Below are 53250 nucleotides of genomic sequence, written 5' to 3' on the forward strand. Positions count from 1 at the left end.
GTGTTGACACACCATTGCATTGGTCTGTGTGGTGTCCGGGCCAGCCAACGGCTTGGATGGCACCGAACGACCACGGCTCACATCAGATCACCGCTTACGCCGGAGCGCAGGGGGCGTGATCCTCATCCTTCGCGGACCTAAACGTACCGGACGACGGGTGATAAACCCATCGGAACGGTACGGGTCCTGCGAAACCGGGCCGGATTGAACGGCCCGAGTCCGCGATGCGTTCTTCGCATTTCTTCGAATGCCCGGGTTGTACTTAACCCCGTCGAACCATCGGCGCCACGTCATGCGGTTTCATGCCGAGAGACGGGAACTGCCCGGATCCGATCGAACCGGCGACGCGACTGTTCGGGGCGGTCACTCTGCGGCGCAACGGTGATCATGCCCGAAACGTTCCGGTCGACCGGCGGCTAAAACGAGAGATCGGGATCGGAGTGCCCGGGGAACTACTCCTCGTCGAGGTACTCGATGCCCTGCTTCGAGACGTTGGCTTTGGTGATGTTGTCGAGGTCGTTGAGCCAGAAGTCGTCGTCGGCGTCGTCCACCTCCGGGGCGCCGTCCTTCCACGCCCAACCCTCGTACTCGTGGACCTTCTGCGTCCCCTTCTCGCGGAGGCGGAGCGTCGTTCGCTCGGCCTCCTCCTCCGAGGGCGCCGGGTCGAGCGTCCGAGCTGCCTTCAGCGCCGCCTGACGCGGCATGTTGCCCGAGAACTCGCTCGGTTCCGATCCGTCTTCCTCCCGAAGGGCAAAGTTTCGCTTACCGTCTTCACGTACCATGGTTTTGCCTCCGTGTGACACCAGCACACAGTCTGTAATAAATATATCGGGGAAATGAAAGCTGCACGCCACAATTTTTATATACTATCCCGGTCGCTGGTTGCGATTTTCGCTCTCTGCGACGCGAGACGGGAGGCGGACACCAGTTCGCGATGAGGCGTTCGCTCCGGCCGGCCGTCGATTCGCGGCCCGCGTGACGGCTCGGGTCACCCCGCAGAGCGCGGACGGCGCCTCAATGTCCGTTCCGGGTCACGTCGACGCACGCGCGCAGTCTGGGACTCCCGCCGACTGCGGGTAAACAACACTTATGTGTCTGCTATGGCGACATGCGACAACACACCCGCGATGGTCCGTAAAAAGAAGCTCAGCCCCAGTGGCGCCAAGGACGACGAGGGGGAGTACCACAACGTCCACGTGAACCTCCACGAGGACGAACTCGCCGTCGCCGGCATGGAGATCGGCGACGAGGTGTTCGTCCGGGTCCGAGACGGGAAGATAATCATCCAGAAAGCGGACGCCAACCCGGAGAAGCTGGAACACGACTTCTGAGACGGACCGCGGGGTTTCACCGGATCGATGCCCGCGAGCGGCCGCGACGCGGACCGCGGTCGGCGGATTGATTGTCGCTCGTGACGAGGCCCAGACGATGGGCGCGTACGACCTGTTGAAGCCGGCGCTGTTCCGGCTTCCACCCGAGACCGCACACGGACTGGTGCATCGACTGCTCGGCGGCGTCCAGGGGACGCCGGTCGCCGCCGCGCTCGCCGAGCGGTACGCGGTCGACGACGAGCGGCTCGCGGTCGACGCGTTCGGGTCGTCGTTCCCGAACCCGGTGGGCGTCGCGGCCGGGTTCGACAAGAACGCGCACGTCCCGCGAGCGCTGGCGTCGCTCGGATTCGGCCACGTGGAGGTCGGCGGCGTGACCGCCGAGCGGCAGCCCGGGAACCCGCGACCGCGGCTGTTCCGACTGAAGGCGGACGAGGCGCTCGTCAACCGGATGGGGTTCAACAACGAGGGCGCCGACCGCGTCGGGGAGCGCCTCGACCGCGACCCGCTCCCGGACGTGCCGGTCGGGATCAATATCGGGAAGTCGAAGTCAACGCCGCTGGCCGAGGCCCCCGACGACTACCGCTACACGTACGAGCGCGTCGCGGACGCGGGCGACTACTTCGTCGTCAACGTCTCCAGCCCGAACACGCCGGGGCTCCGCGAACTCCAGAACCGCGAGGCCTTAGAGCGCATCCTCGGGACCCTCGACGGCGCCGGCGCGGACCCGCTCCTCGTGAAGCTCTCCCCGGACCTCCCGGAGCCGGCGGTCGAGGACGCGCTCGGCGTCGTCGACGACCTCGACCTCGACGGCGTCATCGCGACCAACACGACGACGTCGCGGCCGGACTCGCTGCGGAGCCTCAACCGGGCCGAACGGGGCGGCCTCTCGGGGAAGCCGATCGAGTCGCTCGCGACGGAGCGGGTGGGGTTCGTCGCGGAGCGCACCGACGTACCCGTGATCGGCGTGGGCGGGGTCTCGGACGCCGCGGGCGCCTACGAGAAGATACGGGCGGGCGCCTCGCTCGTCCAGCTGTACACCGGGCTCGTCTACGAGGGACCGGGGCTCGCACGCGATATCAACGAAGGGCTGCTCGAACTGCTCGAACGGGACGGGTTCGACTCGGTCGGAGACGCCGTCGGCGCCGATCTGTAATTGAGTCGAATACGAGAGGGAGAGGCGCGGTTACGCGTCGTTGCGAACGATGACGACGACGCCGTCCGCCTGGAGCAGCTCGCCCTCGTCCTGATACTGACGTTCTTCCTCGACCGTGAACTCGTCGCCGACGAGCGTGACGCCGGCGACGTGAAGCTCGTCGCCGTCGAGTTCGTACTCCTCCTGAGCCAGGGCGGCCTCGATGTCGCCGACCTGGTCGCCGTACTTCGGGCCGACGGTGGCGTAGTCGAGGTCGATCCCCGTGATCACCGTCTCGACGGGCGCGTCGCCGTCCGGGTGGACCGCGAGGTCGTCGACGTGCATCACGCCGGTGATGTCGTCCTCGAACCCGCGCACGTCGGCGTACACCTCCACCGCGTCGAGCGCGGCGGTGAGGGGGAGCTGGTTCTCGCTCTTGTACTTGCGGAGCGCGCCGACGACCGCGGTCGCGGCGGTCCCGGCGTCGCGGTCGGCCTCGATCCCCAGCGGCTCGGGCCAGTCGGTGAGGTGAACCGAGTCGGTCGCGCCGTCCGCGAGCCCGGCCGCCGCCGCGTCGCCGGCGTACATATCGTGCCACAGCTCCTCGGTGACGTGCGCGAGGAGGGGCGCGAACAGCTTCAGGAACCGGCGGTGCGCGGCGCGGAGCGTGTACGCGGCCGCGGCGTCCTCGCGCTGTTTCGCGATCTCGAGGTAGTCGTCGCAGAACGTGTTCCAGAAGAAGCTCCGGAGCTCGTCGCGCGCCTTCGAGAACGCGCGGTCGTCGAGGAGGTCGGTGAGCCGCTCGACCTCGGCGTCGAGCTCGGCGAGCAGCCAGCGGTCGAGCTCGCGGAGCCCGTCGTCCGGCTCGGCCGGGAACGGCTCCGGCGCGAGCGACTCGACGAGCTTCGAGGCGTTCCACAGCTTCCGGATCAGCTTCTCGCCCGCGCGGAGGTCCTTCTCCTTGAAGGGGAAGTCGTCGCCGACGGCGGTGCCGGCCGCCCAGTAGCGCGTGGCGTCGACCGGGAACTCCTCCAGCACGGCCTCGGGCTCGACGACGTTGCCGACCGACTTCGACATCTTCTCGCGGTTCTCGTCGAGCACGTGACCGTTGATCATCGTCTCTTCGAACGGGACCTCGCCGGTGTGCTCGTAGCACTTGACGATCGTGTGGAACAGCCAGAAGCTGATGATGTCGTGGCCCTGCGGCCGGAGGTCGAACTGATACAGCTCCGGGCGCTCCATCGTGAACTCCCCAGCCGCCTCGTCCCAGTCCCAGCCGGCGTTGATGAGCGGCGTCAGGCTGGAGGTGGCCCACGTGTCGAGCACGTCGTCCTCCGGCTCGAACTCGTCGTGCCCGCACTCGGGACAGGCGTCGGCGGGCGGGTCGTCGGAGAGCGGGTCGACCGGCAGGTCGGCCTTGTCGCCGATGACCGCCTCGCCGCAGTCGGCGCAGTACCACACCGGGAACGGGATGCCCGACGAGCGCTGGCGGGAGATGAGCCAGTCCCACTGGAGCCCCTCGACCCAGTGTTCGTACCGGGTGAACATCTTCTCGGGCGACCAGTCCATCTCCCGGCCGACCTCGAGGTACTCGTCGGTCTTGTCGAGCATCTCGATGTACCACTGCTCGGTGACGAGGAACTCGACGCTCGTCCCGCAGCGCTCGTGGACGTTGACCGTGTGGGTGATGTCGCGGCGGTCGAGCAGCGCGCCCGCCTCGTCGAGGTCCTCGACGATGGCCTCGCCGGCCTCGTCGGCGTGGAGCCCCTCGTACTCCTCCGCGACGTCGGTCATGTGCCCGGACTCGTCGATGGCGACGCGCAGGTCCAGGTCGTGGACCTGGTACCACTCGATGTCGTTCTGGTCGCCGAACGTACAGCACATCACGATGCCGGAGCCCGTCTCCATGTCGACGCGCTCGTCGGCGATGATCGGCACCTCGTGGCCGAACAGCGGGACCTCGGCGGACTCGCCGACGAGGTGCTGGTTCTCGTCGTCGTCCGGGTGGACGAAGACGGCGACGCAGGCGGGAAGGAGCTCGGGCCGCGTCGTCGAGATGGTGAAGGTCTCGCCGTCGCCGCCCGCGACGGGGAAGGCGATGTCGTTGAAGTGGCTGCCCTGCTCGTCGTCCTCGGTCTCGACCTGCGAGATGGCGGTCTCGCACTCGGGACACCAGATCGCGGGCGCCTTCTCGCGGTACTCGCGGCCCTGCTCGTAGAGGTCGACGAACGAGAGCTGGGAGACGCGCTGGACGCGCGGCTCGATGGTCTGGTACGTGTGGTTCCAGTCCACCGACACCCCGAGCGACTGGACGTTCTCGGTGAACTGCTGCTCGTAGTCGGCACAGACCTCCCGGCACTTCGCCTGGAACTCGCGCCGCTCGAACTCCTGGTGGCGGATGTCGAGCTCGTCCTCGGTGAGCCGCTCGGAGGCGATCCCGTTGTCGTCGTAGCCGAACGGGAAGAACGTCTCGCCGCCGTTCATGCGCTCGAAGCGCGCGACGAAGTCCTGGAGGGTGAACCCGTACAGGTGGCCCATGTGGAGGCTCCCCGATACCGTCGGCGGGGGCGTGTCGATGGAGAAGACGGTGTTCGGATCGACCGGGTCGTCGTCGGAGTAGGCGTACGTCTCCTCGTCGACCCAGCGCCGCTGCCAGCGCGGTTCGACGGCGTCGGGGTCGTACTCACCACTGGGCATTTCGGTCACACGTTCCGCCGGTTCCCTCTTAACGGACTCGGTTGTGTGGGGCGGCGTTGCGCGGTCGAGCGCGGTGAGGTGCGGAGAGCGGGGTCAGACCCGGTCGTCGAGGTCGTGGTCGGCCGCCATCTTCGACGCCTCGGTCGCGAACCGCTCGACCTCCTCTTCGGGCGTCTCGCCCAGGGCGCTCTCGTCGACCTCGCGGCCGGCGGTGATCCCGTCGCCCGTGACGAGCCGCTGTTCGGCCAGCTCCTTCGTGTGGACGCGCTCGCCGTCCTCGGTGGCGTACGTGAGTCGGACGAGCCCCTTCGAGTCGAACTGCCGGTCGACGAGCCAGACGGTGGGCATGCGCGGGGATCCGTCCCTGCGAGGCTTAAGAAGGACGGTCGGCGCGCGGCGAGATCGGTAGTACCCTCTTTTTGATCGACCGAACGAATCCGGTCGGCGCGTGCCGACGAACGCCCTGCGGGCGTGAGTCGCACGCGCGAGGGAGTCGCTGGCTCCCGGAGCGTAGCGGAGGGTGCCAGCGACGAGGCTGGGGAGGGGTGAGGTGCGGTCGCGGTGCGGGGTGGGATCCAAAGGGGCGGTCGAGAGGCGGGCACAGACGACGCAAGCACCGCAGGGAGCGAGTGGAACGAGCGACTGAGGAGCGCAGCGAGCGTGTGCCCGCCTCCCGGCCGGTGCTTTGGGGGGTTCTCCGGTGACCTGTCGGCGGGTCCAAATCGACCGGACTCTCACTCGTCTCGTCGCCACGGCTTTGTATCGGCTCGCCGAACCGGTGATCATGTACGTCGAGTTCGACCGCGACACCTGCGTCGGGATGTACCAGTGCGTCGCCGAGTGGGACGCCTTCGAGAAGAACCTGAACGACGGGAAGGCCGATTTAGAAGGGAGCGAGGAAGAGGACGAAGACCTGTTCGTCGTCGAGGTGCCCGACGGGGAGGAGCTCGACGCGAAGTTCGCGGCGCGCTCGTGCCCGGTCGACGCCATCGAAGTGTACGACGACGACGGCGAACAGGTGGTGTAGCCGGTTCGAGATCCGAGAGGTTGCTGTGTGTCGAGGGAGACCACCTCCAAAGCCCCAGCCGCGACGGCTCGCGCGGCTCGGTGTGCTCCTCGACCGCTCACTCCGTTCGCGGTCTGCGGTGCTTCCGTCGCCGTGCTTCGCCCTCGCGGCTGCCCCTTTGGGTCCCGCCCCGCACAGCACAGCTACCACAGCCTCACCCTCCCCAGCCTCGCGGTTCGCTCGGGGCTCCCTCCGGTCGCCCCTCACTCACCGCGTCCCTCGCATGCGCTCCTCGCGGCCGCCGGGGGCGGCCGCTCGCAGGCGCGCGCCGGGGGAGTATGTTTGAGAAAGCGCGTCTGCTCCCCTCCGGCTTTATTTAGAAGTGATCGGCCACGTCCTCGGCGAAGTACGTGATGATCAGGTCCGCGCCCGCGCGCTTGAGCGCGGTGAGCGACTCCAGCGCGGTCGCCTCCAGGTCGAGCCACCCCTTCTCCGCGGCGGCGTGGAGCATCGCGTACTCGCCGGAGACGTTGTACGCGGCGATGGGGCGGTCGAACTCTCGCCGGAGGTCCCCGACGACGTCGAGGTACGGCAGGCCGGGCTTCACCATCAGCACGTCCGCGCCCTGCTCGGCGTCGAGACGGGCTTCCCGGAGCGCCTCGCGGCGGTTCGCGGGGTCCATCTGGTAGTGCCGGCGGTCGCCGAACGCGGGCGCGCCGTCGGCCGCGTCGCGGAAGGGGCCGTAGAAGGCGGACTCGTACTTCGCGGCGTAGCTCAGGATGGTCACGTCCTCGTGTCCCGCCTCGTCGAGCGCCGCGCGGATCGCCCCCACCTGCCCGTCCGCCATCGCGGAGGGGGCGACCACGTCCGCGCCCGCGTCGGCCTGCGAGACCGCGGTGCGCGCGAGCAGGTCGAGCGTCTCGTCGTTCTTCACGGTGAGCGTCGGGTCCGACTCGGCGGTCTCCTCGATGACCCCGCAGTGGCCGTGGTCGGTGTACTCACAGAGGCAGACGTCGCCGATCACGGTGGCGTCGGTCTCGGCCGCGATCCGGCGGATCGCGCGCTGGACGACGCCGTCGTCGGCGTACGCCCGGCTCCCGGACGCGTCCTTCGACTCGGGGACGCCGAAGAGGATGACGGCCTCGACGCCGGTCTCGCCGATCTCGGCGACGCGGTCGACGGCCTCGTCGACGGGCACGCGCTCGTGGCCGGGCATCGTCTCGATGGGCACGCGCTCGTCGGTCGTCGCGTCGACGAAGACGGGCGCGACGAGGTCCGACGCCGAGAGGTCGGTCTCGGCGACGAGCGGGCGAACGCCGTCGGTCCGGAGGCGCCGCGGCCGGTCCGTGAGGTCCATGCCGACCGGTTGGTCCCGTGCCGCCTTTTACCGTTCGTCTCGGTCCGGCTACTCCGAGGACTCGATGTCGATCCGGTCGCGGAGCTCGGCCAGCTCGTCCGACTCGGCGAGCTCCTCGACGCGCTGTTTGAAGTGGGACTCGCAGAGGCCGACGACCACGCCGCGCTGCTCCGCCTCGTACGTGGCCTCCCGGTCGCAGTAGTGGCACCGCATACGCGTCACTCCGTCCGGCGCGGGCTTAATCCTGTTCGTCGGGCGCCGTGACGGGGGACGACCGGACGGGGACCGGTTCGGGGAGCCGTTCGCGGACGGCCTCGAACGCCGATTCCGTCAGCCCGGCGACCCCGAGGGTGCGCTCGTGCGCGTCCGTGCCGCCGGTTCTGAGCAGGCCGGCCTCGGCGGCGACGCGGTCGATCCGCTCGTCGTCGACGGCGCGGCCGTACGGGTAGAAGCGCTCGATCGCGCCGATCGCGTCGCGGTCGCGGGCGACCCCGAGCGCCTCGTCGACGCGCTCGTACCGGAACGGGTGCGCGAGCCCGACGAGCGCGCAGGCGTCGGCGAGCAGGTCCAACCCCTCGTCGAGCGGAGTCACCTCGCGCGCGACGTAACACGGCCCGTCGTTCCCGATCAGCTCGTCGAAGGCGCTGGCGTAGTCGTAGGGCGCGTCGGACTCCTCGATCGCCCGCGCGATGTGCGGGCGCCCCAGTCCCTCGCGGGGCGCCACGTCGAGGTCGACGCCGAGCCGGTCCTCGACCGCGTCGAGGATGGCGGCGCCGCGCTCGCGGCGGTCGCGCTGGAGGCGCTCGACCTCCGCGTCGAGCGCGTCGGTGTGTTCGACGCCGTACCCGAGGAGGTCGAGGCGCTCGAAGCCGGCGTCGACCCGGAGTTCGATCCCCCTGACGATCCGAACGCCGTCGCGCTCGACGACGGGCGCGTCGAGTTCGGGGTGGATCCGGTCGTGGTCGGTGACGGCGACCCAGTCGACGCCGGCCTCGCGGGCGGCCGCGGGCACCTCGTCGAGCGTCAGGGTCCCGTCCGAGACGGTCGTGTGCGCGTGGAGGTCGGCGACGACGGAGTCGACGGAGTCGGCCTGGGCAGCGGAGTCCGCCGGTTCGGCGGAGTCGGTCGATCCGGCGGAATCGACGGAATCGGCGGATTCTGGGGGCATGGGAGCGAATAGCCCGCCCCGGCACTAAGCGACGGCGGTCCGGTTCGCGGCCGCGGAACTCGCATATAAGGAGGTATAAGGTATCCCCTCTGACTAAGGTCGTACATGGACAATCATTAAGAACCATCGGCGGTTTTCAGCTATTGATGCGCTTGAACGGCGTCGACGACCGACTCGAACGGCACCAGTACCCGACCACCTCTGAGGAGATCATCGCGGCTCACGGCAACGCGACCGTAGAGCTCGCGAACGGGTCCGAGCGGCTCGGCGACGTCTTGGAGCGGTTCGGCGACCAGACGTTCGAGGACGCGGAAGACGTGTTCACCACGCTCCGGGCCGGCGTCTGTCACCGCGGCGTCGGTCGCCGGTTCTACTCGGACCGCGACCCGACCACCGACGCGGAGGACGGGCCCGCGCCAGTCTCGTTCTGACGCGGCGAACCGCGCGAAGTCCATACCCTTCTTTCCGAAGCCCGACCGCGGAGCGTCGCCGATCCGCAGATTCCGGACGCCGCGACCCGCGACGCGGCTACGACACGCCGTCGACGACGAGCGACGCGACTGCGACGCGGCTACGACACGCCGTCGACGACGCCGGAGAGGTCGAGCGGGACCGACCCCTTCCGGTACCCCTCGATCGACCCGTCGGGCTCGGCGCGGTACACGACCGCGGGCTTGTGACAGACCGCGGGCTCGGCCGCGCGCACGGCGGCCCACTCGTCGGCGGGGAACGACGAGCAGTCGACGAACAGCGTGACGCCGCCCGCGTGGGCCGCGAGCTGGCCGCTGGTCTTCGTCTCGGCGGTGTCGCGGACGGCCGCGACGGGGTCGTTCGCGGAGCGGCCGGCGGTCGGCTGCGGGCGCGTCACCTCGACGAGGTGGCCGGCGCCGGTCGCGGGATCGGTCGCGCGGAAGTCGAGCGAGTGCCCGGTCGTCACCTCGATCTCCGGCGTGATCTCGTACCCCGCGTCGGAGAGGATCCGGGCCGCGGCGAACTCGGCTATCGCCGCGCTCATGCGGACGAGGTCCCGCGACGCGGAGGTGCCGAGCTTCCCGGCCATGACTTCGCGGTAGTCGTCCAGCGTCCCCGGCCGGAGGGTCTCCTCGACGAAGCCGGTGCCCGCCTCGCGGGTCGCGTCCGGGAACCCGGCGGCGTGGTCGCGGAAGAACGCCCGGCTCGTCTCCGCGCCGTCCTTCGAGCAGAACACCGGCAGGAAGTACCACGAGACGTGCGGGTAGTCGGCCAGCCACGGCTCGTCGTCGTGGAGCCCGGCGAGGAGCTCGCGCTGCGCCCACCGGGAGACCGGGTAGGGCGCCTCGTCGAACCCGTACTTGTCCGTCCGCCAGAGCTCGCTCGGGGTCTCCGTGTTGCCCAGCCAGTACCCGACCGGGCCGCCGTCGGCGCCGGCCGGCGGGTCCGAGTCACTGTCGGTCCAGCAGAAGAGCGCGAACGACCCGTCGTCCATGTCGAACCGGCGCGCCTCGTAGTCCGGCGGCGGGGCGAACCACGGGTCGCCGGCGGTCGCTCCGAGGTTCTCGTCGAGGGGGCGAGCGAGCTGCGACCGGACGCGGTCCGCCGTCCACCGACCGGGCGAGCGCCTGAAGCGGAGCGGTTGTGCCACGCCCGTTCGGTATCACGCCGCGTGGTTAATCGATTCCGGTGGCCGGCCCCGAACGTTCACGGTCTTTAACGTTTACCGACAGGTATATTACAGGAAACGGCCAAGTGTAGTTGTACCATGTCAATGGGTGCCTATGACGAGACCGAACACGAGCGTCGCGAGAAGAAGACCAGCGAAGTCGACGCCGACTTCGACGCGGAGCGGCCCGAGTACTCCGGCTCCCTGACCTACGACTCGGGCGACTCGACGGAGGCACTCCTCGACAAGTTCGAAGAGCTTCAGGGCGAGTGACGCGGCCGCGGCGACGCCGCGTTTTCTGATTCCGTTCTCACCCGCCGAGTACGAAGCCGTAGGCGACGACGACCGCCGAGTGGCGACGCCGCGAGCGACGGCTCAGGTGAGCCAGATCGCGAGCGAGCAGACGACGGCGACGGCGATGACGTGCCCGACCACCGCGCCGAGCAGCACGGGCTCGGTGAGCAGGAACGGGACGAGCGCCAGCTGGACGAGCGAGAAGCCGATGTTCTCGGCGTCGAGCCGGCGGACGGTCGCCCGCTCCTCGTCCGGGAGGTCGACGTGGACCGCGCGCCACAGCGCCACGACCGCGCTCCACCACGAGGTGCCGATCCGGTAGGTCAGGTCCCAGAGGACGAGCAGCGTGAGGTAGACGACGGGGAGCGGGGGGTCGTCCCCGAACAGCCGGTCGATGAGGGTCGGCCCGCCGGTCGCGTCCCACGCGAACAGGTAGGTGAGCAGCGCGATGAACGCCAGCACGCCCAACACGATCTCGATGCTCGACCCGAACAGCAGGCGCTTGTGCTCGGGCGGCGTACCGAGCAGCCGGTTCTTCGCCCCGAGGCGGTGCATCTCGACGCTGCCGACGGCCGCGACGACGACCGCGACCGTCCCGGCGACGACGGCGTCCCAGGTCCCGTAGTACCAGCCGAGCGCCACCACGCCGACCTCGAAGATGGCGAACTGGAGCGCGACCGCCAGCGTGCGCGAGACGTCGAGCCCCGGGATCCCGCCGACGAGACTCTCGTACACCCACGTCTCCCCGTACTCGCGGCTCACGGCGAGACCCCGGGCAGCGCGCTCAGCGGCGACGCCTCCGCGTTCTGCGACTCGGTCAGCGCCCGGGCGACCGCGAGCTCGAAGGGCGTGCGCTCGACGGGCACCAGCTCCCGGATCCGGTCGTCCTCGACGATCACGGTGTTTCGGAGCCCCTCAACCAGCGACCGGGCGAGGTAGGGGTTCACGTCGGTGACGAGCCGGAGCCACCGAGCTGACAGTCCGGGGCTCAACACCGGGACCCGCACGATCCGGAGGGAGTGGCCGAGCTGGCGCCTGGTCCGGCGGAGGATCTCGGCGTATGTCAGCACTTCCGGTCCTCCGATCTCGAACGTCTCGCCGGCGGTCTCGGGGGCGGAGAGGACCCCCGCCAGATACGCGATCACGTCGCCGATCGCGATCGGCTGGCACAGCGTGTCGACCCACTTCGGCGTGACCATCACGGGGAGTCGCCGAGCGAGCCCAGACACCACCTCGAAGCTCGCGCTCCCGGCGCCGATGATGATCGCGGCGCGCAGCGTCGTGAGCGCCGGGTCGCCCTCGGCGAGGATCCGCTCCACCTCGCGGCGCGACCGGAGGTGCTCGGAGAGCTCCTCGCGGTCTTCTCCGAGCCCGCCGAGGTAGACGATCCGGTCGATCCCGGCGGCCGACGCGGCCGCAACGAAGTTCCTCGCGCAGTTCCGGTCGCGCTCCTCGTACCCCGGGCCGCCGTCCATCGAGTGGACGAGGTAGTACGCGGCGTCGACCGCCTCGCCGTCGAGTTCGAACGCCGGGGGGAGCGTCTCCGGTTCCAGGAGGTCGCCCTCGACGACCGAGACGCCCTCGGGCGCGTCGTAGCCGTCGGCGTCGCGGACGAGCGCGACCACGTCGTGGCCGCGCGAGAGGAGCGTCGGGACGAGCCGGCTCCCGACGAATCCGGTCGCGCCGGTGACGAGCACTCGCATACCGTCTCCTGGGGCGGAACGACCATAAGCCTCGGCCCCCGGACCGATCGCTAGAAGTGCCCTCGGGTTCCTCCTCCGGTATGCGCGCAGGCGAGTTCGAACCGGTCCGCGGCGTCGAGGACCTGTACGTCCACGACACCGGGATGTTCGACACCGACGAGTACGGCGCCGTTTACGTGTACGACGCCGAGCGACCGATCGTGATAGACACGGGGACGGGGGCGAACCGGGAGTCCCTGTTCGAGAGCATAGAGGCGATCGGGATCGACCGCGAGGAGCTCGCGTGGATACTCCCGACCCACGCCCACCTCGACCACGCGGGCGGCGCCGGGTACCTCGCGGAGCGCTATCCGAACGCCGAGGTCCGGGTGCCCGAGAAGGGCGTCCGCCACCTCGTCGACCCCGACGCGCTCGTCGCCGGCACCAAGTCGGCGGTCGAGGAGCAGTGGGAGTACTACGCCGAGCCGCGGCCGGTCCCGGACGAGCGGATCGCGGGCGTCGCCGACGGCGACCGGATCGACCTCGGCGACCGCGAGCTCGTCGTCCGCGACGCGCCGGGGCACGCCCCCCACCACGCGGTCTACCACGACCCCGACGCGGACGTGGTGTTCGCCGCCGACGCCGCCGGCATCTACGTCCCCGCGGTCGACGCGGTGACCCCGACGACGCCGCCGCCCCAGTTCGACTTCGAGCAGTGCCTCGACGACATCCGGCTGATCGAGGAGATCGACCCCGAGACGGTCTGTTTCGGTCACTTCGGGCCGCGGACCTGCGACGAGGCCCTGATCGGCGAGGCGAAGCGAGCGTACGTCGAGTGGGTCGAGCGCGTCAGGGAGAAGCGCGCCGAACTCGGCGACGACGAGGCGGTCGTCGAGCACTTCGAGTCGGCGAGCCGCGACGTCGACTACTGGAACCGCGAGCGCGCGCGGGCGAACGCGAGCCTGAACGCGAGAGGCGTGTTAACGTACCTCGACCGCGTCGGCGACGAGGCGTGACTCGTCGGAGGGGGGCGAAGGGCAGGAAAGCGACTCGGCGGGAAGCGGCGACGGAGGCGCGGACCCGGCGAGAGAAACGCCCTAAACCCCGCCGCCCGTAGGCCGCGGCAGATGGGCATCTTCGACACGATCCGGGCCGTGCTCGGGACGAGCGCCGAGACCGACGCGACCCGCGAGGCGGACCCCGAGGACCTCTTCGGGATGTCGACCGCGTACATGACGATGGAGGCGGACCTCCGCTACGACCACTGCGGCGAGGCCGCCCTGTGCTTCTCCGGGATGGACAGCACGCGCTTCGACGAGGCGGTCGAGACCGTCGAGGCCATCCTGGAGGCCGGCGAGATCGACACCGGCACCGGCTTCCACCGGTACGAGGACGACCACGGCTACCAGTGGTTCGTGCTGGAGGACGACGACCCCGAGGACCTGGTGACGAGCGTCCACTTCGCGGCCGACCAGTTCATCGAGGAGGGGTTCGGGTCGCGGCTGCTCGCGGCCGTCTTCGGCTTCGAGAACGACGACGGTCCGGTCTACTGGATCTACTCGTTCCGCCGGGGCGCGTACTACCCGTTCGCGCCGCGGGGGACGAACGACCGGAACCAGCGGGTCGAGTTCAAGCTCCAGTCCGTCCTGGACGGCGAGCTCGGCTTAGAGGACGACGAGTCGTACTGGTACCCGCTGTGGCCCGACGCGCCCGGGAGCCACCCGTGGGAGTGACCGCCGAGCCGACGGTGGTCCGATGAGCGACGGCCGCGGCCCGACCGGCGGGCCGGAACTCGGCGTCGGGTCCGACGCGGACGGTCGGAACGCCCCGAAGAAGCGCCTGCTCCGCGGCGTCGCCGTCCAGGCCGCGGCCGTCGCGGCGGCGGTCCACCTGCTGTGGGCGTGGCCCCGGCTCGGCTCGCCCCCGGACGCCCGCCCGTACCTCTTCCTCGCCGGAAGCGCGCTCGCCGCGGCGGTCGCCGTCGCGACGCTCCGGGCGGGCGAGTACCGTCGTCTGTACGCCCTCGGGGCGGGGACGCTCGGGACGTTCCTCGGCGGGTTCCTCGCGTGGCACGGGACCGGCGCCTCCGCGGCGCTCGCGGCCGAGCCGCTGGCGGTCGTCGCGGCGATAGCGGAGGTCGTCGGGGTCGTCGCCTTCCTCGCGCTGTACCGCCTCGCGCCGCCGACGAGCGTCGCCCTCGAACGGCGACGGGACGAGGCACCGGACGAGGCGTCGGGGGACGGGGGGGAGGGGCCGCCGTGAGCGACGCGTACCTGACGGTCGCCGAGCGCGCGACCGCGCGGTTCGAGGTTCAAGGGTCGGAGTTCCTCGGCCACGTCGCGCCCGTCGACACGGTCGAGGCGGCCGAGTCGTTCGTCGCGGCGGTCCGCGAAGAGTACGCGGACGCGACCCACAACGTGCCCGCGTACCGCGTGCCCGCGGGCGAGCCGTCCGAGCGGACGCCGGGGTCGGAGCCGATGCTCAGGGAGTACTCGTCGGACGATGGCGAGCCGACCGGATCGGCGGGCAAGCCCGCGTTGAACGTGCTCCAGCAGCGCGAGGTCCGGAACGTCGCCGCGGTGGTGACGCGGTACTACGGCGGGACGAACCTCGGGGTCGGCGGGCTCGCGCGCGCCTACTCGCGCGCGGTGAAGGACGGGATCGACGCCGCCGGCGTGGTCGAGGAGCGGCCGCACCGCGCCCTCGTCGTCGAGACCGAGTACGACGACTCGGGGACGGTCCGGGGCGTGATCGAGTCGGCGGGCGTCGAGTTCGACGCCGACTACGGCGAGCGCGTCCGGTTCGACCTCCGGGTTCCGGTCGAGGAGGTCGAGGCGCTCCGCGAGCGGCTCAACGACGCGACGAGCGGACGGGTCGAGATCGGACGCTAGCGGTCGCCAGAGACCCGGAACGCGGTCCGAGGGCTCCACCTACGAGAACTTCCGGACCGTCATGTCGAGGGTGTCGAGGTCGAGGATGGGGGCGTAACCGGCGTCGGGGTCGATGTTGACGGACTTCTGGAAGTCGGTCTGGGCCTGCCAGCAGCCGGAGTTGACCGCGAGCACGTTGTGGTACTTCCCCCAGCCGAGCTTGTGGACGTGGCCGGTGTGGAACACGTCGGGCACGTCCTCGATGACGAGGTAGTCGCGCTCCTCGGGCGCGACGCGGGTGTGGCCGCCGAACTGCGGGGCGACGTGGCGCTTCTTCAACAGGTGGTACATCGCCTTGTGCGGCTCGTCGTAGCTCGCCTTCTCCTCCGGCAGCTCCGCGATCACCTCGTCGAGCGAGACGCCGTGGTACATCAGCACCTCGACGCCCTCGACCGAGACCGTGGCGGGGTTCGAGACGATCCGGGCGTCGTGGACGTCGAGGATGTCCCGGATCTCGTCGTCGAAGCCCGGCTGCGGCTCGGCGAGCCGGACCGCGTCGTGGTTGCCGGGGATCATCACGACCTCGGTGTCGGCGGGCACCTCCTTGAGGTGCTCCGAGAAGGCCTCGTACTGCTCGTAGATGTCGACGATGTCCAGCTCCTCGTCCTGATCGGGGTAGACGCCGACCCCCTCGACCATGTCGCCAGCGAGGAGGAGGTACTCCACGGGGTCGGCCTCGGGGGTGTGGAGCCAGTCGGTGAACGAGTGCCACGCGTCGGCCATGAACTCGTCGCTGCCGACGTGGACGTCGGAGATCAGCGCGGCCTGGACGTGGCGGTCCGCCCCGCCCGGGCGGTGGGTCCGAGGGACGTCCGGGAAGTGGAGCGAGTCGGCGAAGAGGATGCCGGCGTCGTCCGCGAGCGACCCCTCGACGGCGACGCACTCGTCTAAGAGGATCTCGTCGACCACGTCGGCGAGGCCCTTGTCCTTCATCACGAGGGCGGGGAAGGTCCCGGTGGTGTCCTCCAACTCGATCAGCCAGTGGCCGGACTTCGTGGAGCGCACGTCGTTGACGAGGCCGATCATCGCGGCGTCGCTGCCGCCCGGCATGTCGGCGATCGCCTCCGCGGGCCGGTGGTTGACGCGGCCGCGGAGGATCTTCGAGAGCCGCTCGTAGCGGTCGCGGAACGTCGTGACGAAGTCCGTGTACTCGCCGGTCCCCGTGCTGCGCCCGGTCATGTCGTTGCCGACCGCCAAGTCGCGCAGGTCGGGGTCGCCGCGGCGTTCCGAGTTGTCGGAGGAGGCGGCGGTGGCCTCGGCGACCTCGGCAGTCTCGGCGGCTCCGGCGGTGTTGTCCGTCCCGGCAGCGTCGGCGGTCTCGACGGGATCGTCCGTCTCGACGGCGTCCGCGGTCGCGGTCGGTGCGTCGGCGGTCCCTCGCGAGGCCGCCCCGACGTCCGCCGGTTCCGGATCCGCAGACCCCTTCGTTTCGACTGGAGATTGTCCCGTTTCGCCGGGCGAACCCGGAGATTCGTCGGTCTCCCCGATCGCGTCGCGGACGTGGTCGGCGGTGATCCGCAGGGCGTCGTCGGGGGCGCGGTCGACGGCGGCCGCGACGGCGGCCGTCGGGTCGGTCGCGCCGGCGAGCAGGGTGACCGCCTCGCGCTCGGCGTTGTAGCCGCGCTCGGCGAGGGCTTTCGCGATCCGGGCGTTCGACTCCAGCGGCACGCTACCCGAAAGGGGGGTCGCGGGCAAAACCGTTCCGGAGGCGTCGAAGGAAGTCGGTGCGCGGGAGCCCGAGCTCCCGGAACGCGGGGACCCGGAAGCTTATGAACGGAACCCTCCAAAGCCGACGTAATGGACGAAGGGGATCGGCCGACGGACTCCGACGAGTCGGCCGGTCGAGACGAGCGGACGGACGAGGAGTCCGCGGCGGCGTCCGAGGGCTCGGACGACGGAGCGTCCGGCGAATCGGCCGACCGGTTTTCTGACGAGTCGGCAGACCGGCTTCCCGGGGAGTCGGACGACCGCCTTCCCGACGAATCCGCCGGTCCGACCTCCGTCGGCGAGGACGACGTGCCCTCCGATTCCGAGGTTGAGGCTCACTCTCGGGACGAGCCCGGGTCGCTCGGGCAGGGCGAGGCCGCGACCGGGCAGCGGAGCGCGTCGAGAGCGGGAGGGGAATCGGGAATCGAGTCGGGAGAGCCGACGGCGGACGAGTCGCTCGTACACCGGTTCCGGCACGATCGGGAGGGCGCGCTGATGTGGATCCGGGAGATGCTGTCGAGCGTCGCCGTCGTTCTCCTGGTCGGACTGCTGCTGTTCGGCGTCAGCGGCGTGTGGCCGCCGATGGTCGCCGTCGAGTCCGGAAGCATGGAGCCGAACATGCGGGTCGGCGACCTGGTCTTCGTCACCGAGCCCGGCCGGCTCGCGCCGGACGCGGCCGAAAACGGGGTCGGCGTCGTCACCCACGAGGTGGGCCAAAAGGTCGACTATCGGACGTTCGGGTCCTACGGGTCGGTGATGATATACACGCCGCCCGGCCGGACCGGGGCGCCGATCATCCACCGGGCGATGTTCCACGTCACCGAGGGCGAGAACTGGTACGACCGCGCCGACGCGGAGTACCACAACGCCGTCGACTGCGGGTCGCTCGCCAACTGCCCGGCGCCGCACGACGGGTACATCACCCTCGGCGACAACAACGGCGCCTACGACCAGGCCAGCGGCCTCTCGCCGCCGGTCAGGGCCGAGTGGGTGAACGGAGTGGCACGTCTCCGGGTCCCGTATCTCGGCTACATCCGGCTGATCGCGACGGGACAGGTAGAGCTGAACGAGGCGATAGCGGGGGCGGTGGGAAGCGGTCTCCCGGCGACCGGACCGGGGATCGCTTCGACTGCGCCGACGGCGTAGCTTCCGAGGGAGCCGTTGTTAGGGCGACCTCGACGGACCGAGATTAGTTGTCGAACCGCGCCTGGACGAACGGCTGCGCGTTCTCGATGTCGCCGAGCCGCGAGTCCGACAGGAGCACCGCCTCCGTCTCCTCGACGGGCACGGAGAGGCCCATTTCCTTCGTCCGGCCGTAGCGGCCCTTCGAGACGACGACGGCGTTGACGATCCCGAGCATGTCGAGTTCGCTGATGAGGTCGGTGACCCGTCGCTGGGTTAAGACGTCGGCGTCGATCTCCTCGCAGAGGCGCTTGTAGATGTTGAACACCTCGCCCGTGTTGATGTTGTGAACCCCGTTCTTTTCGAGGAGAATCACCGCGAACAGGACGATCTTGCTCTGCGTCGGGAGCGTGCGGACGACCTCGACGACGCGGTCGAGCTCGATCTTGTCCTGGGCCTGTCGGACGTGTTTCTCCGCGACGATCTCGGCCTGCGAGCGCTCTGCGAGCTCGCCGGCGGTGCGGAGGAGGTCGAGCGCGCGTCGGGCGTCGCCGTGTTCTTGGGCCGCGAAGGCGGCGCAAAGCGGGATCACGTCGTCGGTGAGCGCGTCGGGCTTGAACGCGGTGTCGGCGCGGTGCTGGAGGATGTCGCGGAGCTGGTTGGCGTCGTACGGCGGGAAGACGATCTCCTCCTCGCCGAGGCTCGACTTGACGCGGGGGTCGAGGAAGTCGGTGAACTTCAGGTCGTTCGAGATGCCCATGATCGAGATCCGCGAGCGGTCGAGCTCGGAGTTCATCCGGGAGAGGTTATAGAGGGTGTCGTCGCCGCTCTTCTCGACGAGCTTGTCGATCTCGTCGAGCATGATCACGACCACGCGCTCGTGGTAGTCGACCGCCTCGAAGAACGTCGAGTAGACGCGGTCGGTGGGCCAGCCCGTCATCGGCACCTCCTCCATCTCGTCGGCGTCCTCTTCCAGCGTCTCGATGCGGTCGTCGAGCTCGTCGACCGAGTCGAACTCGGTGTCGGCGAGAGCGGCGGCCGGGTCGCGCCCGGCGGTCTCCGCGGCGTCCGTCGCGTCGGCGCGGAGCCCTTCCAGCCGCTCTAACCGGTCGGCGATCACCGCCTGGTTCTCCTTGATGAACGTGTTCGCGAGCTGGGCGAGGACGCGGTACTGGGTGTCGGTCACCTCGCAGTTGATGTACTCGACCTCGCAGGGCACGTCGTACTTCTGGGAGGTGGACTCGAGCTCCTGGGAGACGAACTTCGCCGAGGCGGTCTTTCCGGTCCCCGTCTTCCCGTAGATGAGGATGTTCGAGGGCGTCTCGCCGCGGAGCGCGGAGACGAGGATGGTCGCCATCCGGTTGATCTGATCGTTGCGGTGGGGGAGCTCGTGCGGCGTGTACGAGGGGCGGAGGACCTCCTTGTTCTCGAATATCGGTTCGCCGGAGAGGAGGTCGTCGAACAGCCCCTGGTTGTCGTCGTCGTCGTCGAGCACGACGCCGTCGAAGTCGACGTCTGGCGACGACCGGTCGCGGCCGCCGTTGTCGAGCCCCGCCGTTTCGGGTCGAGCGTCGGTCGAGAGGGAGGCCGCGTCGGGGTCCGAGTCGGCGTCCGAGACGCCGAAGTCCGATCCCGCGTCGACGCCGGTGTCGGACCCGGTCGGAGCGTCGGGGTCGAAATCGTCGACGTCGGGAGAGTCGGACCTTTCGTCCCCGGACTCGGCGGTTGCGGAGCCAGTACGCTTGACGTCGTCAGGATCGGTCGCCGAAGAGCGGTTCGACGGCGAGTCCTCGGAGCTGCTGCTATGATCTGATTCGTCGCCGTCGTCCGGGTCGATGCCGCCGTCGGCCCGTGGTGTGTGATCGCCTTCGTCCATGTGAACCCCTCCGTTTCAGGTGGAGACGGCGACGGAACACCCGTCAGACGCCGTCTCCGGTCGGAAACACGCGTTCGCGGTCGGAATCGAGACCGACCACGTCCAGTTGATACAGTCGAACCAGATGAAGAGACGGTACAAAAGTGTTCCTCTCTGGAGTTGAAACGCCCCCCTCGATCGAGGCGTCGGGGCGATGGAAGGGTCGATTCGGGTCGGACGACGCGTCGGTCGGACCTATCGGGAAACGGATCTGACTCGGACGAGGGCCGGACAGATCGCGAGGCATCTCGACGGGAACAAGACGTGTTGTGGACATCGGCCGCCGTTTCGGTTACCTCGCCCTTTGGCGATTGTCTCGGTAATGTCTGTATCCGAACCCCGCGCACCGCCTCGTTCTCGGCGATTTCGGGCCCCGGTTTCTCGCTCGGAGAGCCGCGTCGGCTGGGGATACCCCCACACCCCTTCGTTTCGGGTGGAACGACGGATAGGCGGGGTGGGGGTGTTAGGCCGTCTATAGATAGCGGCAGTTTTAATACAAACACTACACTACAGTACCCTCGACAATCTACTAAAGATTATATTTGTAGAGTTGTGGTTATTTTATTTGATCTCCACCCTGATTTTATCTGGTGGGATTCCAACTGACACCCGAGCGGCCACCATCCGCCCCGGCAGTTCTCCGGGTTCCACCTGAAACGAAGGGGTGGGGGGCTACCGTCCGACCCTGATTGGTCACCGACCTGTCTCGGGTAGCGACAGACCCCAGCCGGGCTACGGCGACGTCGTCCGCTTCGAGGGGTCCAACCGGCTCCGCGACGGCCGCAACGGCCGCGACCGGGCCGGTCCGCGGCTCGTCGCGGTCGACGATTCCTGACGGCACAAGACGGGCCGGAAGCGACTCTTTCGACTTCTTGCCGCCTTCCTACTTCTTGCCGCCTTCCTACTCGCTCCCGTTCGACTGCTCGCCTGCTCCGCTACTCTCGGTCCGTTCGAGCGACTCGAAGATGAACTCGTCCATCGCCTGCCGGGCCTCCTCGGGCGCGTCCTCGTGGCCGAGCGAGATCCGCCGCCCGCGGGCGGCGTGGATGATGTCGGTCACCAGCTGGCCCATCCGCTCCGCGTCGACGTCTCGGAAGACGCCCTCCTCGATCCCCTCCTCGACCACCTCGACGATGCCGCCGCGGATGCGATCGTAGTGCTCGTTGAACACCTCGCGGTGTTCGCCGTCGTTCTGCGCGTGCGTGTACAGCTCGTGGTACACCTTCATCCGGTCCCAGTGGCTGAACTCCTCGAACTCGGGGCCGAACATACACTGGTCGACGCGGGCTCGGAGCTCCGTCCGCGGGTCCGCCCCGCCGTCGACGACCACGCTCCCCTCGTACTGGTCGATGATGTATTCGAGGAACGAGGACATCAGGTCGTACTTCCCGTCGAAATGGTAGTGGATGACCTGTCGCGACGAGGCGAGCGCCCCCTCGACCGGTCGCGACGAGGCGTAACCGGTGACTGGTCGCGACGAGGCGTAACCGGTGACTGGTCGCAACGAGGCGTAACCGGTGACTGGTCGCGACGAGACGTGACCGGTCCCGCGTTTCGGGTCCGTCCGGCGTCGACGCTCCGGATCGGGGATGTCTGACGCAGTTCTTAAGTGAGAGCGGCGAGGACCCTACCGTAATTCCCCGAACGGGCGTCGAGCGCGCGGATCGAACGGCGTCGCGAAACGACCGCGGTGTTCGGGTCAACCACACACGGACTGGAGGTCAGGATGGGACTGCTCACGAATCTCAGAGACAGCATATCGCGGGTCACGGACGGCCTGTTCGCGGCCGACGAGCCCAAGCGGATCGGGATCTACGGACCGCCGAACGCCGGCAAAACGACCCTCGCAAACCGGATCGCACGCGACTGGACGGGTGACGCCGTCGGGCCCGAGAGCCACATCCCCCACGAGACTCGCCGGGCCCGCCGGAAGGAGAACGTGGAGATCGAGCGCAACGGGCGTAAGGTCACCATCGACATCGTCGACACCCCCGGGGTGACGACGAAGGTCGACTACAAGGAGTTCCTCGACCACGACATGGAGAAGGACGACGCCGTCCGCCGGTCGCGCGAGGCGACCGAGGGCGTCGCGGAGGCGATGCACTGGCTCCGCGAGGACGTCGACGGCGTCATCTACGTGCTCGACTCCACCACCGACCCGTTCACGCAGGTGAACACGATGCTGATCGGGATCATCGAGTCGCAGGACCTGCCGGCGCTCATCCTCGCGAACAAGACGGACTTGGAGGGGTCGGACGTCCAGCAGATCGCGAACGCCTTCCCGCAACACGAGACGATCCCGCTGTCCGCGCTGGAGGGCGACAACATGGACGAAGTGTACACCAAGATAGCGGAGTACTTCGGCTGATGCCTGGCCCGAAAGCCAACGTCGACGCCGCGGACGACCCGGACGACGGCGACGACGGCGTCCGGATCGACATGATAAGCGGCGCGCGGATGGAGGGGCTCACGGGGATGGAGAAGATCCGGCTCATCCTCGACGGCGTCCGCGAGGGCAACATCGTCATCCTCGAAGAGGGGCTCTCCCCCGACGAGGAGTCGAAGCTCATCGAGGTGACGATGACCGAGATCAGCCCCGACGACTTCACAGGCATCGAGATAGAGACGTACCCGAAGGCCGAGGCGGGCGACCAGAGCTTCCTCGACAAGCTGATGGGCCGCGAGTCGACCCAGAAGCTCACCGTCATCGGCCCGGCGAACCGCATCGAGACCCTCCACAAAGACGAGAACCTCATCAGCACGCTCGTCTCCCGCAAGTAGATGCCCCACCAGTGTACCTCCTGCGGGCGGACGTTCCCCGACGGCTCCAAGGAGATGCTGTCGGGCTGTCCCGACTGCGGCGGGAACAAGTTCCAGTTCAAGCCCGCCGGGGCCGCGGACGACGCCGGCGCCGACGCGGGCGGCCGGGCGTCCGAGTCCGCTCCCGACCGGTCCGACCGGACGGCACCGGGCCCGGACGACTCGTCGGCGCCGACTACCGACGAGCCCGCGGCCGACCGCCGTCCGACCGAGCCCGCGGACGCGGCGCCGAGCGACGCCTCCGCGAGCGTCGACGCCACGGGCGAGTCCGACGGCACCGAACAGATCGCCGACCGGAGCGACGAGGACACCGCGCAGGCGAGCGCCCGCTCGGAGGTGGTGTCGCCGGACGAACTCGACCGCGCGAGCCGCGACGTCGAGCCCGCGGAGACGCCGGCGGCGGAGGAGCCCCAGCCCGGCATCGACGCGCTCCGCGACGAACTGAACGACCAGTTCGAGAGCATCCGCATCGTCAGCCCCGGGCAGTACGAGCTCAACCTGATGGAGCTGTACGACAGACAGGAGTACATCATCTCCCTCCAGGAGGACGGCCGGTACGTCATCGAGATGCCCGACGCGTGGGGCCTTCAGGACGAGTAGGGACCTCTCCGCCCCGACCCCGCGGGCCCGGACTCCCCGACTCCCCGGCCCCTCGGTTCCGCGGTCGCCACGCCGCGTTCCGCGACTGCTTCCCCCGTCGATCGACGCCGTCCAGATCTCCGGTGATCGTTCGTTTCGATTTCCCGGTGTCTCCCCCGTCCTTTCGTGCGGTTCTGCGATTCGGGCGACCCTTGTCGAAGAGGATACTGTTATCCGGCTTCCTCCGCTACGCAGTGGCATGTTTACCGATCGCCGCAGACCGAGCCGGGACTCCGGCTCCGGTTCGGGCCGCGCCGTCCCGCTCGCCCGCCGCCGACCACACCCCCGACACCGAGCGCCTCGCGCTTCCGACGAGGTAGCCGCATGCGCGTAGTCGCGAAGTTCGGCGGCACGAGCCTCGGGAGCGGCGACCGGATCGAGCGCGCGGCCGACTCGGTCGCGAGCGCGGTCGCCGCCGGCCACGAGATCGCGGTCGTCGCGAGCGCGATGGGGTCGACCACCGACGACCTCCTCGACGACATCACCTTCGAGACGGACGACGCCGACCGCGCCGAGATCGTCTCGATGGGCGAGCGCACCAGCGTCCGGATGCTGAAGGCTGCCCTGTCGGTCCGCGACGTCGACGCCGTCTTCCTCGAACCCGGCCACCCTGACTGGCCGGTCATCACGGACGAGCTCGGGGAGGTCGACGTGGCGGAGACGAAGAAGCGCGCGCGGGAGGTCGCCGCCGACATGGACGGCGTCGTCCCGATCATCACCGGGTTCCTCGCCGAGGACCACGACGGCAACGTCACCACGCTCGGGCGCGGCGGGTCGGACACGACCGCGGTGATGCTCGGCAACTACGTGGACGCCGACGAGGTCGTGATCGTCACCGACGTCGAGGGCGTGATGACGGGCGACCCGCGCGTCGTCGAGGGCGCGCGCAACGTCGGGCAGATAACCGTCGACGAGCTGCGAAACCTCTCGTTTCGCGGGGCCGAGGTCGTCGCGCCCTCCGCGCTCTCGTACAAGGACGAGGACCTCGCCGTCCGGGTCGTCCACTACCAGCACGGCGACCTCCTCCGGGGCGGCACCCGGATCGAAGGCGAGTTCGAGAGCCTGATCGACATGCGCGAGGAGCCGCTGGCGTGTCTCACCATCGCGGGCCGGGCGATCCGCAACCGACCCGGGATCCTCTCGGAGCTTTCGAACGCGCTCCGCGCCGAGGAGATCAACATCGACGCGGTCGCCTCCGGCATGGACTCGGTCACCTTCTACGTCGACGTCGAGGTCGCCGAGACCGCCGAGGCGCTGCTCCACGAGGCGGTCGTCACCGACGAGGCGCTCTCCTCGGTCACCGTCGCCGACCCCATCGCCGTGATCCGCGTCACGGGCGGCGAGCTCCCCAACCAGTCCGGCGTCATCCAGGACATCATCGCGCCCATCGCGGACGCCGGGATCAACATCATCGACCTGATCACCAGCGCCACCTCCGTCGCGGTGTTCGTCGACTGGGACGACCGCGAAGAGGCGCTCGGCATCGTGCAAGAGCGGTTCGACTGACCGGATCGATCCGACCTCACCGGCTCTCAACCGCCCTCCTCCGGATCGAACCGATACCGCGTCGTCGCGCCGTCGATCCGCGGTCCCGAGCCGACCGCCCGGAACCCGACCGCCTCGGCCGCGTCGGCCGCGGTTCCGTCGGCCGGCAGGACGGCTTCGACGGTCATCCCTTCCCGGGTCGCGAACCCCACCGGCTCCTCGAACAGGCGCTCGACCGGGTCGGGGGCGCCCTCGACGTTCGTCACGTGGACGACGCCGTCCCGCACGTCGAACGCGACGAACCCCGCGACCGCGTCGACCGCGGTGTCGTCGCCGGCGTCCGCGTCGGCCCCGTCGGTCACGCCGACGCGAACCGACCGATCGTGGATCATGTCGCGGACGACGCCCTCGGGGCGCCCCGTCATCGACGCGAGGGCCGCGGCGTCGGCCTCGACCCCGTCGCGAACTCGCATACCTCCGCACTCTCCCCCGACGACATAAAATCGCCGCCCGGTCGCCGCGGACCGGATGATTTTAACGACCGGCGCGCCCAGTGACACGCATGAACAAATCGACCCAGATCGTGGTTGGTACGATCGGCGTCTCGGCCGTCCTCTCGGTGCTCATCGTCCTCTCGTACGTCTTCGCCTGATGTTCTCGTCCCGGTCGCTCGACGACGACCTCGCGGCGGTCCGCGACCGGTACGCGCCCGGGTCGCCCGTCCTCGACGTCGACGCCGACTTCGAGACGCTCCCGCCGGCGGCCGCGGAGGACCTCGGGCTCTTCGTCGACGGGCTCGACCCCGCCTCCTACCCGGCCGAGTGGCTCCCGGACTCGGTCCCGGACCTGCTCCGGAAGCACGCCGGGCCGGCGTTCACCGTCGGGCTGCCCGGCGACGGTACGGTCGTCCGGACGGCGCAGACCGACCCGCCGGCCGTCCTCGTCAAGCGCCGCGCGGAGGGGACGCCGGACGACTTCCTCGCGTTCCTGATCGCCGAGCGGCTGGTTCAGATCGGCCGCGAGCCGGCGCCGGGCGCGGTCCACGGCGACGCCTCGAACGGCGGCGACCCGGTCGGCCTCCCCGAGTCGTTCCTGCCCTTCTTCGGCGAGCGCTACCGCGACCTCGACGCCGCGATCCGCCGCCCGGACCCGGAGACCGGCGAGTCGACGACCGGGTTCGGTCCGACCGACGTCTTCCAGGTCGCGAACGCGCTGTTCGACGCGTGGGTCGGGCTCCACGCCCGCGACGCGTTCGCGTCGTGGGAAGACGAGTATCCTCGGCTGTTCGACGCCTGGGTCGACGCGGGCGACCGGCTCTCCGGGCGGCTCGGCGACCTCTCCGGCGAGGTGGCGCGCGGCGACACCGACTTCCCGGCCGCGACGGAGTACGCCTGCTCGGCGGTCAAACACGACCTCGACCCGCCGGCGCCGTACGGCGCGCTCGACACGACCGCCTACCGGGAACGCGGGGCGCCCTACGCGGTCGCGTGGGCGGACAAGACGTTCGCCGCGCTCGTCGACGAGGAGTAGCGTCGCCGTGGCGGCCGCAACCGTCGTTCAGACGTCGACGACGACGTCGCCGTCGCCGTCGAGGTCGATGACGCCGTCGAACAGGTCGCGGAACCGGTCAAGGGTCGCGACCTCGTGGACCTCCTCGGAGAGGTGGAAGATGCCGACCGCGTCGTGTTCGTCGAGCAGGTCGAGGATCTCGGCGGCCGCCTCGTACACGGCGTCGTCGTCGGCGTAGTAGGCCATCTCGGTGAGCGAGTCGACGGAGACGCGTCGCTTCCCCTCGTTCTCCGTGAGGAACCGCTCGACGCGGTCGACGACGCCGTCGAGGTCGTCCGGCGCGGAGACGTAGTAGACGTCGTCGGACGTGCGGCGCGAGTAGCCGCGCTCGACGGAGAGCGTGTCGAGGATGGTCGCCTTCGTCTCGTCGACGTCGTAGTACTCCAGCTTCTGTTCGACCTCGCGCGCCGTCGTCCGCGTCGAGACGACGAGGAACGCGTCGGTGTCGGTCTTCAGGAAGTCCGTGTCGATCCGGTCCGTCTCGCCGATGCTCGGGTGAATGAGGAGCAGTCCGGTCCCGCCCGGTATCGCCTCCGGCCCGTTCTCGATGGCGAGGGAGTAGTCCATGGGATTGGAACTCGCCGGACCGACTTAACGGTGCGGGCCGGGGCGTCCGAGACCGTCGGACGCGAGCGGGTCGCTCGGTCCGCGTCCGGCCGGCATTGCGCTCGATCGCGTCCACCCCTTCGTTTCGTTTGGAAGTTCTGATAGGTGTGCGTCTGTCGGTCGGCCGACCGCCCGCAAGCCGACGGCTCTCGGGTCGCGCCGGTCGGTTTTTTTGCCCCGCCCGCCGTCGGTGCGGTCGATGCCCGGGCACGACTCCGCGCGCGACGTCTACCGGCAGGCGCTCCCGGTGATAGCCGTCAGCCTGATCGCCGGGCTGTTCGCGGGGACGATACTCGCCTCCGAGACAATGCGCGCGAACATCGCGGAGGTCCCCGGCCTCCTGCTGCTGCTGCCGGCGTTCCTCGCGACCCGCGGCGGGGTGTACGGCTCGCTCGGCGCCCGGCTCTCGACCGGCCTCCACCAGGGGATCATCGAGCCGCGGTTCCGCCCGGACCGCCGGCTCACCAACGCCGTCGTCGCCTCCTTCCTCAACGGGATGACCGTCTCCGTGTTCATCGCGGTCGTCACCTACGCGACGCTCGTCCTGTTCGGCGACGGCGGCAGCCTCTTCCAGCTGGTCGGCGTGATGGTCGTCGCCGGCTTCCTCTCCGCCGTCCTCATGATCACCGTGCTGATCGCGGTCATCTTCGTCGGCTACCGCCGCGGGCTCGACCCCGACAACGTCATCGGGCCGGTCGTCACGACGCTCGGCGACGTGTTCGGGGTGTTCTTCCTCCTCGTCGGGGTGGCCGTCGTGGGGGCCGTCTCGTGACCGAGCCGCAGTCGACCGTCGTCGACGAGTGGTCGGTCCGGCGGATCGTCCGGACGATGATCCCGCTTTTGGCCGCGCTGTCGGTGCTCCAACTCGTCTCAGGCACCGTGCTGGAGACCTACGAGGCGGTCCTCCTCCGGTACCCGGCCCTGCTCGTCCTCGTCCCGGTCCAGATCGGGACGGCCGGCAACCTCGCGTCGATCACCTGCTCGCGGCTCACGACGCAGCTGTACCTCGGGACCTACGAGCTCAGCCCGTCGAACCCCGCGCTCCGGGCGAACGCGGGCGCGGTGTTCGCGCTCGCGGCGACCGTCTTCGGCGCCGTCGGGATCGCCGCCTGGGCCATCGGGCTCGCGCTCGGCGGATCGCTCGCGCTCGGCCGGGTGCTACTGATCTCGCTTGTCTCCGGCATGGCGCTCGCCGCGCTCGTCGTCGCCGCCAGCGTCGCCGCCGTCGAGGCGTCCTACCGGATCGGGCTCAACCCCGACGACACGACGATTCCGGTGGTGACGAACCTCTGTGACATCGCCGGCGTGTTGATCCTCTTCGCGGTCGTCTCGGTCGTGCTGTGAGGACCGACCGGCTCGAACCCAACTAGAACACGCTGTCGGCTGTCGCGGCGCCGACGACGCTGAACACGGCGCCGACGGCGACGGCCTTCGCGGTCGTCGCGACCACCGCGCCGTCGCCGATCCCGCCCTCGACGAGGAACGTTTCGGGCGCGTCGAAGATCAGCGCGAGCAGGAGGACGGAGCCGAACGCGACCGTCATCAGCGAGACGAACCGCGTCGGGATCCCGACGAGGTCCGGCTCCTCGTCCACGTCGCGGCCGGTGTCGGCCCGGTACAGCGCGGCGTAGCCGATCAGCCCCACGAGCACGGCGGTCACGGTGGCCTGGATCCAGTTCATCCCCGCGGCGAGCTCCCACACCTCCGCGGTGACGACGAACGGCCCCGCGAGCAGGAAGCCGCCGACCGACTGCTGGGCAATGTCGGCCACCCGGAAGTGCGGTCGGCGGAGCGCTCGCGGGCGTTTCATGTCCACCTCCGGGACCGGAGTCGGTAAAACACCGCCGTTTTTCACCGCTCTCCCCGTTCGGCCGGTATGAGCGTTCGCGAGGAGTTCGACGAGTGGGCGGCCGCGGGGAAGGACCGCGGCATGGAGGACCGGCACTGGCACACCGCGAAACACGTCTTGGCGCGGATGCCGGTCGAGGCGGGCGACGCCGTCCTCGATCTAGGGACCGGCTCCGGCTACGCGCTCCGCGCGCTGCGCGAGCGGGGAATCGGGCGGGGGTACGGCCTCGACGGCGCCCCGGAGATGGCGACCAACGCCCGCGAGTACACGGACGACGGCGCGGTCGGCTACCTCGTCGGCGACTTCGACGAGCTCCCCTTCGCCGACGACTCGCTGGACCACGTCTTCTCGATGGAGGCGTTCTACTACGCGAGCGACCCGGTCCACACCCTCGAAGAGATTCGTCGGGTACTCCGGCCGGGCGGCACCTTCTACTGCGCGGTCAACTACTTCGAGGAGAGCGAGACGACCCACGCGTGGCAGGAGAACATCTCGGTCGAGATGACGTTGTGGTCGCGCGAGGAGTACCGCGAGGCGTTCCGCGAGGCCGGGCTGTACGTCGCCGAACAGGACGCGATTCCGGATCGAGAGGTGGAGATTCCGGAGGCGTCGGAGTTCCCGACCGAGGGGTACGAAACGCGCGAGGCGATGGTCGACCGGTATCGGACGTGGGGGACGCTGTTGACGGTCGGCGTCGCTCCCTAACGCGTATTTCCTTTCGATCGACGGCGTCCGTCCCGATCCCTCGTGAGCGACTGCTCTCGTGAGGGCCGCCGCCGAAGCCCCAGCCTCGCGGTTCGCTCCGGGCTCCCTGCGGTCGCCCGTACGCTCACCGCGTCCCTCGCGCGTGCTCCTCGCGACCTCCGCTTCGCTCCGGCCGCTCGCAGGCACGCGCCACCGCGGTTCTGTTTGTGCGTATCCGTCGCCGTCGGCGGTCGCGGCCGCCTTCGTCGTCTCCCGCCATCGCGCTCTTCCGACGGTTTAAATCGGGTCGGCGCCCAGACTCCGGTAATGGAACCGAGTTCGCTCTCCGGGCTCCCCGCGGGCGTCGGCGAGGCGCTCGAGGCGGAGGGCGTCGCGGAGCTGTACCCGCCCCAGGAGGCGGCCGTCGACGCGGGCGTCACCGACGGCGAGAGCCTCGTCGCGGCCGTGCCGACCGCGTCCGGCAAGACCCTGATCGCCGAGCTCGCGATGCTCTCCTCGGTCGAACGCGGCGGGAAGGCGCTGTACATCGTCCCGCTGCGCGCGCTCGCCAGCGAGAAGAAAGCCGAGTTCGAGCGCTGGGAGGACCACGGCGTCACGGTCGGCGTCTCGACGGGCAACTACGACTCCGACGGCGAGTGGCTCGCCAGCCGGGACGTCATCGTCGCCACCTCGGAGAAGGTCGACTCGCTCATCCGCAACGGCGCGCCGTGGATCGACGACCTCACCTGCGTCGTCAGCGACGAGGTCCACCTCGTCGACGACTCCCACCGCGGCCCCACGCTCGAAGTCACCCTCGCGAAGCTCCGCAAGGTGAACCCCGGCCTCCAGACGGTCGCGCTCTCCGCGACCGTCGGTAACGCCGACGTCATTGCCGACTGGCTCGACGCCGAGCTGGTCGAGTCCGACTGGCGGCCCATCGCGCTCCGCACCGGGGTCCACTTCGGCAACGCGATCAACTTCGACGACGGGAGCCAGCGCGAGGTGCCCGTCGAGCGCGGCGAGGACCAGACCGCGAGGCTCGTCGCGGACGCCTTGGACACCGAGGAGGACGGGCAGGGCGGCTCCTCGCTCGTCTTCGTCAACTCCCGACGCAACGCCGAGTCGTCGGCCCGCAAGCTGACCGACGTGACGGGCCCCCGGCTCACCGGCGAGGAGCGCGACCGCCTCCGCGAACTCGCCGAGGAGATCCGCGGCGTCTCCGACACGGACACTTCCGAGGACCTCGCGGACGCGGTCGAGCGGGGGTCGGCGTTTCACCACGCCGGGCTCGCGAGCGAGCACCGCAGCCTGGTCGAGGACGCGTTCCGCGACCGGCTGATCAAGTGCGTCTCCGCGACGCCGACGCTCGCGGCCGGCGTCAACACCCCCGCCCGCCGGGTGATCGTCCGCGACTGGCGCCGCTACGACGGCGAGTTCGGCGGCATGAAGCCGCTCGACGTCCTCGAAGTCCACCAGATGTGCGGCCGCGCGGGCCGCCCCGGCCTCGACCCCTACGGCGAGGCGGTCCTGCTCGCGAACAGCGCCGACACCCGCGAGGAGCTGTTCGACCGGTACGTCTGGGCCGAGGCCGAGCCGGTCCGCTCGAAGCTCGCGGCCGAGCCCGCGCTCCGGACGCACGTCCTCGCGACGGTCGCGTCCGGCTTCGCCGCCACCCGAGACGGGCTGCTCTCCTTCCTCGATAACACCCTCTACGCGACCCAGACCGACGACGAGGGGCGACTCGCCGCCGTCACCGACACCGTCCTCGACTACCTCGACGTGAACGGCTTCGTCGAGCGCGACCGCGACGGCGGGAGCGAGGGCCTCGCGGCGACCGGCATCGGTCACACCGTCTCGCGGCTCTACCTCGACCCGATGAGCGCGGCCGAGATACTCGACGGGCTCCGCACCGTCCCGGACGGCGCGGACGACGGGGGCGCCGGCGACTTCGTGCCCGCCGACGGCGCCGCCCCCGGCCCCGACGCGGACGCCGACGACGCCGGGTTCACGACCTACACGCGGGCGAACGACGACGGGAACGAGCCCGCCGAGACGACCGAGTCGGACGCCGGCGACGGTCCCGCCGTCACCCCGCTCGGCCTCTATCACCTCGTCAGCCGGACGCCGGACACCTACCAGCTGTACCTCAAGTCCGGCGACCGCGAGGAGTACACGGAGGTCTGCTACGAGCGCGAGGCCGAGCTGCTCGGCGACACCCCCTCCGAGTACGAGGACGTGCGGTTCGAGGACTGGCTCGCCGCGCTGAAGACGGGCCGCCTCCTGGAGGACTGGGCGAACGAGGTCGACGAGGACCGGATCGCGGAGCGGTACGGCGTCGGGCCGGGCGACATCCGCGGAAAGGTCGACACCGCGGAGTGGCTCCTGCGCGCCGCCGAGACGCTCGCGCGCGACGTGGAGGGCATCGACGGCGACGTGGTCGTCCAGGTGCGCGAGGCCCGCAAGCGACTGGAGTACGGCGTCCGCGAGGAGCTGCTCGACCTCGCGGGCGTCCGCAACGTCGGCCGCAAGCGCGCCCGCCGCCTCTACGAAGCCGGCATCGAGAGCCGCGCCGACCTCCGCGAGGCGGACAAGGCGGTCGTCCTCGGCGCGCTCCGCGGCCGCGAGCGCACCGCCGAGCGCATCCTGGAGAACGCCGGCCGCGAGGACCCCTCGCTCGACGGCGTCGACCCCGACAGCTCGGCCTCCGCGGCGGCGACCGCGGGCGCGGACGCCGACGGCGACGGCGACGGGCAGGCGAGCCTGGGTGATTTCGGATGACGGCGCCCGCGACGGACGCCGACGGGGAGCCGGCGCCCGCCCCCGCGGTCCGTCTCGTCGCCGGGGCGTTCGCGGTCGCCGACCTCGACGCGTTCCTCGCCGACCTCGACGGGATCGCCGCGGAGACCGGCGCGGTCGTCCAGGCGTTCGACGCCGACCTCGTCGTCTCCGGGACGCAGCTCCGCGAGGCGGCGCGGCTCGCCGCCCGGGCTATCGCCCGCGGCGAGGCAGTCGCGCGCGACCCCGGCGTCGAGGTCCTGCTGTACGCCGCCGGGCGCCGACAGATCGACCGCGCGCTCGAACTCGGCGTCGCGGAGGACGAGCCTCGGGCCGTCGTCCTCGCCGCGGACTTCGGCGACGTGCCCGGCGCGGACCGTCCGCCGGCGGACCTCGACGGGGCGGTGGAGGCGGTCCGGGGACTCGCGCTCGACTCGGCCGAGCTCGCCGAGGGGGACGCGCCCGCGACCGGATTCGACGAGGAGCGCGTCCGCGAGTTCTACGGCGTCACCGACCGCGAGCTCGCCGCGACGAACGGCGGCCTCGCCGACGCCGTCCGCGAGCGCGTCGCGCTGCTGGACGTCGAGAAGTGACCGCGGACGCTCCGCTGCCACCCCTTCGTTTCGACTGGAGACCGCGGGACGGCGGCGCCGCTCGGTTCTAGGCGAAGCGAGACGCGAGAGAAGTAGTCCATCCTGGATTCGAACCAGGGTCGTTGCCCCCAGAAGGCAACAGGATTGGCCACTACCCCAATGGACTCCGTACTCATCAATAGCCAGTACGTCTTTGTAAGCGTTGCGCGTTGCGGCCGCCGTGCGATCGGTTGACGGGACGGCTTCCCGGCGGGGCGCGGTCGGGAGGGAGGGGTGGCCGCGCCGGGGCCGACCACCTCTCGCCGGATCGCGTTCGTGGGCATATCGACGCGCTTTACAGGACCGAATCCGCACGACCCTGTATGTACGTCGGACGATTCGTCGTCGTCGCGCCCGGCATCGGCGGCTACCGCGTCTCCTCGCGCTCGTTCCCGAACCGTCGCGTCCGCGACCGCGGCGGGACGCTCACCGTCGGGCCGACGGCGGACGCGCCCGAGACCGACAACCCGTACGTCTCGTACAACTGCGCGCGGGCGGTCGAGACCCCGACCGGGGAGCCGCTCGCGGTCCTCGGCAACGGCTCGCACGTCGACCCGATCGCGGAGAAGCTGGCGCGCGGCTACCCCACCCGCGACGCGCTCGCGTCGGCGCTGCTCGCGCTCGACTACGAGAAGGACGACTACGACACGCCCCGCGTCGCCGGCGTCGTCGGCGCCGACGCGGCGACGATCGGCACCGTCCGCCGCGACGCGCTGCTCGTCGAGTCGGTCGAGGAGCCGACCGTCGTCGCGACCTACGAGACGGACGCCCCCGAGCCGTACGACCTGACGGCGACCGACGCCGGGTCGGTCGCGACCGAACTGCTCGGCGCCGACCTCGAACACCCCGTCTGCGCCGCGGGCGCGACCGTCGACGGCGACGGCGTCTCGCTCGCGTTCGACAACGGCGGCGACTGATCGTCCCCGCCCGAGAATATCGACCGCCGACCGCCTTTCCGCCTCCCGACGCCTTTTGGCTCCCCCGTCCGAGTGACGGGCATGGAGCCGATCACCGCCGCCGACTACCACGATCTCGCGGTCCCGTCCGACCCCCGCGTCTCGCCGGACGGCGACCGCGTCGCCTTCGTGCGCCGACAGCCGAACGGCGACGACAGCTACGAGACCACGGTGTACCTCGTCGACGCCGCGGGCGAGGGCGAGCCGCGCCGCCTCACCCTCTCGGAGGGTTCGGACGCCGAGCCGCGCTGGAGCCCCTCCGGCGACCGCCTCGCGTTCACCTCCACCCGCGGAGCCGACGACGACCGCCAGCAGCTGTGGGTCCTCCCGCTCGACGGGGGCGAGGCCCGCCGCGTCACCGACGCCGTCGGCGGCGTCTCGCAGATCGCGTGGTCGCCCGACGGCGAGCGGATCGCGTTCGTCCAGTCCGTGACCGCCGGCGACCGCGAGGCCGACCGCGACCTCGCGGTGCCGGACGGCTACGAGCCCGAGGAGCACCCCGACCCGCGCGTCATCGACCGGACCGTCTACCGGGCCGCGGAGCGCTACTTCGACGGCCGGCGCCCCGGCGTCTACGTCGTCGACGCCGACGCCTCGGTGGGCGGCGTCACCGACCCGGATCCGGCCGAGTCGGGCGCCGTCGAGCGCGTCACCGACCGCGACGCCGACTTCGCCGCCCCGTCGTGGGGCGACGCCGACACCCTGTACTACACCGAGGCGGTCGGCGACGACCCCGACGACTCCGTCGAGATCGCGATCCGCGCCCACGACCTCGCGAGCGGCGAGTCCGAGGCAGTCCACACGACGACCGGCTGGGGCGCCGCGCTCGCGGCGACCGCCGACGGCCGCGTCGCCTTCACGCACGCGGAGCCGGAGCAGGTGTCGATGCAGCCGACCGACCTCCGCGTCCTCGACGCCGAGTCGGGCGCCGTCACCGACCTCACCGGCGGTATCGACCGCGGGCTCGCCCGCGACACGGCGCCGCAGTGGGGCCCGGACGACGAGACGCTGTACTTCGCCACGCCCGACGAGGGGAAGACCGCGCTGTGGCACGTCCCCGCCGACGGGAGCGCCGAGCCCGAGCGCCTGCTTCGGCCTGGGACCGTGTCGGGCGCGACGGTCGGCGGCGACGCGGGCGCCGACCCCGAGTCGGTGACCGTCGCCTACGCCGCCAGCGAGTGGGACCACCCCGGCGACGCGTTCGCGTACGACGCCGCCGCGGACGAGACGACGCGGCTGACGGAGCTGAACGCCGACTACCTCGCCGAGCGCGCGGTCGGCGAGCCGGAGGAGGTCCGCTTCGAATCCGACGGCGTCGAGATCCAGGGGTGGCTGCTGACGCCGCCGGCGGCCGACGGGGACGCGGCCGCCGACGCCGACGAGCCGTACCCGCTCGCGGTGGAGATCCACGGGGGACCGCACGCGATGTGGTCGACCGCGGGGACGATGTGGCACGAGTTCCAGACGCTCGCCGCCCGGGGCTACGCCGTCTTCTGGTCGAACCCCCGCGGCTCGACCGGCTACGGCGAGGCGTTCATGCAGGCGATCGAGCGCGACTGGGGCGCGGTCACCCTCGACGACGTGATGGCGGGCGTCGAGACGGTCGCCGACCGCCCCGAGATTGACGCCGACAACGCCTTCGTCACCGGCGGCTCCTTCGGCGGGTTCATGGCCTCGTGGGCGGTCGGGCAGACCGACTACTTCCGCGCGGCCGTCGCCCAGCGCGGCGTCTACGACCTCACCGGCTTCTACGGCTCGACCGACGCCGCCTACAAGCTCGTCGAGGGCGACTTCGACGCGGTGCCCTCCGAGGAGCCGCAGTGGCTCTGGGAGCAGTCGCCGACCGGCCACGCCGACGCGGTCGACACGCCCACGCTGCTCATCCACTCCGAGGACGACACGCGGACGCCGATCTGTACGGCGGAGCTGTACCACCGGATCCTCCGCAAGAACGGCGTCGACACGCGGTTCGTCAGGTACCCCCGCGAGGGCCACGAGCTCTCCCGGTCGGGCGAGCCGGCGCACGTCGTCGACCGCATCGAGCGGATCGCCCGGTGGTTCGACGGCTACTCCGAGTACCACGACGCCGAGCGCGCGCTCGACCGCCCCGAGGACGACGGGCTGACGGCAGGCGCGGACGGGGACGGCGAGGGGAACGGCGACGAGTCGTAACCGGAACGCGCCCGCAGCGCCCGCTCATCGCTCGTCGGGGTCGAACCCGTCGATGGCGTCGTGGACGTCCGCGACCCACTCGTCGAGCGCGTCGTGGAGGCGGCGCTTGGCCTCCGGGACCGGGATCGCGGTGTACTGGTACACGTAGCCGCCGGAGTCGAGCAGCCGGCGGCGGCGCTCGACGAGCCCCTTCTCCCGCAGGGTCGACAGCGACCGGTTCACGTTCGACCGGTCGCGGTCGAGCGCGTCGGCGAGCTCCGAGACGGTGCTGCCCGGGTACTCCAACAGCGCGAGGTATGCGCGGCTCTCGTGGTCGCGCACGCCGAAGACGCAGGAGAGGACGTGTTCGAACGACGGGGAGGCGTCGCCGACGAGGTCCTCTATCTCGGGGTCGCTCATGTCACTCGTTCCGCGCGCGGCGGTGTTAAACCTCCGTCATCCCCGCGCGGCGCGGTCACTCCTCGGCCGCGTAGCCCATCTGGTCGAGACAGCCCCGCATCCCGGACTCGTCCGCGTGCCGGTGGAGGTTCGTCGGCGTGTCGCAGTGGTACGTCTCCCCGTCGTACCGCAGCGCGACCTCGTGGTTGGCGCCGGCGACTTCCACGTCGACGAGGATCCGCCGGCCGTCGTTGAGCGCGTCGATGAGTTCGTCGGCGGACAGCTCGCCCGCCTCGACTCGGAGTACCTCGCTCATGGATGCGATTCGGCGGTCAGCGAGTTAAAAGCGACCGATCACGTCGTCGTCGAGTCCGGGCCGCCCTCCTCGGCGGGCGGCTCGACGCCCTCGGCGGCCGCGACGTCCTCCGTCCGCTTCTCCGCCTCGACGTGCCAGCGGTCGATATCGGCCTCGTACTCGTCGAGGACCGCGGACACCTCGTCTTTCAGCTCGTCGTCGTTCACGTTCACCTCGAAGACGAACGTCTCGCCGTCCTCGGCGCGGGCGACCTCCTGGATGTTGGCGCTGACGAGCTCGTTGTCGAAGTAGTACGGCGCCATCTGGGTCATCACGTTGCGGTAAACGGCGTCCTCGACCTTCCGGAGCGCCTTCCGACTGGCGGAGTCGGCCGCGCGGGCGACGTGTTCGATCGACTCGCCCCAGCTCTCGCGGGCGCTCTCCGTGTCGTTCTCCTCGACCTTCTCGTAGGACTCCGTGAGCTTCTCGCCGGCCGTCTGGAGGTCGTCGCCCGGCGACTGCCCCGCGCGCTCGCCTTCCCCCTCGTCGACTGACGCCTGCGCCGCGGTCTTCTCCGAGACGTCCTCGTCGATCCGCTCGTGGGTCTTGGGACGCCACTCGTCGAACTCGTAGTAGGCGTCGCCGTCGACGCCGACCTCTCGGAGCGCGAGGGCGATCCGCTCGCCGTGTTCGACGACGTCGCCCCAGTCGCCGCGCACTTTGAAGCCGGAGATGCTCTCTTCCATCGGTTGCCACCGTTACGGAACGGACGCGTATAAGTCTCCCCGAACTGACGTGACCTGCCGCTCGCGGGTCGACGGCCGAGCCGCGGCCGACGCTACTTACCGTACGCGACCCGGCGCGCGAACGCGTCCAGCCGATCCTTGAGGTCGCCGAGGTACCCCGCGGGCGAGACGCGCCGGACCGCCGACTCGTCGACCTCGATCCGGTCGCCCCGGAAGGGATCGCGCTCGGCCCGCTCCTCCGGCGACTGGTCCTTCGCGACCGCCCCGACGACCGTCGACATCGAGCAGCGCCCGCACGCCTCCGCCTCGACCGACTCGTCGGCGTCCGTCCGGTCGGCCCCGTCTGTCATGGTCGTTCGCCGTGCGATACGGTGTCGCGGGTCTTAAATCCGCGGCTCACCCCGAGCGAGGCGGGTTCGCGCCCGCCTCGCGCTACCGCCGCCGCCCGAACCGCCGCGCGCTACCGCCGCCGACGCCCTTTTGACCCCCTCCGTGGAATGCGTTCGCATGGGATATCGCGTCGTGGACGTCGACGCCGTCGAACCGGAGCCGGACCGCCCCTGCGAGTGTCGAAAACTGTCCGACCCCGGAGGGCTCGACGCGGCGGCCGTCAACCGGTTCCGGGCGGCGCCCGGCGAGCAGCTGCCGCTCGCGTACCACTACCACGAGACCCAACAGGAGGCGTTCTACGTCCTCGACGGGACGCTCGCGGTCGAGACGCCCGACGAGACCTACGAGGTCCCGGCCGACGACCTGTTCGTCGTCGACCCCGAGAGCCCGCAGCGCGCGTACAACCCGGCCGACGCCGACGACCCGGTGACGGTGCTGGCGATCGGCGCCCCGCCGGCCTCGGGCGACGCCGTCGCCTACGACCCCGACGACGATGAGTGAGAACGCGGCGCCGGGCGAGGCCCCCCGTCGCGACCCCGAGGAGCTGCCGGCGGAGATCCGCGAGGCGGTCCCCGACTACGACGACGAGTACCTCGACCGCGTCTCCGACCGGCTGATGTACAGCTACGACCTCGACCGCGACGTCGTCGTCGACGGCGAGCGGTTCGACATGACCGCGGAGATGCGGATGCGCAACCAGAAGCAGTTCCTCCACCCCGCGCTGAGCTACGCGGACCACGACATGCGAGAGTTCGTCTTCGCCCGCCGGGTGGCGACGCCGAGCGTCGACGAGGCCGAGCGGCTCGTCGAGTTCGCCCACGGCGTCGCCGACGAGCGGGTGGACGCCCACGAGGAGCACTACGGCACCGACGTCACCGTCGTCCTCGTCGCCGACCGGATCCCCGACGACGTCGCCGAGTTCGTCGACGGGTTCCGCGACCGCACCCTCCTGACGTTCGGGTACTACGGCCACTACGAGGTGAACCTCGTCGTCGTCGCGCCCGACCGAGAGTCGCTCGTCGCCAGCGAGAACGCCGACACCGCGGCCGCGTTCCGCCTGTGGGAGCGGGTCGACTCGCAGGACGAGGGGTTCCTCTCGCGGTTCGCGAAGCGCTTCTGGAGCTGAGCCGCCGACCGGGCGGCGCCGTCGCTCCCCGTCCGGGCCGTCGAGTCGGCGAAAAAATCCGTTCCGCGACGAACGCGACCGGAGCGCCGGTCAGTCGTCGCTCGGTTCGGCGGCCGCCCCGCTCCCGCCCCGCACGCTCGTGATGTTGCCGTAGCCGATGCGCACGAGCGACAGCGCGAGATAGATGAGCACGAACGCCAAGCCCATCTGGACCACCGCCGATATCTGTCCGCTGAGCGCGGTGACGTTCCCGAGGATGAGCTTCTGATAGAGGTTGTCCCACAGCGCCACCCACGACAGCCCGAGGACGGTGATCGTCACCATGATCGTCATCGGGACGCCGGTGGAGGCGAGCTGCTTGGACTCGTCCCAGTTGGCGAGCCAGACGGTCGCCGCGAGCAGCGCCAGCGCGGCGAGCAGCTGGTTCGCGCCGCCGAACAGGGCCCACAGCGTCACCCACTCGCCGGAGATGACGAGCAGGTACGCGACGAGCGACTGGACGACGGGGTTGGTGTACCGCCCCTTCGCGAAGCTGCCGAGGTCGGTCGAGAACCCCGTGGTCGTCCCGCTCCCCCGGGTTCCGACGATCTCCTCCATCATGTACCGACCGAGCCGCGCCGCGGTGTCGGTCGAGGTGAGGAGGAAGCTCACCAGCACGAGCGCCATGAACGGCGCGCCGAAGCTCTGCGGGATCCCGAGGCTGGTGAGGATGATCCCGCCGCCGGTCGCGAAGTTCGGCAGCGCGCCGCCGATGCCGCCGCCGGCGGCCGCCGAGGTCGCGCCCGCCACCGCGAGCGTCGAGATCGCGACGGACGCGAGCAGCCCCTCACCGAGCATGCCGCCGTAGCCGATGAGGCGCGCGTCGCTCTCCTTGTTCAGCTGCTTGGCCGTCGTCCCCGACGACACCAGCGAGTGGAAGCCGCTGATCGTCCCGCAGGCGATGGTCACGAACAGCAGGGGGAACAGCGGCGTGATCCCTCTGGTGTCGATCGCGAGTTCGCTGCCGAAGAAGCCCATGTACGCCCCGATCGAGGGGTCGATCGTCAGCGGCTGCGCGGAGGTGCCGAGCAGCGTGCCGACGATGATCGCCAGGAGTGCCCCGCCGACGCCCGAGTACAGCAGGAACGACGACAGGTAGTCGCGCGGCTGGAGCAGCACCCACACGGGGAGCGCGCTCGCGAGCGACGCGTAGATGAGGATGACCGGCACCCACGCGGCGACGTTCGGCTGGAGGATGGCGTCGGCGCTCATCACGGCGCCCGGCAGCCAGGCGCCGTTCCCGAGGAACTCGAAGAGCACGATGGTCCCCGCGGGGTAGGCGCCGGTCTCGACCGCCGGGAACAGCGCGAGCGGGTACTGGATACCGAGCCAGACGCCCGCGAACACGCCGGCGACGAACACGACCGTCCCCGGCAGGAACGGGCCGTCGAGCTGGTAGAGGTAGACCCCGAACGCGAACGCGAGCCCGATGTACACGAGGCTCGCGGTCGCGGCCGACGGGAACGCGTTCAACACGATTCCGACGACTAAGGCGAACACCGCCACCACGAGGATGATGGTGAGGAACGCGAACCACAGCAGCATGTTCTTGCCGCGCTCCCCGACGTACTCCCCGATGATGTACCCGATCGACTTCCCCTCGTGTCGCATCGACCCCGACAGCGAGATGAAGTCGTGGACCGCGCCCATCAGCGGGTTGCCGATGGCGACCCACAGAAGCGCCGGGACCCACCCCCAGATGGCCCCGGCGGTGATCGGGCCGACGATCGGCGCGCCGCCCGCGATGCTTGAGAAGTGATGCCCCAGTAGCACCGGCTTCTTCGCCGGTACGTACTCCTGGCCGTCCTCGTACTTGTGTGCCGGCGTCTCCCGGTCGTCATCGAGTTCGACGAACCGAGAGAGGTACCGCGAGTAGCCCATGTATCCCACGGTGAACGTACTGAGCACGGCGACGACGATCCAAATTACACTTGTCATGAGTTCCCTGCCTCGTGGTACCGGTTCACTATGCCGAACTTAAACGTTACTTTCGTTCATGATGGTTAACGACAATATCTGCCAGTCGCACTTTCGTCGCCGCGGGGATTCGATTTATTTCTCCAGTTAATAGATAAAATCCGATCCGTCGTCGCCCCGATCGACCTCGCGCGCGATCCGGGGCGGCGGTGCGGTCCGGCGGAACTCGGCCGGCGCGCCGCGCGTCACGGCTCGACGTCCAGCGACGCGGCCACGTCGGCGAGCACGTCGCCGCGGACCTCCGTCGTGCGCGACTCGATCTCGGCGACGAGCGGCGGGTCGAACCCCTCGCGCACCTGCGCGAGGCGGTCCCGTTCGGTCTCGACCTTCTCGCGGAGGTAGCGCGCGCCGCGCCCGGTCTCGTCGTCGTCCGGCGACGGCGTGAGCTTGTTCGCCACCAGGCCGCGGACGCGCAGGTCGCGGTCGGTGAACCCCTCGATCGCCCGCGCCGTCTCGTTGACCGACAGCTGGTCGGGGTTGAACACGAGGAAGAAGGCGGCCTCGTTTCGCATCGTCTCGCCGGCGTACTCGAAGAACTCCTTGCGCTGCTGGAGCCGCTCGATCACGGGGTCGCCCTCCAGCAGGCGTCGCGGCTCCATGTCGCCGACCGCGGCCTTCTCGAACAGGTCGATCGACTGCTTGCGCTTGTACAGCAGCCGGTCGATCCAGTCCCCGAGGAAGTCGGGGAGCCCGAGCAGCCGCAGCGTCGAGCCCGTGGGCGCGGTGTCGAAGACGACCCGGTCGTACGGCTCGCTCTCCGTGCGCATCACGTCGACGAACGCGTCGAACAGCGCCGACTCGTACGCGCCGGGCGTCCCGTGAGACATCTCCAGCTGGCGATTGATCTCCGAGACCATCGCCGCCGACACCTGCTCCGAAAGCGACTCGCGGATCTCGTCTAAGTGCCGTTGCATCTCGTCTTCGGGGTCGATCTCCATCGCGTCGAGCCCCTCGACCCCGGTGACCGACTCCGGCTCGTCGCCGAACCGCTGGTCGAACACGTCCGACACCGAGTGGGCCGGGTCGGTGGAGACGACGAGCGTCCGGAGGCCCTCGCGGGCGCAGCGGTGGGCGTACGCGCACGAGACGGTCGTCTTCCCGACCCCGCCCTTGCCGCCGAAGAAGACGAACTGCTCCATCAGTCGGAGAGTGAGCGCCGGGCCGTCATCAGAAGTGGTACTGCTGGCCCTTGCGCTCGATGAGGCTGTCGCGGTCCCACAGCCGCCGCTCCCACGCCTCGAACTCGTCTTCGAGGTACGGGAGCAGCTCGGCGGTGTAGTACGACACCGGCGACGGGATCCCGAAGGCGTCGGGGAAACACGCCAGCATGAACTCGTCTTCGGTGTCCTCGGCCTCCTTCTCGATCTTCTCGTAGGCCGGGTGCGTGATCATCCCGTGATACAGGCCTCGGGCCCACTCCTCGAGGACCGCGCGGAACCGTTCGATCCGATCGGCTACTGTCATCGTCTGTCATGACTCCCCTCGCGTGCTAAAAGCTGTCGCGGTCGGGGCGGCGAGGCTCGGATCCGGGGCGGGGGTCGCCCGTTACGTCGGTCCTCAAGCGGCGTTGCCGTCCGGGAGTTCGCTCGCCGACTCGTCGGACCCGCCCTCCTCGGCGTCGTCCAGTTCCGGTCGGTCGTCGTCGCCGGGGCTCGGGCTGTGGATGTCGCTGTCGAGCGCTCCCCAGACGAGGTACAGCATCGCGGCGACCATCAGCACCGTCACCGTGATGCTGACCAGCGAGACGGTAGCGGCGGACAGAACCATGTCCCGAGTTCGACGACCACCGCCTATCAACGTATCGGCTCGGAACGCGCTCGGCCCGCCCCCGATCCGGCGGACGCCGCCGGGGGCTTGAAGAGCGTCGTGGCCGATCCGGCCGTATGGACGACCGCATCCCGGTGACCGTGCTCTCGGGGGGGCTCGGCGCGGGCAAGACGACGCTGCTGAACCACCTGCTCCGGAACGTCGGCGAGCGCGACGTCGCGGTCCTCGTCAACGACATGGGCGACGTGAACGTCGACGCGGACCTGATCGCCGAGGAGTCCGAGGTCGGCGTCGAGGGCGTCACGGAGCTGTCGAACGGCTGTATCTGCTGCGAGCTCCAGGACGACCTCGAGAGCGCCGTGGTGCGGCTCGCCAACGAGCGCTCCTTCGACGCCCTCGTCGTCGAGTCGTCGGGCATCTCGGAACCCGCGCCCGTCGCGCGGCTGTTCACGACCGAGTCCCGCGCGGCGGCCCGGTACCGCGTCGACGCGCTCGTGACGGTGATCGACACCCGCCAGTTCCTCGACGCGTTCGCCGGCGACGAGGCGCCCGAGCGCCGCGTCGACCCGGACGCGGGCGGCGGGGACGCCGACCGGCCCCTCTCCGACCTCCTCGTCGAGCAGGTCGAGGTGTCGAACCTCGTGGTGTGTAACAAGGCGGACCTCTGTACCGGGGCGGAGATCGACGAGGCGGTCGACCTCGTCGGGGCGCTCCAGCCCGACGCGGAGACGGTCGTCACGGAGTTCTCCGCGGTCGACCCGGACCGGATCCTCGACGTCGGGCTGTTCGACGAGCGCGCGCTCGGCGACCTCCCCGGCTGGAAGCGCGCGCTGGCCGAAGCCGATTCGAACGGCGGCGAGCACGGTCACGGCGACGACGGCGGCCACGACCACCGCCACCCCGACGAGGTGTACGGCGTCACCTCCGTCACCTACCGCCGCCGGCGCCCGTTCCACCCCGACCGGATCGCCGCCGTCCTCCGCGACCTCCCGGCGGGCGTGGTCCGCTCGAAGGGAACGCTGTGGGTCGCGGGCACCGGCCAGCGCCAGCAGGTCGGGCAGGCGGGGCGCTCGGTCCGCGTCACCGCGCTCGGCCCCTGGATCGCGAGCGTCCCGGCGGTCGAGCGGGACATGCTCCGCGCGAACCGCCCCGACCTCGACTGGGACGACGAGCGCGGCGACCGCCGGACGGAGTACGTCGTCATCGGCACCGAGTTCGACGCGGACGGGCTCGTCTCGCGGTTCGACGACGCGCTGCTGACCGACGCCGAACTCGCGGAGCTCGGCGACCCGGGCGTCGGCGACGACCCGGCCGCGGTCGACCCCGCGCCCTTCCCCGCCGAGCAGGGTGACGAGGTCGCGCTCCGGGAGCCGTAGAACCGTTCGAAACCGTGGCCGTTCGGCCGCTCAGCAGGCGCAGCCGCTCCCGGTCGCGCGCTCGAAGCGCATCGCGTCGCCGCAGTCGGGACAGGTCGGCGTCCCCTCGGCGTCGCGGTCGAGCCCCTCGTCGTCCACGTCGACGTCGCGGACGCGGACGCCGCAGCCGTCGCACCAGTACGCCCCCTCGGAGCCGTCGTCGCCCGCGGTGCCGGGCGCCCGCTGCGTCGAGCCCGCGAGCGCGTCGGTCACCGTGTCGAAGATCCCCATGCCCTAACTGTCAGCATCGATCGTCTTAGTCTCCCGGTGTCGTGCGATCGAGTCGCACAGCCGACTCGCGGTCCCGAATCGCCCCGCTCGGCCCCGCCGCCCCGTCACAAAAGCGGCAGCGTGAGCGCGAGGAACGCGACGCCCAGCCCGACCCCGGCGTACAGCAGCCGCTCGAACCGCTGTCCGGAGGGGAGCGGGCCGGCGTCGACCGGCGGCGCCGACCGGACCAGCCGCCGGTGCGCGACCAGCGCGACCGCGGCGAACCCGACCGCCGAGGCGGCGAGCGCGAGGGGGAGCGACAGCCCGTAGGCGAGCCCGTACAGCGGCCCGAACGAGAAGACGAGCGTGAACGCGAGCCCGGTCGTCACGAGGAACGGGACCGGGTCTATCGGCTCGCCGCGGCGGTTGCGTGGGCGGGGCGCTGCGACCATGGCCACCGTACGTCCCGGACGGACAAGAGCTAAGTGGCGCACACCCGCCAGTCGGCGTATGAGCGCCGAGGAGAGCGTCGACGGGGGAGACGACGAACGGGGCCCCGGGATCCGCGAGGGGGTCGAGCGCTCCTCGGGGGACCCGAAGGTGCTGCTCGCGATGAACGCCGTGCTCTCGACGTGGTTCGCGTGGATGGTCGTCTGGGGGCTCGACCTCCTCGGCGCGGCGACGCTGTCGGCGCGCAACGTCGCGACGCTGGCGCTGATCCTCTTCGCCGCGACGTACGTCGCCGTGCTCCGGTAGCGGTCGGCCGGTGCGGCCGGCGACTCTCGGCGTCGACCGTCGTCGGTCGAGCGGCCAACACGCCACGTTTTAAGACCGTTCCGGCCGCGGTTCCGACCAATGACGATCGAAGACCGCGACGACGCGTACCTCATCACGCACGCGCTGGCGACGGACACCCTCTCGCGGCTGCGCGACGCCGAGACGGAGCAGGTCGCGTTCCGGAAGGGCCTCGTGAAGCTCGGCCGCATCTGCGGCTACGAGATCATCGACGGCGCGATGGAGACCGAGTACGTCCCGGTCGAGACCCCGCTGGAGGAGACCACCGGCGAGCGCGTGAAGGGCCTCGACGACGTGGTGATCATCAACGTCCTCCGCGCCGCGACCCCGTTCGTCGAGGGGCTCCTGAAGGCGTTCCCCCGCGCGAAGCAGGGCGTCATCTCCGCCGGCCGCGACGAGGAGGCCGGGATGACCGAGGACGGCGAGTTCCCGATCACCGTCGACTACGTGAAGCTCCCCGAGATCCGACCGGACGACACCGTCATCGTCGCGGACCCGATGCTCGCGACGGGCTCGACGATGGTCGCCGTCCTCGACCACGTCCTCGACGAGGCCGAGGACTTCGAGGACCTGTTCGTGCTGTCGGCGGTCTCCGCGCCCGCCGGCCTCGTCCGCGTGAGCGAGGCCGTCCCCGAGGCGGACCTCCTGACGGTCGCCATCGACGATCACCTCGACGACGACGGGTTCATCGTCCCCGGCCTCGGCGACGCGGGCGACCGGGCGTTCCGTACGGTGTGAGGTTCGCGGCAGGCGCGTCGCCCCCGCGAGGCCCCGCTCCCGTCGACGTACTTTTAAGAGCCGCCGCCGCGACCGGTACGATATGAGCGACGCGCCGACGACCGAGCCCTGCGACGCCTGCGGCGACCCCACCACGGACGCGCTCGCGCGCACCGTCCGGCTGAGCGTCGACCGGGCGAACATCGACACCCAGCGGCTCTGCCCCGACTGCTTCGCCGACTGGATCCAGCGCTACCAGGACCGCCTCGGCTCCGGCGGCGAGGAGAGCGACGACACCTCCGAGATCATCGTCGACTGAGCCCCGCGGCGGTCGCTCCGAGCGGGACGGCCGAACACCTTCGCTCCGGCCGGCAACGTCCGTTCCGACCGGCCGGCTTAAGCGTCGGCGGGACGGACCCCGTGGTAATGGATCTCGCCATCGACGCCCCGGCCCCGGCGGCGCCCGACTGCGCCGCCGACGGGACGTGGCTCGCGTGTATCGACTGCGACGAGACGTTCGCCCCCTTCGAGGACGTCCGGTACACCTGCGACGAGTGCGACGGCCTGCTCGAAGTGCGGTACGACGACCCGCCGTCGTTCGACCAGTTCGGGTCGGGCGCGCCGACCGACGGCCCCGAGCGCGGCGTCTGGCGCTACCGCGAGGCGCTCCCCTTCGACCTCGGCGTCACCCTCCCCGAGGGCGACACCCCCCTCCACCGCGTCCCGCGCATCGAGGAGGCCGTGGGCGTCGACGCGCTCCGGATCAAACACGAGGGGATGAACCCCACGGGCTCGTTCAAGGACCGCGGGATGACGGTCGGCGTCCGCGTCGCGAAGGAGCTGGGCGTCGGCGCGCTCGCGTGCGCGTCCACCGGCAACACCTCGGCCGCGCTCGCGGCCTACGGCGGCCGCGGCGACATGCAGACGCTCGTCCTCCTCCCCGCGGGGAAGGTCGCGGCCGGGAAGGTGGCGCAGGCGAGCCTCCACGGCGCGCGCATCCTGGAGGTGGACGGCAACTTCGACGCCTGCCTCGACATCGTCCAGGCGCTGGCCGCCCGCGGCGAGGCGTACCTGCTCAACTCGCTGAACCCGTTCCGTCTGGAGGGACAGAAGACGATCGGCTTCGAGATATTAGAGGAGTTCTACGCCGACTACGGTGCGTTCCCGGACCGGATCGTCCTCCCAGTCGGCAACGCGGGCAACACCTCGGCGCTGTACAAGGGGTTCCGCGAGCTCGTCCAGGCGGACGCGCTCGACGTCGACGAGGTCCCCAAGCTCACCGGCGTCCAGGCAGAGGGGGCCGCCCCGATGGTCGAGGCGATCGAGGAGGGGAACGACGAGATCCGGCGCTGGGAGGAGGTCGAGACGCGCGCGACCGCGATCCGCATCGGCAACCCGGTCAACGCGCCGAAGGCGATCCCGGGGATCCGCAACACCGGCGGCACCGCGGTCGCCGTCAGCGACCCGGAGATCACCGCCGCCCAGCGTCACCTCGCCGCCGAGGGGGTCGGCGTCGAACCGGCCTCCGCGGCGAGCCTCGCGGGCCTGAAGAAGCTCCGTCGCTCGGGCGTCGTCGGCGACGACGAGCGGGTCGTCTGCCTCACCACCGGGCACCTCCTGAAGGACCCCGACGCCGCCTACGAGGCCGGCGGCGAGCCCGAACCGGTCCCGAACGACGTCGACGCCGTCGTCGAGCACCTGCGGGACTGAGTCCCCCGCGACGATCCTCGCGGTCGCCGACCTCTCGGTACCCCGCCGCTCGGACGCACGGGCGGCACGGCTCGTAGTAAATACCGGCCTACGGTACAACAGACGCGTCGGTAGACCGCTCGACGACGGCGCCGGACGACCTCGTCGTGCCGTCGGGGGCGCTCGGCGGAGGAGTGAGCGGCTCGGCCGCCCCGGTTTCCGCTCGCCGGCGCGTCGGTCAGTCCGGTTCTACTCGTCGGCGCGCCCGCTGGCGCCGTCCAGCGTGATCTCGGTGATCTCCACGACGCGGCCGTCCGCGAGCAGCTCCTCGATCGCGGCGTCGGGGACCGCCGAGTCGAGGTTGTAGACGGTGAGCGCCTCGCCGCCCTGGGTCTCGCGGCCGTTGAACATCCCGGCGATGTTCACGCCGTGGTCGCCGAGGACGGTGCCGATGAGCCCGATGACGCCGGGCTCGTCGGTGTTGCGCGCGACGAGCATGTGACCGTACGGCACGGCGTCGACGCGGAACCCGTCGATCCGGACGATGCGGGCGTCCTCGCCCGCGAACAGCGTCCCCTCGACCGCGATCTCGTCGTCGCCGTTGCGCACGGTGACGCGGACGAGGCTCTGGAAGTCGTCGGTCTGTCGGGTCTTCGACTCCGTCACCTCGATACCGCGCTCCTCGGCGAGCCGCGGTGCGTTCACGGCGTTCACCTGCCACTCCAGCGGCTCGAAGACGCCCTTCAGCGCGCTCGCGGTGACGAGGTCCACGTCCTCCGCGGCGATGTCGCCCTCGTAGGTCGCCTCGACCTCGGTGATCCGGCCGTCGAGCAGCTGGGCGGCGACCTTCCCGGCGGTCTCGGCGACGTCGATGTACGGCTCGATCCGCGGGAAGGCGCTCTCGTCGACCGAGGGCGCGTTGAGCGCGGTCAGCACGGGCTCGTCGTCGAACGCCGCCAGCACCGCCTCCGCGGTGTCGACCGCGACGTTCTCCTGGGCGGCCTCCGTCGAGGCGCCGAGGTGGGGCGTCAAGACGATCTCCTCGACGTCGAGCAGCGGCGAGTCCTCGGGGAGCGGCTCCTCCGCGAAGGAGTCGAGCGCGGCGCCCGCGAGGACGCCGTCGTCGACCGCCGCGGCGAGCGCGCCCTCGTCGACGATGCCGCCGCGCGCGCAGTTGATCAGGTAGCCGCCCTCCAGCTGGGCCAGCTCGGCCTCCCCGATCATCCCCTCGGTCTCGGGGAGGAGCGGGGTGTGGATCGTTGCGAAGTCGCCCGCGGCGAGCGCGTCGTGGAGGTCCTCGACGAGTTCGGCGCCCATGCGGTCGGCGCGCTCCTCGGAGATGTACGGGTCGTAGACGACCAGGTCCATCCCGAGCGAGTCGAGGCGCTTGGCGACCTCCTGGCCGACGCGGCCGAGGCCGACGATGGTGAGCGTCTTGTTGTTCACCTCGGTGCCGAGGAACTCGCCTTTCGCCCACTCGCCGCCGACGAGGCGGCCGTGCGCCTGCGGGATCGAGCGCGCGACGGCGAACGTCATCGCGACGGTGTGCTCGGCGGCGGCGCGGACGTTCCCCTCGGGCGCGTTCGCGACGATGACGCCGTGGTCGGTGGCGGCCTCGATGTCGATGTTGTCGACGCCGATGCCGGCGCGGCCGACGATGACGAGGTCGCTCGCGGCCTCGAAGACGGCCTCGCTCACGTCGGTTCCGGACCGCACGATCAGCGCGTTGGCGTCGGCGACGGCGGTGAGCAGCGCCTCCCCCTCGGCCTCGTAGTCGGTGACGACCTCGTGGCCGGCGTCTCTGAGTCGGTCCAACCCCGCGTCCGCGATGGGGTCGGTCACGAGTACCTTCATGCCGAAACGCACCCGCGGCGCGGGGTTAACGCTTTCCTCATCGCGCCGTTTTGCCGCCCGATCGGATCCGCGCACGTGGGCATCGACCCCTGCGTTTCGGGTGGAGAATGCGCGTTCGTGGGTACCTCCCGCGTCGGTACTCCCTTTTATACCCGTCCGCATGGGACGGTATGGACCTCACGATCGCGTTCGTCGGCGTCGGCGCCATCCTCGTGTTGACCGCCGTGAGCGCCTTCTTCTCCAGTTCCGAGCTCGCGGTGTTCTCCGTGCCCACCCACCGGATCGACTCGCTCGTCGCGACGGACGCCCCGGGCGCCCGGGCGCTGTCGGCGCTGCGCGACGACTCGCACCGGTTCCTCGTCACGGCGCTGGTGAGCAACAACGTCGCCAACATCGCGGCCGCGTCGGTTGCGACCGCGGTGTTCGTCCGGTTCGGCTTCTCCGGCGGTGAGGCCGCCACGGGATCGACACTCGTCACCTCGGTGTTCGTCATCGTCTTCGGCGAGATCGCGCCGAAGTCGTACGCGGTCGCGAACGCCGAGAGGCACGCGCTCCGCGTCTCGCGGATCGTCGTCGCGATCCAGCGCGTGCTCCGCCCGGTGCTGTACGTGTTCGAGGCGCTGTCGGGCGTCGTCAACCGGGTCACGGGCGGCGAGTCGGACATCGAGTCGTACCTCACCCGCGAGGAGATCGCGACGCTGGTTCGCTCGGGCGAGGCCGCGGGCGCGCTCGACCCCGACGAGGGCGCGATGATCCGCGGCGTCCTCGATCTGGAGACCACGACCGTCGCCGCGGTGATGGTCCCCCGCACCGACGTGGTCTCGCTCCCGCGGACGGCGACCCCGTCGGACGCGCTCTCGACGGCCGCGAGCGAGGGCGTGACCCGGATGCCCGTCTACGGCGAGAACCGCGACGACGTGGTCGGCATCGTCGACGTGCGCGACGCGATCCGCGCCGAGGAGAGCGGCGCCGACCTCGCGAGCGCGCTCACCGAGCCGGCGTTCGTCCCCGAGACGAAGCCCCTCGACGAGCTGTTCGCGGAGATGCGCGCCAGCGAGGCGCGGATGGTGATCGTCGTCGACGAGCACGGCGCGGTCGTCGGGATCGCGACGCTGGAGGACCTCTTCGAGGAGGTCGTCGGCGAGCTGGTCGGGCGATGGGAGACCGACGCCGTCGCCGTCGTCGCCCCCGACGCCGCCGTCGTCCGCGGCTGGACGACCGTCTCGCACCTCAACGAGACGCTCGGGCTCGCGCTCCCCGCGGACGCGGGCGCCGAGACCGTCGCGGGGCTCGTCACCCGACAGCTCGGCCGGCTCCCCGCCGAGGGCGACCGCGTCGCCGTCGGCGCCGTCACGCTCGCCGTCACCGGGGCGACCGCGACGCGCGTGACGCGCGTCCGGGTGGAGCACGCCGACGAGAACGGGTTCGCCGTCGACGCCGAGTGAGGGCGCGGCCTCAGGCGAGCGGGAACCGCTCGACGACCTCGTACTCGGGGCCGGACGGCGTAAGCGTCGATTCGACCAGCCGGACCTCGTCGACGGCGAAGGTCCCGACTTCCGGGGCCTCGGCGTCGAGCGCGTCGCGGACCGCGTCGGCGCCGGCCGAGTTCTCCACCCTCGCCAGCGTGACGTGCGGCGTGAAGTCGTGATCGGCCGGGTCGACCCCGAGCGCGGTCGCCTCCGCTTCGAGCGCCTCGTGGAGCGCGGCGAGTTCGTCGCCGCCGCGCTCGATCCCGGCCCAGGCGACGGAGACGTACTCGCGGTTCGGAAAGACGCCGAGCCCCGCGACCTCGGCCTCAAACGGGGTGACGCCCGCGCGGTCGACGGCGCGCTCGCCGGCCGCGATCACGTCGTCGAGCGGGGGGTCCCCCCCGTCGCCGCGGCCGCCGATTTCGCCGAGGAACTTCAGCGTCACGTGCGCCTGTTCGGGGTCGACCGGGTTGACGCCGGGCGCGTCGGCGAACCGGGCCTGCGCGTCCGCGACGGCGGGCGCGAGAGGGTCCGGGAGGTCGACGGCGAAGAACGCGCGCATCTCGGTCGAGGGATCGGCCGAGGGACGGATACGGCTTGGGGCCGGGCCTCCGAGCGACACGTAAATACTCCCGTATCAGTCCGGCACCAGTCCCACCACTGGCGCGGTCGTAGTCGACATCGATGGCTACCACCGACTCCGCGCGGCCGGAACCGACCCCGGAGCCTCGGGTCTCGGAGCGTCGAGCACCGAGCGTCGTCCGGACCGACGACGGCCGTCGGATCGCGTACGCGACGTACGGGCCTCCGACCGGCGACCCGCTCGTCTTCCTCCACGGGACGCCCGGGTCACGCCGACTGGGGGCGCTCCTCGAACCGTCCGCGCGGGCGAACGACGTCCGCGTCATCGCGCCCGACAGGCCCGGATACGGTCGGTCGTCGCCGAAGCCGGGCCGGACAATCGCCGACGCCGCGGCGTCCGTGCGGCCCGTCCTGGACGACGCGGGCGCCGAGCGCGCGCCCCTCGTCGCGTTCTCCGGCGGGGCTCCCTACGCCCTCTCGACGGCGGCGACGCTGGATGAGCGGGTCACCGGCGTCGACCTCCTCGCCGGGGCGACGCCGCCCTCCTTCACCGAGGACGCGCCGGCGGTACAGCGGTTGCTGACCGGTCTCGCGTCCGCGACGCCCTCGGTCCTCGGGGCGCTGTTCCGCGGACAGGCGTGGGTCGCGGGCCGGGCCGACCCGTCGTTCGTGGTCGGGCAGTACGCCGCGGACGCGGACGCCGTCCCCGCCGACGCCGCGGCGACGGTGAAAGCGGACTTCCTCGCGGCGTTCGAGCGCCACCGGAGCGGCGCGGTCACCGAGTTCCGGGTCGCTGGGGGCGACTGGGGGATCGACCTCGGCGCGGTCGACGTCCCGGTGCGCCTGTGGCACGGGACGGCCGACGCCAACGTCCCGATAGCCGGGGCCCGGCGACTGGTCGAGGCGCTCCCGACGGCCGACCTCCGCACCCTCGACGGCGCGGACCACCTCGGGACGCTCCTCCGGGCCGCCCCCGAGGCGCTGGCGCGTCCCCGTTGAGCGCTTCGATCCCTCCGAATTCCCGCTGACCGCTTCGGCCCTCCAGGTTCCCGCTGACCCCTCCCACCCATCCCGCGTTCCCGCTGACCGATCTCGCCCCCTCCGCGTTCCCGCTGACCGATCTCGCCCGCTCCGCGTTCCCGCTGACCGCTTCCGCCCGCTCCGCGTTCCCGCTGACCGCTTCAGTCTGCCCCGCCTCTCGAACCCGTCCCGAAGCCGCGCCGAACCATGCGGATTGATGTGTGGGAGCGCCGAACGGGGAGCGAGCGCCGCATGAAACGGATCCGGTTCTCGGCCGCCTACCCGGAGCGGCTCCGCCACCCCCTCCACCGATCGATCGTCGGCGAGTCGCCGATCGCTCGCGCCGAGCTGCTGATGTGGAGTCCGACGGCGGACGCGACGACGCTGCTCTGGTTCGACGGCGACCGCGACGCGACGACCGCCGCCGTCGAGGCGCTCGACTCGCTGGTCGCGCGCAGCCTCGTGCGCGGCGCGGGCGGGACCTACGCCTTCCTCCGACAGGACGACTACGAGTTCCCGGCGGCCCTCCTCGACACCGTCGCGGCGTCGCGGGTGATCTCCCTCCCGCCGGTCGTCTTCCGCGAGGACGGCGACGTGCGGTTCGAGGCGGCGGG

At 70.7% G+C, this 53250-nt stretch carries 59 protein-coding genes (1 of these 59 only partly in view); 32 read left to right on the forward strand and 27 right to left on the reverse strand.

What is annotated here, in order from left to right:
• Positions 1-452 precede the first annotated feature (452 nt).
• Entirely contained in the window at positions 453-782 is a 330-nt protein-coding gene (locus EXE50_RS10525) for a non-histone chromosomal MC1 family protein (protein WP_053770243.1), read from the reverse strand.
• A gap of 345 nt (positions 783-1127) precedes the next feature.
• Between EXE50_RS10525 and EXE50_RS10530 the strand changes: the two genes are divergently transcribed.
• Both EXE50_RS10530 and EXE50_RS10535 read left to right on the forward strand, forming a co-directional pair.
• Positions 1128-1331 carry a hypothetical protein gene (locus EXE50_RS10530; RefSeq protein ID WP_137705117.1) on the forward strand — a complete coding sequence of 68 codons (204 nt, stop codon included), beginning with the start codon at positions 1128-1130 and terminating at the stop codon, positions 1329-1331.
• A 97-nt stretch (positions 1332-1428) separates the two neighbouring features.
• Positions 1429-2484, forward strand: coding sequence for a quinone-dependent dihydroorotate dehydrogenase (locus tag EXE50_RS10535; RefSeq protein WP_137705051.1), 1056 nt, complete (start codon positions 1429-1431; stop codon positions 2482-2484).
• Positions 2485-2514: 30 nt separating this feature from the next.
• Here EXE50_RS10535 and EXE50_RS10540 read toward each other — a convergent pair whose 3' ends face one another.
• Together EXE50_RS10540 and EXE50_RS10545 are read right to left on the reverse strand one after the other, a co-directional pair.
• Positions 2515-5160: a valine--tRNA ligase gene (locus EXE50_RS10540; protein ID WP_137705052.1), complete on the reverse strand. Its 2646-nt coding sequence runs from the start codon at positions 5158-5160 to the stop codon at positions 2515-2517.
• A gap of 93 nt (positions 5161-5253) precedes the next feature.
• The gene (locus tag EXE50_RS10545) at positions 5254-5508 is read right to left on the reverse strand and encodes a hypothetical protein (protein ID WP_053770246.1); all 255 of its coding nucleotides are present in this window, start codon (positions 5506-5508) and stop codon (positions 5254-5256) included.
• 436 nt (positions 5509-5944) lie between these two features.
• Between EXE50_RS10545 and EXE50_RS10550 the strand changes: the two genes are divergently transcribed.
• Positions 5945-6187 (forward strand): ferredoxin, encoded by a 243-nt coding sequence (locus EXE50_RS10550; protein ID WP_121599847.1) that lies wholly within the window; start codon positions 5945-5947, stop codon positions 6185-6187.
• Positions 6188-6542: 355 nt separating this feature from the next.
• Here EXE50_RS10550 and hemB read toward each other — a convergent pair whose 3' ends face one another.
• The 3 genes from hemB to EXE50_RS10560 are packed head-to-tail and all read right to left on the reverse strand — an operon-like array spanning position 6543 to position 8691.
• Positions 6543-7523, reverse strand: a complete 981-nt coding sequence (hemB, locus tag EXE50_RS10555; RefSeq protein ID WP_137705053.1) for a porphobilinogen synthase — start codon at positions 7521-7523, stop codon at positions 6543-6545.
• A gap of 48 nt (positions 7524-7571) precedes the next feature.
• A complete protein-coding gene (locus EXE50_RS17465) occupies positions 7572-7736 on the reverse strand; it encodes a DUF6757 family protein (protein ID WP_006114727.1) in 165 nt (54 codons plus the stop codon).
• A 25-nt stretch (positions 7737-7761) separates the two neighbouring features.
• Positions 7762-8691, reverse strand: coding sequence for a PHP domain-containing protein (locus EXE50_RS10560; protein ID WP_137705054.1), 930 nt, complete (start codon positions 8689-8691; stop codon positions 7762-7764).
• 146 nt (positions 8692-8837) lie between these two features.
• On the opposite strand from EXE50_RS10560, the gene EXE50_RS10565 reads away from it, so the two are divergent.
• Positions 8838-9122 (forward strand): hypothetical protein, encoded by a 285-nt coding sequence (locus EXE50_RS10565; RefSeq protein WP_053770250.1) that lies wholly within the window; start codon positions 8838-8840, stop codon positions 9120-9122.
• A 140-nt stretch (positions 9123-9262) separates the two neighbouring features.
• Here EXE50_RS10565 and EXE50_RS10570 read toward each other — a convergent pair whose 3' ends face one another.
• Positions 9263-10312, reverse strand: a complete 1050-nt coding sequence (locus tag EXE50_RS10570) for a DUF5784 family protein (RefSeq protein WP_137705055.1) — start codon at positions 10310-10312, stop codon at positions 9263-9265.
• A gap of 123 nt (positions 10313-10435) precedes the next feature.
• Between EXE50_RS10570 and EXE50_RS17190 the strand changes: the two genes are divergently transcribed.
• A complete protein-coding gene (locus tag EXE50_RS17190) occupies positions 10436-10603 on the forward strand; it encodes a DUF5786 family protein (protein ID WP_233561650.1) in 168 nt (55 codons plus the stop codon).
• A 102-nt stretch (positions 10604-10705) separates the two neighbouring features.
• Here the strand turns inward: EXE50_RS17190 and EXE50_RS10575 are convergent, their stop codons facing one another.
• Complete coding sequence (locus EXE50_RS10575) at positions 10706-11386, reverse strand: hypothetical protein (RefSeq protein ID WP_053770252.1); 681 nt, start codon at positions 11384-11386, stop codon at positions 10706-10708.
• On the reverse strand, positions 11383-12327 hold the full coding sequence (locus tag EXE50_RS10580; protein ID WP_053770253.1) for an NAD(P)H-binding protein: 945 nt from the start codon (positions 12325-12327) through the stop codon (positions 11383-11385). The genes EXE50_RS10575 and EXE50_RS10580 overlap by 4 nt, the downstream gene beginning before the upstream one ends.
• An 80-nt stretch (positions 12328-12407) precedes the next feature.
• Between EXE50_RS10580 and EXE50_RS10585 the strand changes: the two genes are divergently transcribed.
• The 4 genes from EXE50_RS10585 (at position 12408) to EXE50_RS10600 (ending at position 15197) form a co-directional block, all read left to right on the forward strand.
• Positions 12408-13322 (forward strand): MBL fold metallo-hydrolase, encoded by a 915-nt coding sequence (locus tag EXE50_RS10585; RefSeq protein WP_137705056.1) that lies wholly within the window; start codon positions 12408-12410, stop codon positions 13320-13322.
• Between the two features lie 111 nt (positions 13323-13433).
• On the forward strand, positions 13434-14039 hold the full coding sequence (locus EXE50_RS10590) for a hypothetical protein (RefSeq protein WP_053770255.1): 606 nt from the start codon (positions 13434-13436) through the stop codon (positions 14037-14039).
• Between the two features lie 22 nt (positions 14040-14061).
• On the forward strand, positions 14062-14568 hold the full coding sequence (locus EXE50_RS10595; protein ID WP_053770256.1) for a hypothetical protein: 507 nt from the start codon (positions 14062-14064) through the stop codon (positions 14566-14568).
• Positions 14565-15197: a YigZ family protein gene (locus EXE50_RS10600; RefSeq protein ID WP_121599854.1), complete on the forward strand. Its 633-nt coding sequence runs from the start codon at positions 14565-14567 to the stop codon at positions 15195-15197. Before EXE50_RS10595 ends, EXE50_RS10600 begins: the two co-directional genes overlap by 4 nt.
• Before the next feature lie 39 nt (positions 15198-15236).
• On the opposite strand, the gene EXE50_RS10605 is transcribed toward EXE50_RS10600, so the two are convergent.
• Entirely contained in the window at positions 15237-16904 is a 1668-nt protein-coding gene (locus EXE50_RS10605; protein ID WP_137705057.1) for a DNA-directed DNA polymerase II small subunit, read from the reverse strand.
• Between the two features lie 129 nt (positions 16905-17033).
• Here EXE50_RS10605 and EXE50_RS10610 point away from each other — a divergent pair, with 129 nt between their 5' ends.
• Entirely contained in the window at positions 17034-18089 is a 1056-nt protein-coding gene (locus tag EXE50_RS10610) for a S26 family signal peptidase (RefSeq protein ID WP_137705058.1), read from the forward strand.
• A gap of 43 nt (positions 18090-18132) precedes the next feature.
• Here EXE50_RS10610 and EXE50_RS10615 read toward each other — a convergent pair whose 3' ends face one another.
• Together EXE50_RS10615 and EXE50_RS10620 are read right to left on the reverse strand one after the other, a co-directional pair.
• Positions 18133-19941 (reverse strand): Cdc6/Cdc18 family protein, encoded by a 1809-nt coding sequence (locus tag EXE50_RS10615; protein ID WP_137705059.1) that lies wholly within the window; start codon positions 19939-19941, stop codon positions 18133-18135.
• A gap of 940 nt (positions 19942-20881) precedes the next feature.
• Entirely contained in the window at positions 20882-21484 is a 603-nt protein-coding gene (locus tag EXE50_RS10620; RefSeq protein WP_241982673.1) for a TetR family transcriptional regulator C-terminal domain-containing protein, read from the reverse strand.
• 222 nt (positions 21485-21706) lie between these two features.
• Between EXE50_RS10620 and EXE50_RS10625 the strand changes: the two genes are divergently transcribed.
• The 4 genes from EXE50_RS10625 (at position 21707) to EXE50_RS10640 (ending at position 24945) form a co-directional block, all read left to right on the forward strand.
• On the forward strand, positions 21707-22348 hold the full coding sequence (locus tag EXE50_RS10625; protein ID WP_006114713.1) for an Era-like GTP-binding protein: 642 nt from the start codon (positions 21707-21709) through the stop codon (positions 22346-22348).
• Positions 22348-22761 carry a DUF2073 domain-containing protein gene (locus EXE50_RS10630; protein ID WP_006114712.1) on the forward strand — a complete coding sequence of 138 codons (414 nt, stop codon included), beginning with the start codon at positions 22348-22350 and terminating at the stop codon, positions 22759-22761. The genes EXE50_RS10625 and EXE50_RS10630 overlap by 1 nt, the downstream gene beginning before the upstream one ends.
• Positions 22762-23400 carry a Zn-ribbon containing protein gene (locus tag EXE50_RS10635; RefSeq protein WP_137705060.1) on the forward strand — a complete coding sequence of 213 codons (639 nt, stop codon included), beginning with the start codon at positions 22762-22764 and terminating at the stop codon, positions 23398-23400. It abuts the gene before it with no gap.
• Between the two features lie 363 nt (positions 23401-23763).
• On the forward strand, positions 23764-24945 hold the full coding sequence (locus EXE50_RS10640; protein ID WP_053770263.1) for an aspartate kinase: 1182 nt from the start codon (positions 23764-23766) through the stop codon (positions 24943-24945).
• Between the two features lie 26 nt (positions 24946-24971).
• Here the strand turns inward: EXE50_RS10640 and EXE50_RS10645 are convergent, their stop codons facing one another.
• Entirely contained in the window at positions 24972-25397 is a 426-nt protein-coding gene (locus EXE50_RS10645) for a hypothetical protein (protein ID WP_137705061.1), read from the reverse strand.
• Positions 25398-25575: 178 nt separating this feature from the next.
• Here EXE50_RS10645 and EXE50_RS10650 point away from each other — a divergent pair, with 178 nt between their 5' ends.
• On the forward strand, positions 25576-26454 hold the full coding sequence (locus EXE50_RS10650) for a hypothetical protein (RefSeq protein WP_137705062.1): 879 nt from the start codon (positions 25576-25578) through the stop codon (positions 26452-26454).
• Between the two features lie 27 nt (positions 26455-26481).
• On the opposite strand, the gene EXE50_RS10655 is transcribed toward EXE50_RS10650, so the two are convergent.
• A complete protein-coding gene (locus tag EXE50_RS10655) occupies positions 26482-27060 on the reverse strand; it encodes a hypothetical protein (RefSeq protein ID WP_137705063.1) in 579 nt (192 codons plus the stop codon).
• 238 nt (positions 27061-27298) lie between these two features.
• Between EXE50_RS10655 and EXE50_RS10660 the strand changes: the two genes are divergently transcribed.
• Positions 27299-27871, forward strand: a complete 573-nt coding sequence (locus EXE50_RS10660; protein ID WP_053770267.1) for a magnesium transporter — start codon at positions 27299-27301, stop codon at positions 27869-27871.
• Positions 27868-28443, forward strand: a complete 576-nt coding sequence (locus tag EXE50_RS10665) for a magnesium transporter (RefSeq protein WP_053770268.1) — start codon at positions 27868-27870, stop codon at positions 28441-28443. The genes EXE50_RS10660 and EXE50_RS10665 overlap by 4 nt, the downstream gene beginning before the upstream one ends.
• 22 nt (positions 28444-28465) lie before the next feature.
• Here the strand turns inward: EXE50_RS10665 and EXE50_RS10670 are convergent, their stop codons facing one another.
• Positions 28466-28909, reverse strand: coding sequence for a hypothetical protein (locus EXE50_RS10670; protein ID WP_053770269.1), 444 nt, complete (start codon positions 28907-28909; stop codon positions 28466-28468).
• A gap of 66 nt (positions 28910-28975) precedes the next feature.
• On the opposite strand from EXE50_RS10670, the gene EXE50_RS10675 reads away from it, so the two are divergent.
• From EXE50_RS10675 to EXE50_RS10700, 5 genes are all read left to right on the forward strand, one after another.
• Positions 28976-29653, forward strand: coding sequence for a class I SAM-dependent methyltransferase (locus tag EXE50_RS10675; RefSeq protein WP_137705064.1), 678 nt, complete (start codon positions 28976-28978; stop codon positions 29651-29653).
• A gap of 306 nt (positions 29654-29959) precedes the next feature.
• Positions 29960-32410 carry an ATP-dependent DNA helicase gene (locus EXE50_RS10680; protein ID WP_137705065.1) on the forward strand — a complete coding sequence of 817 codons (2451 nt, stop codon included), beginning with the start codon at positions 29960-29962 and terminating at the stop codon, positions 32408-32410.
• Positions 32407-33000 (forward strand): KEOPS complex subunit Cgi121, encoded by a 594-nt coding sequence (cgi121, locus tag EXE50_RS10685; RefSeq protein WP_137705066.1) that lies wholly within the window; start codon positions 32407-32409, stop codon positions 32998-33000. Before EXE50_RS10680 ends, cgi121 begins: the two co-directional genes overlap by 4 nt.
• Before the next feature lie 362 nt (positions 33001-33362).
• On the forward strand, positions 33363-33956 hold the full coding sequence (locus EXE50_RS10695; protein ID WP_121599866.1) for an IMP cyclohydrolase: 594 nt from the start codon (positions 33363-33365) through the stop codon (positions 33954-33956).
• A gap of 81 nt (positions 33957-34037) precedes the next feature.
• Positions 34038-36167, forward strand: coding sequence for a S9 family peptidase (locus EXE50_RS10700; protein ID WP_137705067.1), 2130 nt, complete (start codon positions 34038-34040; stop codon positions 36165-36167).
• A 24-nt stretch (positions 36168-36191) separates the two neighbouring features.
• Here the strand turns inward: EXE50_RS10700 and EXE50_RS10705 are convergent, their stop codons facing one another.
• The 4 genes from EXE50_RS10705 to EXE50_RS10720 all read right to left on the reverse strand — a co-directional run bounded on the left by EXE50_RS10705 (position 36192) and on the right by EXE50_RS10720 (position 37936).
• Positions 36192-36566, reverse strand: coding sequence for a helix-turn-helix domain-containing protein (locus EXE50_RS10705; RefSeq protein WP_053770275.1), 375 nt, complete (start codon positions 36564-36566; stop codon positions 36192-36194).
• Between the two features lie 55 nt (positions 36567-36621).
• The gene (locus EXE50_RS10710) at positions 36622-36861 is read right to left on the reverse strand and encodes a hypothetical protein (RefSeq protein ID WP_053770276.1); all 240 of its coding nucleotides are present in this window, start codon (positions 36859-36861) and stop codon (positions 36622-36624) included.
• Between the two features lie 38 nt (positions 36862-36899).
• Positions 36900-37586 (reverse strand): DUF5828 family protein, encoded by a 687-nt coding sequence (locus EXE50_RS10715; protein ID WP_053770277.1) that lies wholly within the window; start codon positions 37584-37586, stop codon positions 36900-36902.
• A 92-nt stretch (positions 37587-37678) separates the two neighbouring features.
• Positions 37679-37936 carry a hypothetical protein gene (locus EXE50_RS10720; protein ID WP_137705068.1) on the reverse strand — a complete coding sequence of 86 codons (258 nt, stop codon included), beginning with the start codon at positions 37934-37936 and terminating at the stop codon, positions 37679-37681.
• A gap of 157 nt (positions 37937-38093) precedes the next feature.
• On the opposite strand from EXE50_RS10720, the gene EXE50_RS10725 reads away from it, so the two are divergent.
• Complete coding sequence (locus tag EXE50_RS10725) at positions 38094-38477, forward strand: cupin domain-containing protein (protein WP_137705069.1); 384 nt, start codon at positions 38094-38096, stop codon at positions 38475-38477.
• The gene (locus EXE50_RS10730) at positions 38470-39102 is read left to right on the forward strand and encodes a hypothetical protein (protein ID WP_137705070.1); all 633 of its coding nucleotides are present in this window, start codon (positions 38470-38472) and stop codon (positions 39100-39102) included. Before EXE50_RS10725 ends, EXE50_RS10730 begins: the two co-directional genes overlap by 8 nt.
• A gap of 90 nt (positions 39103-39192) precedes the next feature.
• On the opposite strand, the gene EXE50_RS10735 is transcribed toward EXE50_RS10730, so the two are convergent.
• From EXE50_RS10735 to EXE50_RS10750, 4 genes are all read right to left on the reverse strand, one after another.
• Positions 39193-41079 (reverse strand): carbon starvation protein A, encoded by a 1887-nt coding sequence (locus EXE50_RS10735; protein WP_053770281.1) that lies wholly within the window; start codon positions 41077-41079, stop codon positions 39193-39195.
• 224 nt (positions 41080-41303) lie between these two features.
• Positions 41304-42257, reverse strand: coding sequence for a TRC40/GET3/ArsA family transport-energizing ATPase (locus EXE50_RS10740; protein ID WP_053770282.1), 954 nt, complete (start codon positions 42255-42257; stop codon positions 41304-41306).
• Between the two features lie 28 nt (positions 42258-42285).
• Positions 42286-42582 carry a hypothetical protein gene (locus tag EXE50_RS10745; protein ID WP_053770283.1) on the reverse strand — a complete coding sequence of 99 codons (297 nt, stop codon included), beginning with the start codon at positions 42580-42582 and terminating at the stop codon, positions 42286-42288.
• A gap of 93 nt (positions 42583-42675) precedes the next feature.
• Complete coding sequence (locus EXE50_RS10750) at positions 42676-42885, reverse strand: hypothetical protein (RefSeq protein ID WP_137705071.1); 210 nt, start codon at positions 42883-42885, stop codon at positions 42676-42678.
• Between the two features lie 116 nt (positions 42886-43001).
• Between EXE50_RS10750 and EXE50_RS10755 the strand changes: the two genes are divergently transcribed.
• Positions 43002-44261 (forward strand): GTP-binding protein, encoded by a 1260-nt coding sequence (locus EXE50_RS10755; protein ID WP_053770285.1) that lies wholly within the window; start codon positions 43002-43004, stop codon positions 44259-44261.
• 30 nt (positions 44262-44291) lie between these two features.
• Here the strand turns inward: EXE50_RS10755 and EXE50_RS10760 are convergent, their stop codons facing one another.
• Positions 44292-44531: a hypothetical protein gene (locus EXE50_RS10760; RefSeq protein ID WP_053770286.1), complete on the reverse strand. Its 240-nt coding sequence runs from the start codon at positions 44529-44531 to the stop codon at positions 44292-44294.
• Positions 44532-44635: 104 nt separating this feature from the next.
• Entirely contained in the window at positions 44636-44962 is a 327-nt protein-coding gene (locus EXE50_RS10765; RefSeq protein WP_053770287.1) for a hypothetical protein, read from the reverse strand.
• A gap of 58 nt (positions 44963-45020) precedes the next feature.
• Between EXE50_RS10765 and EXE50_RS10770 the strand changes: the two genes are divergently transcribed.
• The 4 genes from EXE50_RS10770 to thrC all read left to right on the forward strand — a co-directional run bounded on the left by EXE50_RS10770 (position 45021) and on the right by thrC (position 47732).
• Positions 45021-45266 (forward strand): hypothetical protein, encoded by a 246-nt coding sequence (locus tag EXE50_RS10770; RefSeq protein WP_053770288.1) that lies wholly within the window; start codon positions 45021-45023, stop codon positions 45264-45266.
• Positions 45267-45365: 99 nt separating this feature from the next.
• Positions 45366-46043, forward strand: coding sequence for a uracil phosphoribosyltransferase (gene upp / locus EXE50_RS10775; protein WP_053770289.1), 678 nt, complete (start codon positions 45366-45368; stop codon positions 46041-46043).
• Positions 46044-46125: 82 nt separating this feature from the next.
• Positions 46126-46341, forward strand: a complete 216-nt coding sequence (locus EXE50_RS10780; protein ID WP_053770290.1) for a hypothetical protein — start codon at positions 46126-46128, stop codon at positions 46339-46341.
• A gap of 107 nt (positions 46342-46448) precedes the next feature.
• The gene (gene thrC / locus EXE50_RS10785; protein ID WP_137705072.1) at positions 46449-47732 is read left to right on the forward strand and encodes a threonine synthase; all 1284 of its coding nucleotides are present in this window, start codon (positions 46449-46451) and stop codon (positions 47730-47732) included.
• Between the two features lie 228 nt (positions 47733-47960).
• On the opposite strand, the gene serA is transcribed toward thrC, so the two are convergent.
• Entirely contained in the window at positions 47961-49565 is a 1605-nt protein-coding gene (gene serA / locus EXE50_RS10790; RefSeq protein ID WP_137705073.1) for a phosphoglycerate dehydrogenase, read from the reverse strand.
• 170 nt (positions 49566-49735) lie between these two features.
• On the opposite strand from serA, the gene EXE50_RS10795 reads away from it, so the two are divergent.
• A complete protein-coding gene (locus EXE50_RS10795) occupies positions 49736-51010 on the forward strand; it encodes a hemolysin family protein (protein ID WP_137705074.1) in 1275 nt (424 codons plus the stop codon).
• A gap of 10 nt (positions 51011-51020) precedes the next feature.
• Here the strand turns inward: EXE50_RS10795 and thpR are convergent, their stop codons facing one another.
• Positions 51021-51596: an RNA 2',3'-cyclic phosphodiesterase gene (gene thpR, locus EXE50_RS10800; RefSeq protein ID WP_137705075.1), complete on the reverse strand. Its 576-nt coding sequence runs from the start codon at positions 51594-51596 to the stop codon at positions 51021-51023.
• A 122-nt stretch (positions 51597-51718) separates the two neighbouring features.
• Here thpR and EXE50_RS10805 point away from each other — a divergent pair, with 122 nt between their 5' ends.
• Entirely contained in the window at positions 51719-52615 is an 897-nt protein-coding gene (locus EXE50_RS10805; protein WP_137705076.1) for an alpha/beta fold hydrolase, read from the forward strand.
• Between the two features lie 273 nt (positions 52616-52888).
• Positions 52889-53250 carry the 5' portion of a helix-turn-helix domain-containing protein gene (locus EXE50_RS10810; RefSeq protein WP_199241356.1) on the forward strand. It continues 283 nt past the right edge of the window, so only the first 362 of its 645 coding nucleotides appear in the window; it begins with the start codon at positions 52889-52891; the stop codon falls past the right edge of the window.

Source organism: Halorubrum sp. ARQ200, assembly GCF_005435115.1.
In the GTDB taxonomy this organism is placed as follows: domain Archaea; phylum Halobacteriota; class Halobacteria; order Halobacteriales; family Haloferacaceae; genus Halorubrum; species Halorubrum tropicale.

What these genes read in the sequence shown, in the direction of transcription:
- EXE50_RS10525 (WP_053770243.1), bottom strand. Translation starts at nt 782, where the DNA reads ATGGTACGTGAAGACGGTAAGCGAAACTTTGCCCTTCGGGAGGAAGAC.
- EXE50_RS10530 (WP_137705117.1), top strand. Translation starts at nt 1,128, where the DNA reads ATGGTCCGTAAAAAGAAGCTCAGCCCCAGTGGCGCCAAGGACGACGAG.
- EXE50_RS10535 (WP_137705051.1), top strand. Translation starts at nt 1,429, where the DNA reads ATGGGCGCGTACGACCTGTTGAAGCCGGCGCTGTTCCGGCTTCCACCC.
- EXE50_RS10540 (WP_137705052.1), bottom strand. Translation starts at nt 5,160, where the DNA reads ATGCCCAGTGGTGAGTACGACCCCGACGCCGTCGAACCGCGCTGGCAG.
- EXE50_RS10545 (WP_053770246.1), bottom strand. Translation starts at nt 5,508, where the DNA reads ATGCCCACCGTCTGGCTCGTCGACCGGCAGTTCGACTCGAAGGGGCTC.
- EXE50_RS10550 (WP_121599847.1), top strand. Translation starts at nt 5,945, where the DNA reads ATGTACGTCGAGTTCGACCGCGACACCTGCGTCGGGATGTACCAGTGC.
- hemB (WP_137705053.1), bottom strand. Translation starts at nt 7,523, where the DNA reads ATGGACCTCACGGACCGGCCGCGGCGCCTCCGGACCGACGGCGTTCGC.
- EXE50_RS17465 (WP_006114727.1), bottom strand. Translation starts at nt 7,736, where the DNA reads ATGCGGTGCCACTACTGCGACCGGGAGGCCACGTACGAGGCGGAGCAG.
- EXE50_RS10560 (WP_137705054.1), bottom strand. Translation starts at nt 8,691, where the DNA reads ATGCCCCCAGAATCCGCCGATTCCGTCGATTCCGCCGGATCGACCGAC.
- EXE50_RS10565 (WP_053770250.1), top strand. Translation starts at nt 8,838, where the DNA reads ATGCGCTTGAACGGCGTCGACGACCGACTCGAACGGCACCAGTACCCG.
- EXE50_RS17190 (WP_233561650.1), top strand. Translation starts at nt 10,436, where the DNA reads ATGGGTGCCTATGACGAGACCGAACACGAGCGTCGCGAGAAGAAGACC.
- EXE50_RS10580 (WP_053770253.1), bottom strand. Translation starts at nt 12,327, where the DNA reads ATGCGAGTGCTCGTCACCGGCGCGACCGGATTCGTCGGGAGCCGGCTC.
- EXE50_RS10585 (WP_137705056.1), top strand. Translation starts at nt 12,408, where the DNA reads ATGCGCGCAGGCGAGTTCGAACCGGTCCGCGGCGTCGAGGACCTGTAC.
- EXE50_RS10590 (WP_053770255.1), top strand. Translation starts at nt 13,434, where the DNA reads ATGGGCATCTTCGACACGATCCGGGCCGTGCTCGGGACGAGCGCCGAG.
- EXE50_RS10595 (WP_053770256.1), top strand. Translation starts at nt 14,062, where the DNA reads ATGAGCGACGGCCGCGGCCCGACCGGCGGGCCGGAACTCGGCGTCGGG.
- EXE50_RS10610 (WP_137705058.1), top strand. Translation starts at nt 17,034, where the DNA reads ATGGACGAAGGGGATCGGCCGACGGACTCCGACGAGTCGGCCGGTCGA.
- EXE50_RS10615 (WP_137705059.1), bottom strand. Translation starts at nt 19,941, where the DNA reads ATGGACGAAGGCGATCACACACCACGGGCCGACGGCGGCATCGACCCG.
- EXE50_RS10625 (WP_006114713.1), top strand. Translation starts at nt 21,707, where the DNA reads ATGGGACTGCTCACGAATCTCAGAGACAGCATATCGCGGGTCACGGAC.
- EXE50_RS10630 (WP_006114712.1), top strand. Translation starts at nt 22,348, where the DNA reads ATGCCTGGCCCGAAAGCCAACGTCGACGCCGCGGACGACCCGGACGAC.
- EXE50_RS10635 (WP_137705060.1), top strand. Translation starts at nt 22,762, where the DNA reads ATGCCCCACCAGTGTACCTCCTGCGGGCGGACGTTCCCCGACGGCTCC.
- EXE50_RS10640 (WP_053770263.1), top strand. Translation starts at nt 23,764, where the DNA reads ATGCGCGTAGTCGCGAAGTTCGGCGGCACGAGCCTCGGGAGCGGCGAC.
- EXE50_RS10645 (WP_137705061.1), bottom strand. Translation starts at nt 25,397, where the DNA reads ATGCGAGTTCGCGACGGGGTCGAGGCCGACGCCGCGGCCCTCGCGTCG.
- EXE50_RS10650 (WP_137705062.1), top strand. Translation starts at nt 25,576, where the DNA reads ATGTTCTCGTCCCGGTCGCTCGACGACGACCTCGCGGCGGTCCGCGAC.
- EXE50_RS10655 (WP_137705063.1), bottom strand. Translation starts at nt 27,060, where the DNA reads ATGGACTACTCCCTCGCCATCGAGAACGGGCCGGAGGCGATACCGGGC.
- EXE50_RS10660 (WP_053770267.1), top strand. Translation starts at nt 27,299, where the DNA reads ATGCCCGGGCACGACTCCGCGCGCGACGTCTACCGGCAGGCGCTCCCG.
- EXE50_RS10670 (WP_053770269.1), bottom strand. Translation starts at nt 28,909, where the DNA reads ATGAAACGCCCGCGAGCGCTCCGCCGACCGCACTTCCGGGTGGCCGAC.
- EXE50_RS10675 (WP_137705064.1), top strand. Translation starts at nt 28,976, where the DNA reads ATGAGCGTTCGCGAGGAGTTCGACGAGTGGGCGGCCGCGGGGAAGGAC.
- EXE50_RS10680 (WP_137705065.1), top strand. Translation starts at nt 29,960, where the DNA reads ATGGAACCGAGTTCGCTCTCCGGGCTCCCCGCGGGCGTCGGCGAGGCG.
- cgi121 (WP_137705066.1), top strand. Translation starts at nt 32,407, where the DNA reads ATGACGGCGCCCGCGACGGACGCCGACGGGGAGCCGGCGCCCGCCCCC.
- EXE50_RS10695 (WP_121599866.1), top strand. Translation starts at nt 33,363, where the DNA reads ATGTACGTCGGACGATTCGTCGTCGTCGCGCCCGGCATCGGCGGCTAC.
- EXE50_RS10700 (WP_137705067.1), top strand. Translation starts at nt 34,038, where the DNA reads ATGGAGCCGATCACCGCCGCCGACTACCACGATCTCGCGGTCCCGTCC.
- EXE50_RS10705 (WP_053770275.1), bottom strand. Translation starts at nt 36,566, where the DNA reads ATGAGCGACCCCGAGATAGAGGACCTCGTCGGCGACGCCTCCCCGTCG.
- EXE50_RS10710 (WP_053770276.1), bottom strand. Translation starts at nt 36,861, where the DNA reads ATGAGCGAGGTACTCCGAGTCGAGGCGGGCGAGCTGTCCGCCGACGAA.
- EXE50_RS10715 (WP_053770277.1), bottom strand. Translation starts at nt 37,586, where the DNA reads ATGGAAGAGAGCATCTCCGGCTTCAAAGTGCGCGGCGACTGGGGCGAC.
- EXE50_RS10720 (WP_137705068.1), bottom strand. Translation starts at nt 37,936, where the DNA reads ATGACAGACGGGGCCGACCGGACGGACGCCGACGAGTCGGTCGAGGCG.
- EXE50_RS10725 (WP_137705069.1), top strand. Translation starts at nt 38,094, where the DNA reads ATGGGATATCGCGTCGTGGACGTCGACGCCGTCGAACCGGAGCCGGAC.
- EXE50_RS10730 (WP_137705070.1), top strand. Translation starts at nt 38,470, where the DNA reads ATGAGTGAGAACGCGGCGCCGGGCGAGGCCCCCCGTCGCGACCCCGAG.
- EXE50_RS10735 (WP_053770281.1), bottom strand. Translation starts at nt 41,079, where the DNA reads ATGACAAGTGTAATTTGGATCGTCGTCGCCGTGCTCAGTACGTTCACC.
- EXE50_RS10740 (WP_053770282.1), bottom strand. Translation starts at nt 42,257, where the DNA reads ATGGAGCAGTTCGTCTTCTTCGGCGGCAAGGGCGGGGTCGGGAAGACG.
- EXE50_RS10745 (WP_053770283.1), bottom strand. Translation starts at nt 42,582, where the DNA reads ATGACAGTAGCCGATCGGATCGAACGGTTCCGCGCGGTCCTCGAGGAG.
- EXE50_RS10750 (WP_137705071.1), bottom strand. Translation starts at nt 42,885, where the DNA reads ATGGTTCTGTCCGCCGCTACCGTCTCGCTGGTCAGCATCACGGTGACG.
- EXE50_RS10755 (WP_053770285.1), top strand. Translation starts at nt 43,002, where the DNA reads ATGGACGACCGCATCCCGGTGACCGTGCTCTCGGGGGGGCTCGGCGCG.
- EXE50_RS10760 (WP_053770286.1), bottom strand. Translation starts at nt 44,531, where the DNA reads ATGGGGATCTTCGACACGGTGACCGACGCGCTCGCGGGCTCGACGCAG.
- EXE50_RS10765 (WP_053770287.1), bottom strand. Translation starts at nt 44,962, where the DNA reads ATGGTCGCAGCGCCCCGCCCACGCAACCGCCGCGGCGAGCCGATAGAC.
- EXE50_RS10770 (WP_053770288.1), top strand. Translation starts at nt 45,021, where the DNA reads ATGAGCGCCGAGGAGAGCGTCGACGGGGGAGACGACGAACGGGGCCCC.
- upp (WP_053770289.1), top strand. Translation starts at nt 45,366, where the DNA reads ATGACGATCGAAGACCGCGACGACGCGTACCTCATCACGCACGCGCTG.
- EXE50_RS10780 (WP_053770290.1), top strand. Translation starts at nt 46,126, where the DNA reads ATGAGCGACGCGCCGACGACCGAGCCCTGCGACGCCTGCGGCGACCCC.
- thrC (WP_137705072.1), top strand. Translation starts at nt 46,449, where the DNA reads ATGGATCTCGCCATCGACGCCCCGGCCCCGGCGGCGCCCGACTGCGCC.
- serA (WP_137705073.1), bottom strand. Translation starts at nt 49,565, where the DNA reads ATGAAGGTACTCGTGACCGACCCCATCGCGGACGCGGGGTTGGACCGA.
- EXE50_RS10795 (WP_137705074.1), top strand. Translation starts at nt 49,736, where the DNA reads ATGGACCTCACGATCGCGTTCGTCGGCGTCGGCGCCATCCTCGTGTTG.
- thpR (WP_137705075.1), bottom strand. Translation starts at nt 51,596, where the DNA reads ATGCGCGCGTTCTTCGCCGTCGACCTCCCGGACCCTCTCGCGCCCGCC.
- EXE50_RS10805 (WP_137705076.1), top strand. Translation starts at nt 51,719, where the DNA reads ATGGCTACCACCGACTCCGCGCGGCCGGAACCGACCCCGGAGCCTCGG.